The sequence below is a fragment of the Schlesneria sp. genome (assembly GCF_036405755.1).
Taxonomy (GTDB): Bacteria; Planctomycetota; Planctomycetia; order Planctomycetales; family Planctomycetaceae; genus Schlesneria; species Schlesneria sphaerica.
Genome location: NZ_DASWWZ010000045.1, coordinates 1 through 43,352, shown reverse-complemented (window position 1 = coordinate 43,352; position 43,352 = coordinate 1). Strand labels below are relative to the sequence as shown.

27 protein-coding genes are annotated in these 43,352 nt (G+C 58.4%); 12 read left to right on the top strand and 15 right to left on the bottom strand.

Features of this window, described 5'->3' with window-relative positions; all coding sequences use genetic code 11:
- The 4 genes from VGE80_RS01565 to secA2 form a co-directional block, all read right to left on the bottom strand.
- The coding region (locus tag VGE80_RS01565; RefSeq protein WP_440591425.1) for an efflux RND transporter permease subunit at positions 1-1,582 on the bottom strand (1,582 nt) is incomplete at its 3' end.
- A gap of 212 nt (positions 1,583-1,794) precedes the next feature.
- Positions 1,795-3,234 carry an efflux RND transporter periplasmic adaptor subunit gene (locus tag VGE80_RS01560; protein ID WP_440591424.1) on the bottom strand — a complete coding sequence of 480 codons (1,440 nt, stop codon included), beginning with the start codon at positions 3,232-3,234 and terminating at the stop codon, positions 1,795-1,797.
- 39 nt (positions 3,235-3,273) lie between these two features.
- Positions 3,274-3,741 (bottom strand): MarR family winged helix-turn-helix transcriptional regulator, encoded by a 468-nt coding sequence (locus VGE80_RS01555; RefSeq protein WP_373650346.1) that lies wholly within the window; start codon positions 3,739-3,741, stop codon positions 3,274-3,276.
- Positions 3,742-3,901: 160 nt separating this feature from the next.
- A complete protein-coding gene (secA2, locus tag VGE80_RS01550) occupies positions 3,902-6,268 on the bottom strand; it encodes an accessory Sec system translocase SecA2 (protein ID WP_440591423.1) in 2,367 nt (788 codons plus the stop codon).
- 551 nt (positions 6,269-6,819) lie between these two features.
- Here secA2 and VGE80_RS01545 point away from each other — a divergent pair.
- Both VGE80_RS01545 and ppc read left to right on the top strand, forming a co-directional pair.
- Positions 6,820-8,286: a tetratricopeptide repeat protein gene (locus VGE80_RS01545; protein ID WP_440591422.1), complete on the top strand. Its 1,467-nt coding sequence runs from the start codon at positions 6,820-6,822 to the stop codon at positions 8,284-8,286.
- A gap of 513 nt (positions 8,287-8,799) precedes the next feature.
- On the top strand, positions 8,800-11,559 hold the full coding sequence (gene ppc / locus VGE80_RS01540; protein WP_440591421.1) for a phosphoenolpyruvate carboxylase: 2,760 nt from the start codon (positions 8,800-8,802) through the stop codon (positions 11,557-11,559).
- Between the two features lie 271 nt (positions 11,560-11,830).
- Here the strand turns inward: ppc and VGE80_RS01535 are convergent, their stop codons facing one another.
- The 5 genes from VGE80_RS01535 to VGE80_RS01515 all read right to left on the bottom strand — a co-directional run bounded on the left by VGE80_RS01535 (position 11,831) and on the right by VGE80_RS01515 (position 18,454).
- A complete protein-coding gene (locus tag VGE80_RS01535) occupies positions 11,831-12,748 on the bottom strand; it encodes a sulfotransferase family protein (protein WP_373650342.1) in 918 nt (305 codons plus the stop codon).
- A gap of 58 nt (positions 12,749-12,806) precedes the next feature.
- On the bottom strand, positions 12,807-14,324 hold the full coding sequence (locus tag VGE80_RS01530; protein ID WP_373650341.1) for a glycosyltransferase: 1,518 nt from the start codon (positions 14,322-14,324) through the stop codon (positions 12,807-12,809).
- A gap of 93 nt (positions 14,325-14,417) precedes the next feature.
- The gene (locus VGE80_RS01525; RefSeq protein ID WP_373650340.1) at positions 14,418-15,269 is read right to left on the bottom strand and encodes a class I SAM-dependent methyltransferase; all 852 of its coding nucleotides are present in this window, start codon (positions 15,267-15,269) and stop codon (positions 14,418-14,420) included.
- Between the two features lie 84 nt (positions 15,270-15,353).
- Positions 15,354-16,358, bottom strand: a complete 1,005-nt coding sequence (locus VGE80_RS01520; RefSeq protein ID WP_440591420.1) for a glycosyltransferase family 2 protein — start codon at positions 16,356-16,358, stop codon at positions 15,354-15,356.
- Between the two features lie 158 nt (positions 16,359-16,516).
- Complete coding sequence (locus tag VGE80_RS01515) at positions 16,517-18,454, bottom strand: ABC transporter ATP-binding protein (RefSeq protein ID WP_440591419.1); 1,938 nt, start codon at positions 18,452-18,454, stop codon at positions 16,517-16,519.
- 768 nt (positions 18,455-19,222) lie between these two features.
- Here VGE80_RS01515 and VGE80_RS01510 point away from each other — a divergent pair.
- Positions 19,223-20,983, top strand: a complete 1,761-nt coding sequence (locus VGE80_RS01510; protein ID WP_440591418.1) for an amidohydrolase — start codon at positions 19,223-19,225, stop codon at positions 20,981-20,983.
- A gap of 147 nt (positions 20,984-21,130) precedes the next feature.
- Here the strand turns inward: VGE80_RS01510 and VGE80_RS01505 are convergent, their stop codons facing one another.
- From VGE80_RS01505 to VGE80_RS01495, 3 genes are all read right to left on the bottom strand, one after another.
- Positions 21,131-21,631: a hypothetical protein gene (locus tag VGE80_RS01505; RefSeq protein WP_440591417.1), complete on the bottom strand. Its 501-nt coding sequence runs from the start codon at positions 21,629-21,631 to the stop codon at positions 21,131-21,133.
- 36 nt (positions 21,632-21,667) lie between these two features.
- The gene (locus tag VGE80_RS01500) at positions 21,668-22,636 is read right to left on the bottom strand and encodes a hypothetical protein (RefSeq protein WP_440591416.1); all 969 of its coding nucleotides are present in this window, start codon (positions 22,634-22,636) and stop codon (positions 21,668-21,670) included.
- A 762-nt stretch (positions 22,637-23,398) separates the two neighbouring features.
- Entirely contained in the window at positions 23,399-24,661 is a 1,263-nt protein-coding gene (locus tag VGE80_RS01495; protein ID WP_440591415.1) for a Gfo/Idh/MocA family protein, read from the bottom strand.
- 349 nt (positions 24,662-25,010) lie between these two features.
- On the opposite strand from VGE80_RS01495, the gene VGE80_RS01490 reads away from it, so the two are divergent.
- The 3 genes from VGE80_RS01490 to VGE80_RS01480 all read left to right on the top strand — a co-directional run bounded on the left by VGE80_RS01490 (position 25,011) and on the right by VGE80_RS01480 (position 28,677).
- On the top strand, positions 25,011-26,912 hold the full coding sequence (locus tag VGE80_RS01490) for a hypothetical protein (RefSeq protein ID WP_440591414.1): 1,902 nt from the start codon (positions 25,011-25,013) through the stop codon (positions 26,910-26,912).
- A 173-nt stretch (positions 26,913-27,085) separates the two neighbouring features.
- A complete protein-coding gene (locus VGE80_RS01485) occupies positions 27,086-27,847 on the top strand; it encodes a sugar phosphate isomerase/epimerase family protein (protein ID WP_373650332.1) in 762 nt (253 codons plus the stop codon).
- A 125-nt stretch (positions 27,848-27,972) separates the two neighbouring features.
- A complete protein-coding gene (locus VGE80_RS01480) occupies positions 27,973-28,677 on the top strand; it encodes a PTS sugar transporter subunit IIA (protein ID WP_373650331.1) in 705 nt (234 codons plus the stop codon).
- Between the two features lie 322 nt (positions 28,678-28,999).
- Here the strand turns inward: VGE80_RS01480 and VGE80_RS01475 are convergent, their stop codons facing one another.
- Together VGE80_RS01475 and VGE80_RS01470 are read right to left on the bottom strand one after the other, a co-directional pair.
- Positions 29,000-31,798 (bottom strand): tetratricopeptide repeat protein, encoded by a 2,799-nt coding sequence (locus VGE80_RS01475; protein WP_440591413.1) that lies wholly within the window; start codon positions 31,796-31,798, stop codon positions 29,000-29,002.
- A gap of 119 nt (positions 31,799-31,917) precedes the next feature.
- Positions 31,918-32,919: a YybH family protein gene (locus VGE80_RS01470; protein ID WP_373650328.1), complete on the bottom strand. Its 1,002-nt coding sequence runs from the start codon at positions 32,917-32,919 to the stop codon at positions 31,918-31,920.
- Between the two features lie 901 nt (positions 32,920-33,820).
- Between VGE80_RS01470 and pilM the strand changes: the two genes are divergently transcribed.
- The 6 genes from pilM (at position 33,821) to VGE80_RS01440 (ending at position 42,909) form a co-directional block, all read left to right on the top strand.
- The gene (pilM, locus tag VGE80_RS01465; protein ID WP_440591412.1) at positions 33,821-35,317 is read left to right on the top strand and encodes a type IV pilus biogenesis protein PilM; all 1,497 of its coding nucleotides are present in this window, start codon (positions 33,821-33,823) and stop codon (positions 35,315-35,317) included.
- 101 nt (positions 35,318-35,418) lie between these two features.
- On the top strand, positions 35,419-37,113 hold the full coding sequence (locus VGE80_RS01460; RefSeq protein WP_440591411.1) for a hypothetical protein: 1,695 nt from the start codon (positions 35,419-35,421) through the stop codon (positions 37,111-37,113).
- Between the two features lie 254 nt (positions 37,114-37,367).
- Entirely contained in the window at positions 37,368-38,777 is a 1,410-nt protein-coding gene (locus VGE80_RS01455) for a DUF1501 domain-containing protein (protein ID WP_440591410.1), read from the top strand.
- Positions 38,778-39,066: 289 nt separating this feature from the next.
- Positions 39,067-40,272, top strand: a complete 1,206-nt coding sequence (locus tag VGE80_RS01450; protein ID WP_373650323.1) for an aldose epimerase family protein — start codon at positions 39,067-39,069, stop codon at positions 40,270-40,272.
- A 141-nt stretch (positions 40,273-40,413) separates the two neighbouring features.
- Positions 40,414-41,328 carry a TatD family hydrolase gene (locus VGE80_RS01445; protein ID WP_397571499.1) on the top strand — a complete coding sequence of 305 codons (915 nt, stop codon included), beginning with the start codon at positions 40,414-40,416 and terminating at the stop codon, positions 41,326-41,328.
- Positions 41,329-41,487: 159 nt separating this feature from the next.
- Complete coding sequence (locus VGE80_RS01440; protein ID WP_440591409.1) at positions 41,488-42,909, top strand: DUF6513 domain-containing protein; 1,422 nt, start codon at positions 41,488-41,490, stop codon at positions 42,907-42,909.
- Between the two features lie 183 nt (positions 42,910-43,092).
- Here the strand turns inward: VGE80_RS01440 and aroH are convergent.
- The coding region (gene aroH / locus VGE80_RS01435) for a chorismate mutase (protein ID WP_440591408.1) at positions 43,093-43,352 on the bottom strand (260 nt) is incomplete at its 5' end.

The window sequence follows — 43,352 nt, the reverse complement described above, 5'->3', positions numbered from 1 at the left end:
TGATGATGGGATGTCGCAATGACCAGGCGAGCACGAGGCCGTAGTAGTAGTCAACGGTTCGATAGATGAAGCCCCCCTTTGATTGCGTATGCCCCGCCTCGTTCGACTCCAGCTTCAGGAAGTGGGCACACAACATGGGAGTGAGAGTGAACGAGACAAAGAGACTCATCACAATGGCAAACGCCACCGTCAGACCGAAACTGCTGAAGAACCGTCCGACGATGCCTCCCATAAACGCAACCGGAACGAAGATCACGACCAGCGAAAGACTGGTTGCCAGCACCGCCAGAGCGATTTCCCGCGTTCCGTCGCGCGATGCCGTGAATGCGTCCTTCCCGTACTCTTCCATATGTCGGAAGATGTTTTCATGCACCACCACCGCATCATCGATCACGATTCCGATGGCCAGAATCAGGGCCAGCATGGTGATGTTATTCAGTGTGAATCCCATGTAATGCATGAAGAGAAACGTCGGGATAATCGAAGTGGGAATCGCCATCGTGGCAATCACCGTGGTTCGCCAGTCACGGATGAACAGCAGGATCGTGGCTGAAACCAGCACAGCCGCCAGCAACAGATGGAAGTTGACTTCGGCCATCGACTCGCGAATGAACCGGGCCTGGTCCTGAATGATTTCGACCTCAATGTCGGCGGGCAGAGCCTGCTTGATCCGAGCGAGACGGGTCTGCACCGCGTCTGAAATGGCGACGGTATTAGTTCCTGACTGTCGTTGTACGAACAGGCTCACGGCATTCTGTCCGTCAAGTCGACTCAGTCCACGCGGTTCTTCCACGGAATCTTCGGCCCGGCCGATGTCCTGAATCCGAATCGGATGACCCGAGCGATTGGCCACAATCAGTTGATTGAACTGTGCAGCCGTCTGCATTCGCCCCAGTGTTCGCAGCACCAGTTCCCGCGAGCCCTGATGGACGATCCCGCCGGGGACTTCCATGTTCTGAGTCACCAGGGCCTGACGAACGTCCTCGACCGACAGATCGAACGCGGCAAGTTTCTCTGTGTTGACGATCACGTTAATCGCACGCGTTCGAGCGCCCGAAAGGAACACGGCACCGACCCCTGAGACGGTCTGCAACTGCTCCTGAATCTGCCTTTTGGCAATCTCCGTCACTTCACGAACATCACGTCGCCCGGAAACGCCGATCGTCATGATGGGTGCCGCATCCAGGTCGAAGCGGTTGATGACGGGAGGTTCCATTCCCTGGGGAAGTTGATTGAGGATCGACGAGACCTTGTCGCGAACTTCCTGCGCGGCGACGTCGCCGTCTTTGCTCAGTTGAAACTGAATGGCGATCGTGGCCATCCCTTCGCGCGTCGTCGATCGCAGTTCTTCAATACCCGAAACCTGGTTGACCGCTTCTTCGATCAGTTTGGTAACCGTCGATTCAATTTCCTCGGCACTAGCTCCCGCAAGACGAGCGGAAATCGAAACCGCCGAAAGGTCGACTTTCGGAAACAGGTCGACCCCCAGGCTGTAGTACGAAACCACCCCCAGCACGACCGGAATCGCCACGAGCACCCAGGTGAAGACAGGGCGACGAATGCAGATCTCAGCGATATTCATGATGTTTCTTTTTCGTAGATCGGTCTGCGAGGGGATGCTGAGCGCTAACGGACTTTGATGTCGTCTTAATCCACCGGGGATTCGGTTATGTGAACAGGATCTCGCTGGCTTGAGAGCTCTGCAGGCGTTCATTCAGGTGATCGCCCGAGCCCACTGACAGGCAACGCCGTTTCGCGCCCTGTTCAGGACACGACCAGCGAGGGCCGTTCCCGCTATTCCAATTTTGAGTCGGTCGCACCGTCAGGATCTGACGTGGTCGAATCGTCCACACTGCGGCGATCCGTCACCGGAGTCTGGTCCGCCAGCATGGTGTGGCCACTGGTGATGACCCGTGCATCGGCAGGAAGTTCAGGCTCAACGACTTCAACCCATTCCGTGGTTTGCGTTCCCAGCGTGACCGGAATCTCTCGGGCCTTCCCCTGTTCCATCACGAAGATCTTGGTCACCCCGGCAAATTGAACGACGGATGTCAGCGGGACCGTCGCCGCTTCCGGGTCGATCCGCGTATGAATGGCTGCTTTGGCGAAACTGCCTGGCTTCAGTGTCCCATTGGGGTTGGGAACCTGGATTTCGACCTGAAAGGACCGAGTGGTCGCATCGACGGTCGGATAGATTTTCGTCACCGTGCCCGTAATGGGCTTACTTGACGACGCAGCATAGACATTCACCGGTTGCTCAAGTCTGACATCGGCACTGTACCGTTCGGGAACGGGGACCCTCAGTTTCAAAATCTGATTAATCACCAGGCGGAACAGTTCCGAACCGGGCCGTACGAGTGTCCCTTCCGAAATGGATCGCTGTGCAATCACATAGGTCACGTCATCACCTCCCGGCAAGGTAATCGTCGGCGTCGGTACCAAGACCCTGGTGTTGGCCAGTTGCTCACGGGCGACATCCAGTCCGACCAGTTTTAACTGGATCGTCGCCAGATCCATTTCCGCCTGCAGGATCTGGTTTTCGTACTCCGCTTGAGCAGTCCGATATTCGCTGGCCGCATTCTCGGAGTCTTCCGCGCTGACCGTTTTTGAGGCCGCCAGTCGGCTGATCCGGTCGTTACGCGCCTTGGCATGCTCCATGATGGACCGAGCCTTCGCGACGAAGGGAATTCGGCTCAGGTCAAATGACTTCAGAGGAGCTTCCTTCAAGCCCAGTTTGGCGAGTTCAACCTGCAGAGCACGCTCGGCCTGCTGAACAGCAAGTTCGTAGTCAGTGGAATCGATTTCGAGCAGACGCTCGGACGGTTTCACTTCGTCGGCCACATCAAGCAGTACCTGGCGCACGCGCCCTTCGACACGGGCAGAGATCGAAACTTCCTCGAAACCGTACAAAGTTCCAAATGCTTCCACCGATCGCTGAACCGAACGGATCGAGACAGGTTCCGCAGTGACCACAACCTCCTGGAGATCACGTTCCTGTGCGAGCGTGTGAGGGGGTAACGTTTCTTTGGGATGCTGGTTTGCCTGCATGTTGGCCACGTACCAGCCCGCACCAAAAGCACCGCAGAACAGCAAGAATCCAGCAAGCTTTCGCAGGAATGGCGTGGGGGGAGCGGGTTGGGGCGCAGGGGACGGGGTAGCAGGGGAAGACTCGGGCTCGGCCGCATCCCTGCGACCCGGGTCTTTCGGAGTGGGGTGGAGTAAAACCTGACCCATAGCGGCGTCCTTATTACCTTAATAAATCTCAGGGCGAGTTCAGTCGTGGCCCGCCAATAGTTGGACCTGAAGTCGCCCTGCACGGGCAATTTTCCGGAACAGGACCATAAAGATTTCCTGTTCGTCCTCGGTCAGCGCACCGAGCATTCCTCGAAGTAATCGCAAATTGGTGTCCGTCAGCGATTTGTACATCTGCCGGCCGGTCGGGGTCAGCTCGATCTTGACTACACGCCGGTCAGCGTCGGAGCGAAGGCGGCAAGCCAGCCCCTTCTGTTCCAGGTTGTCCGCAATACTCGTGACGGAGTTCACTGCGAGACTCAGGTATTCCGCGATTTCTCGCATCATCCGGGGGCCTTCCTGCCCCAGCAACTCGATGACCCTCAGTTCCTGAACGTGAAGTTCGAGGTGAGGGCCATTCGCAACAGTCGCATTCACACACTGAAATTGCTTCAGGATGTCCTGGACGACGACTTGCAGATCCACAGCGCGATCATCGATTGTCTTCATCACAACTCATTGCCGAATTATTCGATCATGGAACTATTTGCTGACCGCAATATCCGGGCATTCGGCTTTTTGTGTCAAGATGGCCCTGTTCCCCGCGACACAAATTCACATGCGGTTCACATCCGTGCAGACCGTGGCCATCCCACAACTGCGAACATTTTCAAGCTTTTCCACGTGACGCAGGTGGGCCTTGTGCCCTCGTCAGCAGCCGCTTCAGGTTGCGATTGATTCGCTGCAGCATGTCCCCCATCGGATTATCGTTGATCATGTAGGTCCATGTGGAGGAAGGCCCCAGCAGCCCTTCCTCAGCCAGATCAATCCCCTGCGATGTCAAACGGATTGATTTCAATTTTGAAATGACATTTCGGTCGATGCGCACGGTAACGTCCCGAAACCCGCGCGTCAGCTCCCGATGAAACTCATCCAGCGGATTGAAGCCCCCCATGCTGATCAGATGGATCTGATCCCGTAATTGAGCGGCGTGCGCAAGGTGCTCGGACCAGCACTGGTCAATTTGCCAGAGCGTAATCTGCCGTTCGGCTTCCCGGACCAGGTCCTCACCAACTTCATTCGCCATTCGCTCGAAACATTCGGGATCGACATTTTGCAGGAGCCGCGGCGTAACACTTCTCAGCAATAGCTGACTGCGTCGCTGCTGGATCGTGCGACGCTGCTGCTCCAGGCAGAACGAATACCGTCTTAATGTCCGGCGAATCTCAAAGCATTCCCCTTCAATCACACGCTGAACGTGCTCGATCATCTCTCCCGCACTCGGATCGACGTCGCCACTGGTTGAGTGCGAATTGTGACTGGCAGGCAGCAGCTCACCCAGTCCATACCGGGCCATCAGATCGTCTTCCAGACTGACAAAAAACTGCGTCTGGCCAGGGTCCCCCTGCCGTCCCGCTCGACCGCGTAACTGGTCGTCGATCCTTCGCGATTCATGGCGATTCAATCCAAATACGTGCAGGCCCCCTGCCGCGATCACCCGCTCGCGGTCGCGCTGATCGCTTCCCCCGAGGCGTATATCCGTTCCCCTGCCCGCCATGTTCGTCGAGATCGTCACGGCCCCCCAAGCCCCTGCCTCGGCAATCATTCTGGCCTCATCCCAGTCGTTTCGGGCATTGAGGACCTGACAGGTGACTCCGGAATGGCTGAGCATTTCGGCGAGAATTTCTGATTCTTCGACACTGGACGTCCCCAACAGGATGGGAGTGCCCTCACGATGCAGCGGCACGATTCGGGAGACCAGCCCGAGAAATTTCGCGTGCCGACGGGGGAAGATCTTGTCGGGAAGGTCCTGCCGGATCGACGCTCGATTCGTCGGCACGACAACGACCTTCATTTTGTAGAACTCAAACAATTCATCGGCAGCGGCCTGAGCCGTCCCGGTCATCCCGCTGCGGTGGTCATACTGCTCGAGAAAGTGCTGAAGCGTGATGGAGTTCAGAATCCTTCCCTGTGGCTGGATCGGCACTCCTTCTTTGGCTTCGATGGCCGCCTGCAACCCATACGGCCAGCGGCGATTCTGTGCAATTCGCCCCGTCAGTTCATCAATCAGCGCAATACCGTCGTTGCGGACAAGATAGTCTTTATCGCGATGCAGTAGGGCCTCAGCCTGTAGAGCGAGATTCAAGCGAGTCAGCAGGTCAATGTTCCGCTCGTCGTACAGGTCGCCGCAGCCCAGCTCACTTTGCAATCGGTTCAACGCCGATGTTTGAAAACTCACATTCCGTGATCGCTGGTCCGTCGCATAGTCCCGCCCCGGACGAAGCTGGCGAATCATGTTCGCAAGCCGATACAGGTCCTGCACGAGTTCCGGTTCCGCCGCAGCAATCACCAGCGGCACCCGGGCCTCATCGATCAGGATCGAATCCGCTTCGTCAACGATTGCGCAGTGGAAGCCGCGATGGACCATTTTTTGTGGGTCCAGACAGATCTGATCCCGCAGAAAATCAAAGCCCGCTTCTTTCGCCGTCACGTAGGTGACATCACAACCATACGCCTGCTTTCGAGCAGACGTTTCCATCCCCTGGACGACATGCCCCACTGTCAGCCCGAAATAGTGATACGCCGGGCCCATCCATTGTGCGTCTCGTTCGGCCAGGTAGTCATTGAACGTCAGCAGATGGACTCCTCGTCCCAGGCAGGCGGTGAGGATCGCAGGAAAAATGGCAGCGAGCGTTTTTCCCTCACCCGTCTGCATTTCGACGAGCTTGCGATCGTGAAGTGCCACCCCTGCGAGCAACTGGACGTCGAACGGAGCCAGTCCAACTGTCCTTCTAGCAACCTCACAGATGACGGCGTAAGCCTCAATCAAGATGCCCGTAACCGACACGCCCTCTCGGACGCGATCCCGGATCGACGTGGCCCGTTGGCGCAGTTCGTCTTCCGTCAGCTCTGCCAGCGGCAGCGACTGCTGCCGAATCTGAGCCACGCTGCTTTCATAACTGCGATTGCTCAGCCGGATTCCCCCGTTGCTGAGGCGTTTCAGGGTGGTGAACAAATTGCGAAATGAGAAACGCATCCGGCACTCCAGCACGAAATGTTTGCAGCAGAACGATGAACGTGGGCGGACCGTCACCTGGGCGTGCTCCGTCGGCGCACCGATCTGTTCCTTGTCCCCGTTGCGTTGAGGTGGAACACATCATTGTCGCAGCGAAGGCAACCCTTTGCCCCACAGCACCCATTGTCTCGTAGCACCCATTGTCCCGTTATTCCGTTGCACCGATTTTTCGCTGCTGCCCACTTCCGGCGTACGCTTCAGGTAGAATGCATTGAACAGAGACTCCCGTCATTCGCAGGGAATCCCTCCCCTTGACCGACGACGAATTCGCTCGTGGGGGCGCGAAAAATCGGGCTACGGCCACTGGCAGTCTGTTTGTTCATTGGGGTTGAGGGCTCAAATATGGTACTGTCCCACGAGTGCACGCGATGTGCCTCTGTCCCTGCCGTTTGATCTGCTGTTGAAATTTGGGCAGAGAGAAGCGATTTTTCCCTTCGTCGATCCAGCACAATCGCGTGCCATGAGAATTGTTTTCCATCTGATCCGATGATCGCATTTACTGAGACCGCAATATGTCTGGCGCTGATTATTCACCTGAGGAACAACGTAGACGCAAACTTGCTGCGGATTGCTTCAATCGGGCCACACAGGCGATGGCCAAGCAGAACTGGGACTATGCGGTCGAGATGTTCGCGACGGCCGTCAAAATGGTTCCCGATAACCTGATGTATCGACAGTCTCTGCGAGGCTGTGAACGGAAGAAATACAAAGACAACAAGACCGGCGCAAGCATGGCGTTCCTCAAGCTATCGAGCGTCAGAGGACGTATTCGCAAGGCCCGTAGTGCCCAGAACTGGGTTGATCTGGATCAGGCCGCCGAAGAAGGCCTCGCCATCAATCCCTGGGATGCTCAGTTCAACGCCGATCTGGGGGACGCCGCCCGTGAACGAGGATTCCTCGAGATCGCCGCGTTCGCCTTCGAACAGGCAACCAGTCCTGACAGCGCGCCGGACAACAAGGATTTCCTGATCGCACTCGCGGAAATTTACGAACAGCGAAAGAACTTTACGGCGGCGATCAATACGCTCGATAAGGTCATGAAGCTCGATCCGCTCAATGGTGCAGTGCGGTCGAAGATCCAGGCACTCGGTGCCAATATGACCATTCATCAGGCCGGCTATGACGAAGCCGAGTCGACGAAGGAAGTGCAGAATACGGCTCCGAAACAGGGTTATGAACAGTCCGTCAAAGGGGACGTCAAAACCAACAAGCAGGTGCTGGGACCGGGTGAATCGGTCGAAGCAGACCTGCAGCGCATGATGAGAAAAGAGCCCCAGAACGTCGCGCACTACCAGAAGCTGGCGGATTACTACCGCCGCGAAGGACGACTGGAAGAGTCTGTGAAAACCTACAAGCAGGCTCTGGATGTCAGCGGCGACGTCAATATTCGCGAACAGATGGAAGATGTCGAACTGGACATGGTCCGGCAGAACCTGAACTTCGCCAAGGAGGCCGCCGCACGGGATCAGAACGAGACCTCCCGGGCGATTGTTTCAGAACTGGCCAACGAACTGCTGCTGCAGGAAATCGAAGTCTACAGCCGGCGCGCGGACCGTTATCCGAATGATCTGAAGCTGAAGCACGAACTGGCCAAGCGGTTCATGCGATGCAAAAAGTACGACAAGGCCATTCCCCTACTGCAGGCCGCCTCGAAAGATATCCGGCTTGAGGCACAGGTCCTCACCAGTCTGGGGTCGTGCTTCCTGGCCAAAAAGCAAAACAACCTCGCCAAACGGCAATTCGAGAAGGCCCTGGAAAAGCTCAGTTCCACCGAAAACCCGGGTCCCTTCAAGGAATGCAGTTACTACCTCGGGCGACTGGCGGAAGAAGCCTCGGACAATTCTGCCGCCGAAAAATACTACTCTGATATTCTCGCCATCGACTATGGTTACAAGGACGTGGCTCAGCGACTGACCGAAATTCAGGGTGGCGACGACGAGTCCGCTCATATCGATATGGACCACGGCGACGAAGTCTGAAATCCACTTCGCCAGCCGCCAGCTGAAGGCCGCCTGGCTCCGCAGCAGACGGCCTGTCCCCTGATCAACTTTCCAACGCGTCCTCATCCCGCATTCGTCGGATGAGGACGCGTTGGCGTTTCCTCGGGCCCACCTCCTGCCCTGTCGCTCTGATGGTGCAACTTGCGAGTCGTTCGGAGTAAACGGCCTAAGATGAATGTGCGCCCCCCTTGGGCTTTTCCGCCTCGCAAGTCCGCTTTTTGGAAGGATTATTCCGTTGGCAGGAACCTGATTTGCGAAACAATAGCCCCGCGGAATAGGAGTGTAATTCCTGCAGACGGATGGCGCTGCTGTGGAATCAGGCATCGTGCCTGAGTAAAGAGAAGTTCACAGTCGCACGCTACCGCGAAACCGGAGCACAAACTACGATGCAGTAATCGATTGCAACTTGCCCTCGACGTAAGTTCCTGACGCGGCACGATGTTTGCCGCTCGAACCTCATTTGAATCTTTCCTTTGCGGACCCCACTTGGCCATGGTCAATAATGAATTGCTACGTCGTGATGTACGCACGCTGGGTGACATGCTCGGCGATGTCATCCGCGAGTTGGCAGGAGAATCGGCGTTAGAGCGAGTTGAAGAGATCCGCAAGGTGGCCCGCGAACGTCGATCCGGCGTGGAAGAAGCCGAGGGTGAACTCTCGCGCTTGATCGAGTCGCTCGATGAGCCCACCGCGCGTGACGTAACGCGCGCCTTCAGCATCTTCTTCGATCTGGCCAACATCGCAGAGGACCGGCACCGGGTGAGGATTCTGCGTTCACGAGAGCTGGAACGCCATCCACAACCTCGCAGTGAGTCCATCGGAGAGGCGATTGCGAAACTGAAGGCAGCGGGCTTCACGCCGGTCGAAACGCAGTCGGCACTCGATCGCCTGGCGATCGAACTGGTCTTTACGGCGCACCCCAGCGAGGCCAAGCGTCGCAGCCTGCGCGTGAAGCTGCGCCGTATGCGACAGGCTCTTGAGGACCTCGACCTGGCGGACCTGCTGCCTCGTGAGCGCCAGAAACTGGAAAACCTGCTGCGCACCGAGATGACGGCGCTCTGGCAGACCGAGTTTCTGCGTCCCAACCGTCCGACGGTCCTGCAGGAAGTTCGCCGGGGATTGACGATTGCCCCGCGCCTGTGGGAGGTCGTCCCCGGCATCTATGATGATATGCGACGGGCCCTTGAGGTCTCTTACCCGGGAGTCGAGTTCCGCCTGCCGCTCTTCCTGAAATTCGGTTCATGGATCGGTGGAGACCGCGATGGACATCCCCATGTCACCCGCGACGTCACGGCCCAGACTCTGTTGTGGCTGCGCGAGGCCGCCATCAAAGCCCAGTTGAAACAATGCCGGCAACTGTCCGAGTTTCTCTCAATCTCGACGAAAGAGTCCTCTCTGGGGCCGCAACTGAATGACGAGTTTGATGCGGCCACAAAGAAGTGGCCCGTCATTCTAGAACGTGTCCAGACGATCCCCACCACCGAATCCTGCCGTCTCTGGCTCGCGGTGATCGAATGGCGTCTTGAACAGTCGTTCGGCACTTCCATCGGCGAGAAATTGCCCGAAGGAGCCTATCGTGACGGAGCTGAACTCGAACAGGACGTCCTCAAACTGGTCAACAGTCTTGAAGGACTGGGGACACTGCATCTGATCCGAAACGAACTGCTCCCGTGGCTGGATCTCGTCCGCGTTTTCGGACTGCACATGAACCGACTGGATGTCCGTCAGGATGCCCGGCGACACATCGAAGCGCTGACAGAAATCTTCGCCAAGGCGGGTATTACCGCAAACTTCGAAGCTCTTCCCGAAGAGGAACGCCAGGAAGTCCTCACGCGGACCATGCCCTGGAAAGAGGAAATCTCTCACGACGGTCTTTCACCCCATGTGGTCGAGACGCTGGAACTCTTCCGGCTGCTGCATTCAGCCATGGCCACATTCGGTCCGAGCTGCGTGGGGAGTCACATCATCAGCCTCACCAGCGCGCCCAGCGATATGCTCAGCGTACTCTGGTTGTGGCGGTGGGCTCAGTCGGTGGGCAATCCGCCAGGGACCGACGTCGCCAACCTGGAAGACCAGTTAGCGATCGCACCCCTGTTCGAAAAGATTGGTGATTTGAGACGCGGACCAGAAACACTGGAAGCGATTCTCAAGCACCCTGTCTACGCCTCGCACGTGCAAAAGCTCGGGTCACGCCAGATCGTGATGGTCGGATATTCGGACAGCACCAAAGATGGTGGATACTTGGCCGCCTGCTGGGGACTCTATCGATCCCAAAGCGAACTGCAGCGTACGGCCGATCGCTACGGCGTCAAATTGACCTTCTTCCATGGCCGGGGTGGTTCGCTGGGGCGAGGCGGGGGACCAGCAGCTCGTGGGATTTATTCGCTCCCCCCCGAAGCACTCGACGGCAGCCTCAGACTGACCGAACAGGGCGAAGTCCTCGCCGAACGCTACGACGATGACCAGATCGCGTATCGGCATCTGGAACAGGTCACGTCCGCCACGCTATTGGCCAGTGCACTTCCCGCACGCACGGCCAAGCCCGCATGGTCGGTCATCATGGAGCAACTGTCGCGGCGTTCTTATCAGGCCTACCGCGAACTGGTGGACCAGCCAGGTTTCATCGAGTTCTTCAGCTCGGCCACACCAATCGATGAGATTGAAAGCCTCAACATCGGCTCACGACCGGCCCGCCGCCGTGGTGAACGGACGTTGGCGGATCTGCGGGCAATCCCCTGGGTCTTCTCGTGGACGCAGAATCGATCGATGATCCCCGCCTGGTATGGCCTGGGCACCGCATTGACCGAAGTACTGGAAGAACGTCCCAACGACTGGCAGACTCTCTACGAGATGTACCGTCAGTGGCCGTTCTTTCAGGCAACCATCGAGAACGCGGCTCTGGCACTGGCCAAAGCGGATGAATTCATCTCATCCCGCTACGCCGATCTTGTCCAGAACTCCGAAGTCAGAAATCTGATCGGAGGATTGATCGATGTCGAACGGGATCGATCTCGGAAGACGATTCTCGCCCTCACCGGGGGAACGGATTTGCTATCGGCCACTCCCTGGCTGCAAGCATCCATCGACGCGCGCAATCCCTACATCGACCCCCTGAATCTCATTCAGATTGAACTCGTGCAGCGCCGCAGAAGCCTGCCCGCAGACACGCCCCCTGAAGACGCCGAGCGACTGGGAGGATTGCTGCGTCTGACCGTTCAGGGGATTGCCGCCGGAATGCGGACCACCGGTTGATTCAGCGAGTTCCTCTGCAACCTCACCAGCAGGGGCTGATCGCAATCTCGGGTCGCCCCGGTTGTCGCGTCTTCGTGGCGACCGGGGCGGCGCAGCCGCAAGAGATTCCTCAACACCCTCAACGCCGTTCTTAGTCACCCCGTTCCCCGTCACCGTGCACCAGCCCACCGTGCACCAGCCCACCCGGCCTGGCTCACGACGACTTTTGCCAAGTCACGGAATTCATCACGCAATCGGGAAAACCCGGCAAGAGAGCCTCCAGGACCGAGGGTTATGCTGCCGCGCGACGTCGAGGCAATTCCTTCTGGCCAGCAGTCGTGAAGAGACTCATCTGCAACCGCCAGAAATCCGTCGGCTTGCCATAGAATTCGAGGAATTGACGAGCGTCGTCGCCAACCTGTTCCAGCACCCACGCACGCGTCGCTGCCGGCCATTCGATCGGGCTGCGGAACTTCTGCCGCAGTCCCAGGCGTTTCATCATCCAGTTCCGGGTCGCCTCGGGGAGCTGATTCCAGCAGGGGCTGGCGAAACGGTTCGACTTGAGGAAGTGCAGAACTTTCGAATCTTGTCGTTTTGACTGGCCGGAATTGAGTCGAATATTGGTTGATTCGATCTGAACACCCGGGTCGACACCCAGAAATTCAAAGCATCGGGCAAGTTCCGTGGCGGGATCCCGTTCCAGATCCTCAAGGAACATCACCTTGATCTGAGAATCGGAAAACTTGCGGCGGAAGGTCTGAATCCGCTGCCAGTACAGCGTATCCTTGAGCATGTTGGGAAGGGTCCTGAGCGCCTCATCGATCCGCGCCGGGGGTTCGATCCCGTACTTGTATCCGCTGTCATGCATCTCCCGGAAACTCGATTCCAACCGGGCAAACGGGTCCCGCGCGATAAAAATCAGGCGAATGTCAGGAAAATATTCCATCAAACGGTCGACGACGACTTCGCCATATTCTTCCGTCGAGTAGACGGTACTCCCTTCCCCGTGCAGTCGTTTTTCCGCGACACCATCAAACAGCTTCCAGTAAGAATCCCACCCACGATGGTACTCGTTGGCAAAAAAACTGGGTTCCTTCATGATGGCATCGTGCGGATTGGGGATCCCGATTTCCGGATGCTCGGCAAGCATTGCACAAAGCGATGTCGTGCCACATTTGCTGAAGCCCGGGACAATAAAATCAATCTTCATCGGTTCAGCACCTTCAAAGTAGAGCACGACAAAACCAGGTACAGCGATGTGGGACGCGCTACGCCGCGCGGCGGGCTTTGATCTGTGGTGTCACTTCCAGATTCGCCGCTGCAACCGTCGAATCCAAAGCGACGCTCAGGCGGCTCCAGACGGCTTCCGAACTGGCCCATCCATTCATTCGTTCGCGGGCTCGTGTGGACATCGCCCTGTAAGCATCCGGATCCGACTTGGCCATTCGGTAACTGGCCCGGATCTGCTTCACCAGCGACGGCCAGACAATTCTCGCCCAGGTGGTCCGACAACGCAGTTCGGGATCATGCGGGAAGGCGGCTGGTTCAGGGTGCGATTCGACCACGAAGCCGACTTGATCGTCGAAGTAGTCGGCAATGGCCGTATGACAGGGTGAAATTGCGGGCCGGGCGGCCGCCAGGTAATTCATCAGCGGCAGGCAGTTTCCTTCCGCGCGGGTTGTCTGAATGTAGAACGTACTGGCCGCGGCCAGGTCATGCAGTTGGCTTTCCGTCAGGAATTCCGTAATGAAGATCACCTTACAGCGGTGAGGAATATTCCGGTCGCGGTAGTAATCGAGAATCCCTTGCGCCGCATCGGGGCGGCTGGCGGCCAGCTTGACCACCAGCGTTGCATCTTTGCAATCTCCCAGCGCCATCAGGAAGCCGGTGAGAAGGTCCGACCAGTTCTTCCGACCGTCGAGCGGATTGAAGATGCTGGTGTAAACAATGCCCGACAGCTCGATCTCGGGACTGGTACGATAAAGAGTCGAAAGCTTCGTCGGCCTCAGGGTCGCATGGTACCCCGCCTTCAACGCACGCTGACATCGCTCGTAACGCTCGTAGAGCGACGAACCAACCACAGAACGAGTCACATTGCGAATCCCGGCTTCAATCGCCAGCCCCCATCGCTTCAGCCCCGTAGGAGGCGGCTTGGTCTGCTGTCGAGCAGGTAGCCGACGAACCTTTTCGGGTGTCGCCGGAATGTCCTGGGGCAGAACCATGGCCGGGATTTCCATGCTGACAGACTGCTGTGGCGCCCATTCTCGAAGTTCGAAGTAGGGGTCCGGTGTTGGAACAGGAACGATGTGCATGGGCACTGTGATCCCCGCATTTCGAAGTGCGTCGAACGTGAACGGCCCTCCGACGAAGACCGCCTTGCATTGGGCAGCCACATCGGGCCACTTATTCTGAGGATTGTCGTCGAATGCCTCATTGGGAATGTCCGGAAATTCCCAGGCGGGGACGACAATGTTCGGAGCGGATTCCGTCAGGCAGACATCCTGAAACGGCAGGATACTGACATGAACGGGTTCCAGATTTCGATTCCGCATTTCCTGGATGGCCGCTTCCAGATTGTTGCGGGGATCGGGAATGACATAGACCTCGCCCCAGCGGCTGAGCAGTGGAATGAACAGGTTCGCCACGATGTCGTGGGAATAACCCGCGATACCCAGGTTCAGCCCCTTGCAAGCACCCGTATTGTAAGACGTCAGCAGCACGGCCATCCGTTTCGCTGCAGGAGCGTCTGCAGGGTGATTGTGAGTCGTCACGTCAGTGCAGTCCATAACGGTTTGTCTCTTTCGGACAACTGCGAGAGTTAAGTGTCGGTTTCAGTGCGAGCGTTTCCGCGTCCGTGGCACAGTCCTGATCGGACACCCTCATACCGGTTTGCGGGCAATCACAACCTGGCTTTTGGGCATGAATGCGTCGAGCGCATTAATCGCGGTTTCGGCATTCGGGATTTGCAGCAGTTCGAACCAGGTCCTGGTCCAGTTCTCAAGCACCGGTCCTTGCGGGGTCATCTTCTCCTGCTGACTGGCCCAGAAGAAAATCCACCACATCGACCAGAAGAAACCGGTGTGCGTGTGCTCGATCAGCTCTAACCCAGCCTGCTCGATCAGTCGATCAAATTCGTCCCGCTGGAGGATCCGGATGTGATTCGGCTTTTCCCAGTAGATCGACGGTGCAAATTTGGTCTGGACGGTCTCTGCAACCGGATCGGGAACGGTAATCAGGTACATGGCACCAGGCTTCCCGACCCGGACAAGCTCGGAAAGAAATTGAGCCGGATCGTCGACGTGCTCCATGACTTCCATCGAAATGACTTTGGTGGCAGTCTGGTCTGCCAGAGGAAGCGGATTGGAATCGCTGACATACCCCTGAAACGGCCGCCCCGTCTGGGCAAACCGTTCCATCTTCCGCTTGACGTTTTCGATCCTGTCTGGATCGATATCCGTCCCGATGACTTCGGCACCAAAGGAAGCAGCAAAGGCACAGACATCGCCGAAACCGCACCCGACGTCGACCACAGTATCGTCAGCGGTGATTGAGAAGCCTCTGGCCAGTTCGCCACTGGTGCGGTTGAACCAGCCACGTCGGACGTCGTCGATTAACCCGCATTCGCCCGCTTCCACAACGCGAGGACCGGAAGGCGGCAATGGCTCGAGTTGGCGATACTCTGAAGTTCGTGAAAAGCACCGATTCGCGAGTTTCATTAACCGAGATGTCATTGTGAAGTGTCCTCCCTTGGACGCTGTTCTTCGATCACTCGTGGTCTGCGGCTTTGACTTCCGTCGCGGTCATCGTCACTGCGATCAGTGATTGGTAGTGAGGGGCAGTCCAAATCTGCGGGTGCGTGAATCGCCTTCTCGATCGTGCGTTGCGGCCACAAATGTCCGCGAGATGCAGGGGGCAGCCACCAGACGCGCTGATTCGAGGATGCGCGTTCCGACCGTGATCAGGGGGATCATCCAGAGATCAGAACGCCGATGATGGCGTCCGTACAAAGTGATCTGGCTCGGGTTCAAAAAGACATTGCGGAACCCGAGCGGACGTGCCACCTGCTGGTGCGTGACATGTTCGGTGTCGTGCCCTGAGTAGGTCCCCGCCAGGTAGGCGGGCATCCGGTACACCCCCAGCCCGCCAAAACTGCACATTACCGGAACCAGGGGTTCGCCGCGCTGCCAGCTCATGTAGTTCACTTCTGCAGTGGAGAGCTGAGTGAAGTTTTCATCGTTGCGGAAGGCCCAGGCGTCGTACTGCAGGAACGCATTCAACGCGATGCCGCACCGGCGCAGAATCAGGCCATTTGACCCCACGAAATCCCAGTTCTCATGACCGAAGGTGTTCGCGACGCCATCGTCACTCCAGCCGTATTCCAGGTCTGTATCCACGACGATCACATGGTCATAGTCAGCATACTTTTCGCGAATGAGGTTGAGACATTCATTCCGATAACGGGCCATTCGCTCGGCACGTTTCAGACAGCGGGCACAGGGATTCACCGGGTCGCCCAGTTGTTCGACCGTGATATCGACTTTCGGGTTCGCCTGGGCCCACTCCTGCAACAAAGGCTTGGTATTGTCCGTCGAATCATTCTCGTAGATGACCACGCGATAGTCCGCGAACATGGTCCCCAGTCGCTCGATGCGAGCGATGGATTTGGGCAGGATCTTTTCGACATTGCGTGCCAATCCGCAGATCACCGCCCGGCTTCGCGCCATCCGCTGCCGCCCGGTCGCGACTCGTTCGAGATAGCTGGAGAGATACTCCTGCGCGACGGGAATATCAGCCAGTGAGAACGAGAAATCCTTGTCCATTATTTGACTTCCAAGATCAGGTGTAATGGCCGCGATGATCGCGGCAGACTGGTCTTTGCGAGCAAGAACATAAACGGCCCCTGCAGAGCCGCAGACAGGTTCACGACAAGGCTTTTATAAATCTGACAAGAGCACCGAAAACGCATACGTGCGGGAAATCAGGCGGCGCGATTGACGGTATGGGTGACGTCTTTCACATCGCCCCGGTCGACTTGAATAATGCGAGTCGCAAGTTCGAGAGTACTCTGACGGTGAGTAATCATGATCAGGGTCTTATCTTTGGCATGAAGCAACAATGCTTCATGGATCAGCTTTTCACTTTCCACATCAATCTGGTTGGTCGCTTCATCCAGAATCAGGATCTCGGAATTACGCAAGAGGGCCCTGGCCAATGCGATTCGCTGCCGTTGCCCCCCACTCAAACGCTGACCGTTCGGCCCGACATTCGTGTAGTAACCCCAGGAGAACTCGGAAATAAACTCGTCAGCCCGCGCTTTTTTGGCTGCCTCAACAACCTCAGCGTCTGTAGCATCCCAGCGGCCATAACGAATGTTGTGCAGAACGGTTTCGTTAAAGAAATCCGATTGCTGCGAGACGATGGCGATCCGGCTGCGAATGTCATTCAGAGCCAGATCGCACAACGGGATACCATCCATCGTGACGGCCCCCTTCTGCGGATCATAGAAGCGACATAGCAGGTTCATCAGCGTGCTTTTGCCGCCGCCGTTGGGACCAATGACAGCAAGCCGCTCTCCGAACGGAATCGTCAGGTTGACGTTCTTCAGAACTTCGTGAATCCCATCATAACTGAACGTGACGTTCTTGAATTCAATCGTCCGATGCGGGATTGAGATCGTCGTTGCTTCAGGCGGATCCACAATGCGGGACTGAGCATCCAGGAGTGGATAGAGCAGGTTTGCCGCAGCAGAACCGGAATTAATTCCACCAATGACCCCCGACAGCTTTCGAAGTGGTTCCGTCGCACCGACAAGTAGTCCAAATACCACGGTCAGCTCTGTGACACTCATCGGATCGACCGTCATCCGGATACCGAAGATGTGTGTCTTCTGGCTGATGACAAGATAGGCAGCTACCCCCAGTCCGGTGCAGAGGGCAGACATACCGAAGACTTCGGTAATGGGATTGGCGAGGGCGTTATAAAAACTCCCCAGGACCCCCATGCGCCGCATTTGCTTTGTCGATTTCCGAAAGCGTTCACGTTCATAGGGTTCCATCGTGTTCGCCTGCACTGTCTGCAGAGCCCCAAACACTTCCAGAATCACATGATGGAACCCCAGGGAGCGATCGAGGGCCTGCCGCGCAAGTCCCCGGATTCGACGGTTCAGCCAGACCATCAGCACGACCATCAGCGGCGCAAAGATCATCGACGCGAGTGTGACCCGCCACGACACAATCATGGCGAGTGTCAGGCAACTGAGAATCCGTAGCGGTTCGGCGACGAGTCCTCCGTAGAACGCGGTGATCCCCTGCGCCAGACCGTCAGTCGTATGAGTGATATAGGCCATGAAACCACTGATCCCCAAGTGGTTAAAGCCTGTGCGGTCCATTGTTACCGCCTTGCTGAAGATTCGCATGCGAACTTCGCGGGCGATACTCTGCGAGACATAGTTGACCAGCACCACGTTCGCCATGCCGAAGATCTGCTTGAGCAACGTTCCCGCGACGACGAGTACCAGCACGAGAATGACGGTGTTAAAGGGATCCGTCGGCAGCCACGCTTCCAGCCAGGGCTGCAGTCGCTCACGCGATTGCAAGTTGACCTGTTCGGCCATCAGCTTGGTCTGCAGCATATCACGCTTGAGACGCATCGAGAGATAGTGCTCGTCGGTCTGGGGTGGCAGAACGACAGCTTCCACCTCGGCAGCCAGTGTATTGACTTTATCTCGAACCGCTTCAGTCCGTTTGATATTCCATTGTTGAAGCGTGTCACCGTGGATTGTCGTTTCAATCACGGGAAAGAGCGCAATGATGTTAGCGCCCCAGAGAAAGGCCATCGCAAATGAGCACAGGATGCCAATGCTTAACGTCAACCAGTGACGCCATGCCTCGCGCAGTGCCCGACAATAGTTCTTCATGTAGACGCAGCCTCCCTGCCGCGATTACCGCAATAGAACAAGACCTCAGCCGTGCTAGAGCTTGCATCGGAACGTATCGATAATGCAAAAATGAGACAAGGCGAAAATTACAGTGCCGAAATACTGCATTCACCGTGCGTCGCTATCATCTGACACGACCCTAAACTCTTACATTCATGCCCTTATCGTGGAACTTGCACGAAATTCAGGTTGGTTGTTTGCCACCGATTACGGGCTCGTTCGCTGTCGCAAAAAAAGAAAAATATTCTGCCAGCGTCGCCCGCTGATGAACATCAGTCTCACGCGCAGGCCAATCAGTTTCGCCTGAATCCTCGAATTGACTTCGGAAATCCCCAACACTGTTCAGAAGTGTTATTTCCTCCGTCACCAGACCGCATCCACCTTTCCGGCGATGCTAACATTCTTTTACAAACGCTCGCACCTCAGGGAGAAGCACCCGCACAAACTCCACCCGGCTGACATCCAGAGATGTTTCTCATTCGCAATCTTATAATCCGGCCGTATCCTGGCAGCATCGCGAAGAGGTTGCCCCGAGTTTCCTGCATCGCGCGACGAAGAACGATCACCATTTATCAGTGGACCGTGTGTCACGGACAGCTATCTCGCATTGGCTTTCCAGATGAAGGTCGAGTGAAGACTTGGAACGAGTCATTGACAGGAACAACAGCACCCGGTGACCACGTGCTCCAACTTCGGCGGAAAACGGTCACCACAACGCCACCCCGTTCGCGCAGGAATGCTATCGCCATGCGATTCCCACACCCGCTGTTCCTCATCGCCTTCGTGTCTGTCTGGTTGCCGGGCTCGCCTTGTCCTGCGCAATCAGCGCCTGACGACCTCCCGTCGGCCGCACCACGGGGGGCCGAGTCGACTTACGCCTCGCCCCCCGCCGACCTGATTTTTCGAAACGGGGCTGTCTACACCGTCGACGCCGCCCGAAGCTGGGCCGACTCGGTCGCCATTCGAGAAGGACGGATCGTCTACGTCGGCACTGGCCCGGGGATCCAGAAGTGGACAGGCCCGCAGACTCGTCAGATCGATCTCGCTGGAAAGATGCTCTTGCCAGGATTCCATGACTCGCATGTCCACCTGATCGGCGGAGGAATTGAACTGGGTGAATGCGACATCAATGGACTGACGACCGTGACCGCCATACAGGACGCGGTTAAAGCCTATGCCCTGCGGCGCCCGGAAAAGACATGGATTCGTGGCGGGGGATGGCCGCTGACGCTGGAAGAGGGCAATCCCAGCAAAGAACTCCTTGATCGAGTCATGCCAGATCGCCCCGTCCTTCTGGACGCGTTCGACGGACACTCGACCTGGGCCAACTCGATGGCCTTGAAACTCGCTGGCATCACCCGTGAGACGCCCGATCCGCCCCGTGGACGCATCGAACGGGATCCGCAAACGGGTGAGCCGACGGGAACCCTGCGAGAATCCGCCAGCCGCCTGGTCATCAACAAGATCCCCCCGTATACCCCCGACGAATATCTGAAGGGATTGCGGCGGGGTCTGGAGGTCGCCAACCGGTTTGGGATCACGTCGGTTCAGGAAGCGTCAGTCGCGGAACAACACCTCAATGCTCTTTCCGAACTGGATCGGGCAAGGGAACTGACTGTCCGGGTCGTCGCGGCCATGCGTGTCGATCCTGCCAAACAGATGCTTCAGATTCCGCAATTCGTCGAATGGCGAGAGAAGTTCCGCGGAAGGCGACTGCGGGCCACTTCGGTCAAGATCTTTGAAGATGGAGTCATCGAGTCACGAACAGCGTCGCTGCTGCAACCCTACCTCGGTGGCACGCAAGAGCGAGGATGGCTCAACTTCGAGCCGGAAGTACTGAACCCTCTCGTTGTAGAACTTGATCGGCTTGGGTTTCAGATTCACGTTCATGCGATTGGTGACCGAGCCATCCAGTGCTCGTTCGATGCGCTGGAACTGGGTCAGAGGCTGAACGGCCGTCGCGATTCGCGCCACCATCTTGCACATATCGAACTGTTCGACCCTTCGGACATTGGCCGCTTTCGCAAACTGGGCGTGATTGCCAATTTTCAGCCGTTGTGGGCGAATGCAGATCTCTACATCGTCAACATGACGCAGCCCATTCTGGGCCCCGAGCGGTCCCGCTGGTTGTACCCCATTCGCAGTGTGGCCGAGACGGGTGCCCTGATCGCCTGTGGCAGCGACTGGTCAGTCACCTCCATGAACCCGCTCGAAGCGATCCAGATTGCCGTGACCCGACGAGGATTGAATGAGGGGCCGGGGCCCGCCTGGATCCCGGAAGAAACCGTAGACCTCTCGCTGATGCTGGCGGCCTACACTATTAACGGAGCCTATGTCAATTTTCAGGAACAGGAAACGGGGTCCATTGAAGTCGGCAAAGCGGCGGACCTGATTGTTCTGGACCGTAATCTGTTCGAGATTCCCCGCCACGAGATCCACCAGGCCAAGGTACTGCTGACCCTGCTGGAAGGAGAGCCGGTTTACCGCAGCGCCGATTTCCCCGAGTGACTTCGCCGCAGCGGATGGCTCTGGAATGGACCACCACCCCCGCACCTCGCTCCCACCGGCATCCTTCCTCACGAAAACTCTGTTCGCTCGCCAACAGGAAACAGCGATAGCCCTGACGATGGGATCATCAGGGCTTCACGCTGAACCTCAAGTTTTCAGCCAGTCATCGCTAGACAGGCCGTTGTTCAAACTCAAATTCTTCTGCGTCGAATTCACCGACCGCTGGGGGTCGCCCCCCGTGGCCGGGACCTCGTTCTTCTTCCGGACGGCCTTCAGGCGGACCACCGCGGCCCGGGGGAGGACGATGCCCCGGAGGAGGACGGTGCCCCCCTGGCCCTCCCGGACCTCCCGGTCCCCAGGGGAAGCCGCGGAAGCCAGGGCGGCGGGAAGGACGGTCAGGTGCATCCCCTTCGCCCTGCCGACCATCTGGCCCCTCATGAGGCGGCCCGAAACCTTCGCCATGATCCCGATCTCGTCTCTCGGCGCGGGGGCCACGCTCTGGCGACCCCTCGCGTTCTGCCTGATCCCGGTCATGCCGTGGAGGTGCGGAAAAGCGACCAGGTCCGCGATGCCCTCGCTCCCCCTGTCCCTGTTCACGGAACTGACGTTGCGGGCGGTCTCCATGGAAATCAGGTCGATGACGTTCACCGCGACGATCCGATTCGGCCACCCGATGAGGGGGCCTCACTGGGCCACGACCGAATCCGTGTCTCTCTCGACCAGGAAATCGACCGAAGTGGTGATGGAAGTCAGGCCCCTCATGTCCCCCTCGGTATCCCGCATGTCGTCGCCCTTCCCAGTGCGTATCACTTCGAGCCGATCGGAAATCACGATCACCCCAGTCGGGTCCGCGTCCCCTCCACCCCTCGTGAGCGGAGTGCGGATGATGAGGGCGCCGTGGAGGGCCGAAGTCAGGTCGACCATCCCGATGAGCGAATTCGCGAAAGCCACCCCCTCGTGGCGCGCCAAATCCGGGTCGATGGGGCGGGCCGTCGAATCGGCCGTCCCGTGCAGCAAATCGATGAGGTGGCGGGCCGAAGTGGCGGGGACCACGATGGGGGCCTCGATCTCGGCCGAATTCACGATGTGAACCATCGTCATCTCGCCCGGCCCAGTGATGTTCACGTGGACCGAACCCGTCGCGTGGCCCCCAATCGCGGCGGAACTCTCTCCGTCCCAAGTCTCGGTCGCGATCGAAATCACCTCGATGATGCGGCGGTCCACCGCGCCCCGGCCTTCCCCAGCCCTCTCTGTCGTGACGATCGAAATGACGATCAGGTCGATTGCCATCACCTCGATGAGCGAATTCACGCGGTGCAGGGCCGCCATGCCCCCCACTGCGTCCCCACCCGCGCCCCCATCCCTCGTGGGCCTCGTGTCGGAAATGATCTCGATGGAAGTCTCCCCCCCGGCCTGCGAAGCGGCGACCGTGCTGGAACGGACCTGGCCCGCGTCCCCCATGTCGGCCGGGGCCCCATCCCTCACCTCGTCCTGGTCCCCAGCCTTCGTGTCGACCGTGAGGCCCGCGGTGGTGGTGTTCGCGTCCCCACCCACGTCCCGACCGGTCACGTTGTTTCGGCCGGTCGGGTGTGGCTTCAGGCGAATCAGCCGGAGTTGCTGGTGGAGTTGCTGCTTCTGCCGCTGCTTCAGCATCCGCGGGAGGTGATTCCGGGGCTTCTGCTGGCTTGGCCTCATTGTCAGGTTGCGCTGCTGAGGCAACGCTGTCCCCTTCGGTCTGTAATTCAACTGCAGCAAGCGGGCTGATCAGCAGCAACACCGTTGCTGCGAACGTCCCCCCGCTTCGAACGATGCTGAGCATGGGTTTCCCTTTCCTTAGGCGAAGAAGTGAAATCGCAATTGACCGCAGATGTCCCGATCCATCAGGCCCCACAAAGGAATCCAACACGTTGCCAGCTTCCTGTGCCGTAAATGACCTCGCGATCGCGCGGTGTTTTCGATCGCGTCATCCTGATAGTCGCGCAGGCCACCCCGATACCGCCGCGCGATGTTTTTCCGCGCGTCCGAATTTGGCTGAAATTCAGGTCCGGATGGGCTCAACCGCGTCCCTGTCACTCTGAAAGCCAAAAGGTCGAACGACTTGCAGCGCCCTCACGTTGCCGTGTCCGTTCGCCGTGATGTGAGCGTCGAGAGCCGGGCCACTTTCGGAGAGCGTGGTGCGTCGGATTGGCTGATGGCGGGAAATCGCGCCGTTCAGCGATTCGGCATTCCTGGCGCCGCATTGGCGCGGAGGGCATTGAGAGAGGAAGCGGGAGTGAATGTGTAAAACGAAAACCCTCTCCGGGCTTGAGGTCGGGAAGCCGGGAGAGGGAACGTGAGGTCGTTGTCTGCACTTGTGTCCGGTCCCCCTTGTCGGGGCTGGCCGGAAACGAGGATCATCAAGAGCGGGATGGAATGCTAATGCAGCTTGACGGGAGCAGCCTGACCGGGTCGATACAGTGTGAGCGAACGTTCTCGCGGATCGACACGCACTACACAATCGGGCTCGCCGGCGGCCTGTCGCTCCAGAATGGCTTCGAGTGCCTGAACCGCCGCGACTGTCTGCCAGTCCGCCGTCAGATCGTTGTAAGCCAGGCTTTGCATCTGTTCCAGTCGTTGCGGCTGCTCACTTGAAGTGCCACCGAATTTGACGTACCCCAGCTCTCGTACGAAGCGCTCGAGAACTTCCACTCCGTAACCGCGCTGGGATCGTTCACCCCACGGCTCGAGGAACGTCCCGTTGTAGTGGTTGTTCATCGTGATCTTGCGGGTGATCGGTGTCTCTCCTTCCACCGTGCATTCCACGCCTCGTTTGCGGGAATGCCCGTTCCAGATTCCATTGTCAAAGCGGAACTGCACTTCCTGCTCAACGTAACCGGGGAAGTTGTCCGGAGTGACCCACGAAGTGTGGATATCGAACGCCGCTTCCCGACCATCATCGTACTCGTAAATCATCCGCATCTGGGTACTGTCCCAGGTGGGTCCATCCTTGGGGCCGACGATGCCTCGCTGGCCGGTCGCGGTCACGGTCTTGAGGCGTCCGCCGAACGTGAAGTCGATCAACTTGATGTAATGCACCGCGACATACGTTCCCGGATTACGGCCGGTGATCCATTCCGAAAACTGACTGCCCGAGATCTGCTTGGGTTCCAGCAGCGAGCAGTAGCCGTTGTTGACGTGACGCAGCACGTGATCCGCGACCAGCGTTCGCAACTTCTTGTGATCCGGGTCGAGCAGCTTGTGGTAAACGACCTTTGCCAGTAGCCCCTTCCGTTTGGCGATTGCGGCCAGTTCCTCGAGTTCCCCCAGAGCCAGGACCGAGGGCTTCTCGATCAGAACATGGACTCCCGCTTCGAGCAATTTCTTCGCCGCATCGAAGTGTCTGTTATCGGGTGTTGCCACGCACGCGAAATCGACGTTGGCCGCGATTAATTGCTCGACCGAATCCTCTCCCGCAAAGCTGGTAAAGGGGAAAACTCGTGACCCGGCCGACTTCCGATAGGCTTCCGCACGATGCCCCGTCTTTGACGCGACGGCGACGAGAGGGACATTGATCACACCGAACCGGTGATCGAACAGACTTTCGCCATGCGTTCGTTCAAAGAACGGCCGGTAGGTCTCGTCAAAAATCATTCCCATGCCAACCATGCCGGCACGAAGCGAAGGAAGAGGCGAAGTCACTGACGTATTCCCGATCAAAGGTTATTCAGATATCTGCTGAGGAATGTCGACCGAAGATGATTACCACTGGCATGCAGATTCACAATCGAGACCGGGTAACTTGTCTGCGCACGTTTGAGGAGGGCCACGCCTTCCCGGACGAGTAGCTGCTCCCTCCCCGTGACCACCCTGATTGTGGACAAAGTCCGGATCGGCTGCGGCCGGAAACGCTGAGTCGTCGAGATTCCGGCGAGTGATTCCTCTTCGCGTGACTTGCTCACCTGCGGCATCAATACGAGACTGTCGGACTGCGGTTTACCTCCTGCGAACTCCGATACAGATCCTCTTCAAGGTCGTTAAAAGGTCATTCATGCCCCTTCCGACTCCGCCGACGCTGTTACTCGCCGCCGGAGGCATCGCATTGGTCTGGGGCCATTTCCACAAGGTTCATCCTCGTTTCGCCTGGGGAGGATTTTCACTGGCTGCCGTGCTGATCGCGGTGGCCTGCTTGTGGTTTGACCCCGTCACGACGACAGAACAGAGTGAGTCGATCCATCGGCATCGCGTCTGGATCAATGACCCGCTCGCCGTGTCAGAACAGGGACTGGTCCTCGCATTCGGATTGCTCGCCGGTTTCGCGCTTCTGGACCGAAGTACCTTCAGTCCGAACGAGGCGAATGACCACGGATTTTTTCTTTTTAGCCTGGCGGGCCTGATGTTGATCGCCAGGTCGAATGATTTCCTCTCGCTGGGACTGTCGCTGGAGATCACAGGTGCAGCGGGTCTGGCGTTTCGTCGGCTGAATCGACTCGCGACGGTGACTGCCACGACGGTCACTGGCGCGACGGGAGAGCCAATGACGGAAATCCGTTCCCCCTCCGCAGGAGGTACGTTCTCTGGAAACCAGAGCGAACTTCACTGGCTCACCTCCATCGGGTTGTGGCTGGGGATCGCGTTACTGATGAACACACTCGCAACAACCGAGTTCGACGCGATCAAGCGAATCCTCGTCGTCGCCTATCAACCCCAATCCGCGGAGGCCTCGATCGGAGCCCCTTCAAAACTGATCCTGTTGGCGGCGGGCCTGATCGTTCTTTCGCTGTATGGCCGGATGGGAGTTATTGCCCTGCTCGACAACGACGCACCGGGTTCCGATATCACCCCTCGTCCGCTATGCGGATTTATCCTGCTGTCGGGCCCCCTGGCGGGGGGCATCGCGCTGACTCGCCTGTGCGGTGTGGTGTTTGAGGGACTGGGAGATTCGCTGACCATTCTGCTGATCGTCCTGTGCCTGGTCGCTTTTCTTCGTTCGGCCGTGATGGCCGTTCGCGGATTTAATGCAGGCAGTCGCTCCATACCCGTATGGGTCAGGAGCCTGGTCATTGCGCAGAGCGCGTGGTTGGGGATTGGTCTGATCGCCGTGGCGATGGAGCTTCAGCACCCCGATGCCCGCTGGGCCAAGTTTCCCACAGAGCCGGAAACCCTGTCCCTGCTGGTTTATGCCCAGGTCGTGCAGCTCGTCGCGTGCGGCGGGGTCATCTGGACACTCGAGTTTCTCTCCCGTGCGGGACGTGGCGTCGAGTATCTGGAAGACCTCAAGGGACTCGCTCGTTTCGCGGTGATCCCTGCGATCGTCCTCATGGCCTCGATCATCAGTTGTGCAGGGGGACCGTGGACGGCAGGATTCTGGGGGCGCTGGTGGATGATCGTCGTGAGTCTGAATGTCCACATCAAGACGCTGTCGAGCATTCTGGTTCCTCATGGAAGCCTTCGCATCCTGATCTTCCTCGGGATCATCGCCTCCATCCCGATTGCGGGGATCGCCATCCGGTTCTTTCGGGAACTGTTTCTCGAGCAGCCACTCGCGCGTACTCGGTTCACCGGCGGGCGTGGTGCCCTGGTGGCCGGGATACTGGCAGCCCTGACAACACTGATCCTGGGGGTCGCTCCGCAGTTGCTTGTTGCTCCGCTGCGCGCCATCCAGGCCCCGCAGGAATTACTGCCGGAAACGCAGCCCCGGGGATCGGGAAAGAACCATTCGGTATTCCGTATGAATGGACCAGGCCCGGAAAAGTTTGCTGGATTGGCATGTCAAGACAGATCTGCTCGTCAAGTCAGACACGAATTACTTATCTCAATAAAAGTCGCGGCCTGCTCTTGGCAATCGCCGCAGAGTTGGGCACAATTCTGCCCCGTGTGGTCAGGGACTTTAGAACTTGACCATCATCCCAGCGAGGACATTCCCTTCATCCTCGTCGATCCTAACTCTTGAGAGACCCAAGAGTGAACAATCCGACTACTCCGCACAGTGTTCAAAGCTCCACTTTGGACGCCGATCTGCCGAATTTATTAGACCGATATGCTGCATCTCCCAAGTCAATCGCTCCATTTCGACTGTCATTAAGTCAGCTCACTACATTCCAATGGTCGTTAGCTCAAGAAGCCTTGCAACTCAAGCAGGCCGGTTTTGATGCGATTGGATTGTGGCGACCCAAGCTTGCTGATTTTGGAGAACGGCGTGCCGCACAGGCACTGACGGACGCACGACTGACAGTTTCATCGCTGTCCTTCGCCGGAGGCTTCACAGGCGGTTGCGGGTTCAGTTATCTGGAAGCCATCGAAGATGGCATGCAGGCTATTGATCAAGCCGAGATCGTCGGTGCGAAAACCGTGATCTGTGTCAGCGGGTCAAAGCATGGACATACCGTACGCCACAGCCGCCGGCTCGTCGTGGATGGTATGCGGCAGATGGCGGACTACGCAGAACGGGCCGGGGTCACACTGTCGCTGCTGCCGATGCATCGGCAGTTCAGCAAAAAGTGGACGTACCTCAACTCGCTGGACGAGACCCTGGATGTGCTGGGCCTGATCCGCTCATCACACGTCGGTCTGGCCTTTGACACCTATCAGATGTTTGAAGAGCCTGACCTGCTGAGCCGTATTCCCGAAATTGCGCCGATCACCAACATCGTGCAGTTAAGTGACAGCAATCGCGTGCCCGGTTCGGAACAGGATCGCCGGATGCCAGGTGAAGGGGTGCTCCCGCTGACAGAACTGATTCAAGGCTTTCAGTCAGCAGGGTACGCTGGTTACTTTGACATTCAGGTCTGGTCGGGTAATGTGTGGAAGTCGAATTACACACACCTGATCGAACAGTCGCATGCGGTGGTGAAAGGGATGTCGCTTCGGGCGACCGCCCCCAAGTAACTCGGCAAATGGTTCTGGGCAACGGAGTGCCGATTCGCAACCAAGTGACGATTGTTATCGCTCGTGGTTGCTTCTGCAGATTCCCACCAACGGTTTTTCCCGCCCTTTGAATGTTTGGCCGAAACATGTCGCGAGAATGGTTCAGCCTCGAAGAGCTGGCTCGTCAATTGGGGCGAGACCGCCGCGAGATCGAGAAACTCGTCCAGCGCGGTCGTATACCCGGGCGCAAAATGGCGGGCGAGTGGCAGTTTCACCCCACTGAGATCACTCATTGGCTGGAACAGGAAATGCGCGAGTACACCGATCGCGAATTGGCTGTTCTTGAGCAGACACACCGCTCAGCCGAGTTCGCAGACCCCCATCCGATCTCGGCACTCCTGCGTCCCGAAACGGTGCTGGTCCCTCTCGAAGCCCGCACGCGACGCTCGGTCCTGGAAAGCCTCGTCGAACTGGCAGGACGGACCTGGGAAGTCTGGCAACCCGCGGCTCTGCTGGCTGCGATTCAGGAACGCGAAACCGTCCTGTCGACCGCATTCGAGAACGGTGTTGCGATTCCCCATCCGCGTAACCCACTGCCCGACGCACTGGGTCAGTCGGTGATCGCATTTGGCCGACTGCAATCAGGCATCCCGTTCGGGGCCCCTCATCACGTCATGACGGATATGTTCTTTCTGGTCGTCTGTCGCGACTCGCGAACTCATCTGCACGTCCTGGCAAGACTCGGGCGGTTGTTACAGACCCCCGGCTTCGTGGATGAACTTCGAGCCGCAGAAGACAGTGCGACCGCCTATGACGTCATCGTCCAGGCCGACCAGCAGTTCATCGTCTGACACACTCTTCCAGCGAACTCACAAAGCCGGGTGGCACCAGTTGACCTGGCTTTTTTCTTTCACACCGTAAGCCGCTCCGTTCGCGAACGGTCTCCCGCAGCGTGTGCGCTCAAGTTGGCTATGGCAGCCGGAAACGTGATCAGTCGCTCCTTTGTTGGGGAATCGTCATCGCGGTGTCGCTCCCGCTTGTCCGGATGGCAAGTCGCGCGCCCCGGATTGTCCTTACCGGGTTACGATGAAGCCACTTTGATCCTCCCGAAACGCCACGACCGTGTGCGATCGCACACGGTCGTGAAAGTCGGATGGACGTTTCCTGTTACCTTTACTGGGCTGCAGGGGGAATTCCATCCTGTTCGGCCGTGAAGTTCAGACCAGGCACATTCTCTGCCGAACCTGGCGGCTTGAACGAGAACGACTTCTTCCCTTCGTCATAAGTGATCTTCCCCGCCAGCGGTGGGCCCTCCTGCTGACCCAGCACCAGCACATCATCCTGATAGCCGGCTTGTCCCTGAATCGTTTGTGTACGCCCATCTTGCGTCACAGCCCAGGTGAACTCGCCGCCCGACTTAAGAACGAGGATGATTTTCACCTTTGGATCGGGCGAAGCGACCCAGGTTCCCATTAGCTTTTCCGGTGGCGGAGGAGGAGCGGCCTGATCCCCGGCTGCCGGAGTTGTCCCGTCGCCATCAGGAGCCGGCGTTGGCACGGAGACTGACTCGCTCGACAGTTTTCGCTGAACCTCTTTGACCTCCTCCGTGGGATTCAAGGTCTTGGCGAGCTTCGCAGAGAGCGTGTCGTCTGGCTGCAGCTTCACAACCTCACCAAATTGCTTACCGGCCGCTTCTTTCGAACCTTGCGCCAGGTAAATGTAAGCCAACTGGAACTGTGCCGCTGCCGAGTTGGGATTGTCTTTCACGTAATTCTCAAGTTGTCGAAGCTGGTCTGTATAGACGTCGATGCTCGAATAGAGATTGATCATCGTCGCCCAATCCCAGCTTGGACCCGCAGACAACACGGCGTAGTTGACGGCAGCCGCTTCGTCATAGCGCTTCAGCGCAAACAGACAAAGTGCACGGAACTCGTGCAGCACGGGATCCGATGGCAGTTGAACCAGGGCCTGATCGGCCAGACTTAACGCCCGTCCAAAGTCGTCGGCCTTGAAGCTTTCTCTCGCCGATTCGAAGACCTTCTGCGCAGATTCGGCTGCCGTCGGCTCGGGTGGAGCCGACGTCGTGTCGATCGGCTTCGAGTAGTCATAGGCGACAATTGTTTGCGAGGTAGTGGGCTGTGCACTTCCCACTTCCACCACGACCGGTTGAGGCTGCTGAATGACCACCGTCTGGGTTGCCGGTGTGATGTAAGGATTGGCATAGCTGCCATACATCCAATCGGATGAGATCGAACTGAGCCCCCAACTTCCATAAACGGGCGCGGCCCAGGCAGACGGGAAGTAGCTGTAGCTGCTGTAAGCGATGCCTGGGTTGAAAAGCGCGTTCACGCCCCATGAGGTCACCAGTCCGGCGCCAAAGCCACCCCAGAAGTTTCCACCCCCGTGGTACCAGTTTCCATAGTTCGCGCCGCTCCAGCCGGGTCCATAGTAGTTGTTGTTAATGACGTTCCCGCCACCCCCATACCACGGACGGCCGCCCCAGCCACCACCCCAGCGGCCACCGCCGCCCCAATTACCGCCATTCCAGTTTCCACCACCCCAATTTCCGCCTCCCCAGTTACCTCCGCCCCAATTCCCACCACCCCAACCCCCGCCCCAATTGCCTCCAGGCCGATTGATGACGGTGTTGTGATTGTTATTGATGTTGACGTTGTTACCGATGTTATTTCCGCTATTCCAGTTACCCCAGTTCCCTCCACCGGGCCGGTTGCCGTGAACGCCGCCGTTGCCAAGGCCAGGTCGGCCGCCACCGCCGGGGCGATTGCCATTCCAGGGTGGCCGATTTCCAGCCCACTGGCCGCCGCCACCCCCACCGGGACGGTTCCCCCCCGGTCGATTCCCACCGATTTGACCAGGGGGAAGCTTGTTTCCAGGCGATGTGCCACCGCCAATGGGAGGTCGCACGCCCCCGCCGGGATACGCACCGATCTGTCCGGGAAGTGGTCGTGCACCCCCGCCGGGACGATTTCCCCCCTGCCATGGTGGACGATTATTCGAGCCCCCCGGCCCGGTCGTAATCGGAGGACGAAAACCCGCTCCAATGTCACCAGGGCGAGTTCCCGGTCCTATCCCGGGTCCCGTTCCCGGTCGACTGCCGATCTGCCCGGGCAACGTTGAGGGACCACCCGTACCCGTCCCAGGGCGACTGCCGCTGCCGGGGCGGTTTCCAATGCCGGGCCGATTGCCGATCTGGCCTGGCAAAGTGACACCGGGGCGAGTCCCCGGGCGATTTCCGACTTGTCCGGGCAACGTGGAAGGTCCCGTTCCGATTCCAGGACGGTTTCCGATCTGACCTGGCGGACGGCTTCCCCCTCCCTGAATCCCTCCGGGACGATTAGTCCCCGTGATCCCACCAGGCCGGTTCCCCGAGACACCTGGAATAGTGGGCCGAACACCTCCGGCGATTCCTCCGGAAGGACGGTTGCCCCCTCCCGGTCCACCGATCTGACCTGGACGAGTATTCGGTCGATTCTGAATCGTGGGACGCTGACCTCCGGCGGTCACGCCGCCGGGCAGGTTCGGCCTGTTCATTCCGCCCATATTCGGCCGATTGCCCATCCCCGGATTGGGCATACTGGGCCGTGACATCCCCGAAGGACGATTGGACATCGGGTTATTGACCATTCCGCCCATATTGGATGGACGGCTGGGCATCGAGGGGCGAGCCATCTGGGTTGGCGGGCGAGTCATTCCACCTCCGCCACCGCCGCCTGGTCGCGACATCCCCCCACCACCACCGGGGCGGGCCATTCCGCCGCCGCCACCACCAGGCCGCGACATGCCTCCCATCGGATGTGACATTCCACCACCTGGTCGCCCGCCACCGCCACCGCCCCCACCCGGGCGTCCTCCGCCTCCACCTCCCGGTCGCCCACGCTGAGCGAAAGTGGGAGGGGTAAGGAATGACAGGCAGACCGCGACCATCAGAGAAACAGCGAGTCGCTTGTACATTGTGAGACACCCTGGAGCAAAGCGTTGATGGAAATCAGAATGCGATGGCCCGGCAGTTCCAGGTCAACTCGGAACGGCCTCCAATCGAAACGACAGTATTCAGGCCCGAAAGCTCGGAATTATTTCGCAGGGGCTGGCTTCGCTGGAACTCCGGGCGCTGGTGCCGCAGGATTGTTGGCGGCGGGTGCCGCAGCTTTATCACCCACAGCAGGAGCCTTGCGAACCATCATGATCTCATCAATATCGGGCGCGATTTCTCCACCAATGATGCGATCGAATGAACTTGTCTTCAGTGCATCCTTGCCGACGATGGTGACGACCTGAGTCGCCGAGTTGGGCAGTCCGTTGGACAGATTCCCTGCAGCACGAAGGACCCACTGATCATCTGCGACGCGGATCCAGGTGGCTTCGCCTCGTCCCCCGGCCGAATCAAACAACCATGAACGAATCTGGCCTGCCTGTGGGTCATAGGCCAGAACCATCAGACTGCTGTGACTCCCTTCTTCCCCTTCCGAGATGGTCGTCTTTCGCGTGAGATAGGCTTTGTTCTCGCCCCACTGCACAACGGAGTGAATCTTGAGATCACCACCCTGGTCGACCCATTCGCCGATCATCCATTCCAGTTCCGCCAGCCGGTCGGCGGGAGAAATGTCATCCTGCGAGGAAGGAAGATCCCGGATTTCCGCCAGCTTCCAGACGTTGTCTTTCTTGACCACCAGCGAGACGAAGCGATTGATGATCGGGGCTTCGTTGGGGGCCGTGTGTGACGAGGAACCTTCAATCTGTGCCACATCAGGTGTGATGTAACGAATGGATTCGATCTGCGAATCGAGCTTGTAGGTCGACGACTGTGCAAAGCCCTCGGCAAACTGCGCCGCAATCGAGGTCTTGCCCCGGATCACCGCTCCCTCAACGTCGATCAGCGTGGCATCGTCCGTGAAATAACCTGACAGCGCGTCACTGTTATGGCTGTTGTAGGCCTTCACAAATCCTTCGACGCGTTCTTTGATTGCCGCATCGGCAGCAGCGTTGGTACTCGCCTGGGCCATTGCTACAGAATTGGCGGTGAGCACGATTCCGAGCAGTAACGATCCGAAACCTGTCAGGTTGCCAAGTCTCATCGGTGCGATTCCTTCTGGAGAGAGAACACGTGATATCGAACGACGAGCCGCAGCTCGACATGATCGACGCGCGCGACGGTGAACGACACAAGATTGAGTGTGAGTTGAGATCGTGCCTGCCGTGGCGATCCATCGAAGTGACGGGGCGATCCATCTGTGAGAAGTAGTGATTATACTGATACCGAAATCCAAACCTGCTATCAAGTCGGTACCAGCTCAGACGATGAGCACATTCCCGTCTGCGACCCTCATTCATAGGGACACGACAACCCACAGAAACAGTCCGGCATCCACTCTTCGACAGCCGTCATCATGCGACGCAGTTCAAGGCGAATCCCCACCGCTGCGGCCCCTCTGTTATGTCGCAGTCGATTCTCTCCTCTTGGAACACCGTGACGTCGCAGGATCTCGCAACCTCCAGTAGCGGGGAGCCTCGACACCGCCGCGACGGTCGCTCAGCGACCGCAAGCCCCCAGCCCGCTTCGCGGACACTCTCGCAGGATCATACGCCTGTCGCCCACACATCGCGGCAGACTATGCCTGTTGCGGCAACCGGGATAACGCCAGAATGATCAGGATTTCTTCCTTAACCCCCTGACGAGGATTTCGATTGCCGATATAGGAGAACAGACAATGAATGTCCGCCACGAGACAGACTCCGATCACGAGCCCATCGGCAGGCGCTGCCGGTGGTTGCCCAAATTGCAGCCGTAATTGACCGAAGAGACCGAAACGGGGCTCGCCTGAAGAAGACCTGAAATCGCGCAGCGAGTTTTATTCGGGGTCGCCCGTGTGCGTATCCTTTACATAGTCTGAAGGCTGGATCTTACGAACACACGAGTCCCGGACACGACCTCCGGGACTTACCTAAAACAGGCATTGCGGGCAGCAAGGGAATACTATGGCCGATCTACTGGCCCTGAGCTGGGATCGAAATCGACTGACCGGGATCGAATTCAGCCCGACCGCGGCCGACCCCAAGGTGGCTGGTGGTTTCAGTGTGAACTGGCCCGAGCAACCCGTCAGCGCGAAGTGGCTGCGCGAAACCCTGCGCCGACACAATATCAACGCCAAACAGGTCGTCGTGGCGCTGGCTCGCGAAGACGCCGTGCTGAGACTGCTGGAACTCCCGTCCGTGCCCGATGACGAGTTGCCGACACTCGTCCGGTTTCAGGCCGCAGCACGTACCGCTCAATCGCTCGACCAGCTGCTGCTTGACTATCTTCCTCTGCCGCTGCGCGCGGGGGTCTCACAGAAAGAAGTCTGGCTGGCCACAGCACTGCTGTCGACCGTTACCCCGCTTCGCACCTTGCTGGAAGAGGCCGGTCTCGACCTGACTCATCTGACGCTCAGCTCGCTCGCACTGACGGAACTGATTGCGCGCGGCGAGGCAAAACAGGCGATCGAGACTTCGGGGGCCAGCCTGATTGTGTTACGAGATCAGGCCCGCATGGAACTGGCGGTGGTTTCGCAGCGTCAGTTGATCGCAGCACACGCGGTGAAGTGGTCGTCGATCAACGACATTCCACCGGTGACCAAGATGCTGGCCGAGGTCTCGCGGTTGCTGGTTCAGGTTCAGGCGTGGCTGCCAGAAGGGACATTGCACCGGGCCTGGGTGATCGGGGACGACGCTGATGTGGGTGAACTTCCTGCGGCACTGGCGAAACGCTGGAACTGTCCCGCGGAGAGGTTTGATCCGTTTCTGCAAAGCGGAATTTCCGGGGGATCAGCAAAGCTGGAAGGTCCCTCGTCCCATTACGCGATTGCGGCGGGACTGGCATTCACACAGTCCGGAGCGATCACGCCCAAACTGGACCTGCTGAATCCCCGTCAGCCCCCGCCGAAGCGGGACCCCCGCAAGCCCTACTATGCTGCCGCCGCTGCTGCAGCACTCCTCGTTCTGGCAACGGGGACCGCCGTGGTCCAGCAAAGTCTGGCCGCGTACGACACTGAGATTAATCAGAATCAGCTCAGGGAATCGAAACTCAAGGACCAGTTGAAAGAGGGTGAACCGACCTTCGTGGCGTCGAAGGCTCTGGAGGACTGGCGTGCCCGTGGCGTCAACCAGTTGCAACAGATTGCCGAACTTCATCAGGTCATGGAAGGGACCGATAAACTGGTCATTTCCGATTATCGATTCGACCCCGGCAGTGGCGATTCCATCGCCCGAATTAAAGCGGCAGGAAACGCGAAAACACGCTTCGAGGCCGAGCAGTTCGCTCAGCGTCTGGCCGATCTGCCGAAGTTCCAGAACGGCATCAAACAAAAGCCGATCACCTCCGGCAAGGGTGACTCGGAATACCAGAACCGGTTTGAAGTCGAAATGGAAATGGGCCCGCAACGACTCAAACCCGCCCCTCCCGCGAAACCGCCGTCGCCCCCCGCCGCAAAACCATGACACCCTGCGGGACCTGCTCGAATCAGTTCGTCAGGCCCCACTCTCCCTGTTTGACATCGCCGGGATCAGTTTGCCTCGCCTTTGAATCGTGGATTGGAATCATGCAACCTCGCGAAAAACTCATCCTGGGAATCCTGGTCGGCTTCGTCGTGGTCTGGCAGGGAAGCGGTTGGGCATACTCCGTCATTTTCGGCCCCTTCCAGGCGCGCAGCGAGCAGCTTGAGCGGCTGACAAAATCGGTCGCCGAGAAGGACGACCTGCTCTTGAATCTGGCTCGATCTGCCAAGACGTTGAAAGAAGCGCGTCAGATCAGTCTGCCACCCGATGGAGGGAAGCTCAAACGCCCGGACGCTTCCAACGCCGAACGACTGTATCAGCGCTGGTTGACTGACTTGGGGGAACTGTGCGAAATGGAAGACCTGAAGGTCTCGCCCGCGCGCCGCGCACTCAAAGGGAACGAGTACGTTTCCGTTGGAATTCGACTCGAAGCCGAAGCCCGCTACGAACAAATCGTCCGCTTCCTCGATCTCTTCTATCGCACCAACCTGCTGCATCGTATCTCGCAGTTGCACATCAGTTCGCCCGAAGTCGAAGGCGATCCGTTCATGAAGGTCTCGCTCGAGGCCGAGGGGATCGCGCTCGTGGATGCCCCGACGCGTCGTACGTTGTTTCCTCAAACGAACCTCACAGCGGACACCCCGGAAGACGCCACCGCTATCGAGGTCGAAGTTGGCGACGACTTCCCCAAAGAGCCCGGGTTTCAGATCCGCATTGAAAATGAATTCATGACCGTCACGGAGATGGAAGGTGGAAAATGGACGGTGACCCGCGGCGTCGACCAGACATCCTCGTCCCTCCACGAAGAGGGTTCGCTGGTTGAACTTGTTCGTCAGATACCGGGGTTGCCGCAACCGACTCAGGAAGCCTTCTCCCAGCTCGTTTCGGCGAACATTTTCGTCAAGCCCGCACCACCCTACAAGATGCAGCTTGCGCCGATCACCGAACGCCCTTTCGTACGGGGCAAGGCGATCGAACTGACGTTAAACGCAGTCAGCTATGATACATCAAAGGGAAAACCGCAGTTCTCTCTCGTTGGGGATCCCCCCGCAAATTTGCGACTCGATAAATCAGGTCGTCTGACATGGCGACCCAGCAACGACGTGAAACAGGATGCTTACCCGCTCAAGATCGAGATTCGACACCCGTCGGCGCCGCAAGGCGTCCTGACGGAAACAGTCACGATCCGACTGCGGGATGCAAACCCCATCCCCAAACTGGCAGACACGAATCCCCCTGTCGTCTATCTCAACCGGGACTGGAAATTTCAGCCAGAGCTCGTCAACAACCCGGACTCGACGGCCCGCTACACCTGGAAGCTCGGTAAGTCCATTGAAGGTCTCTCGATCAATGACCGTACCGGGGAATTGACCTGGGCCCCCGGAGACGCCATTCCCACGGGTGAACTGACCGTGCCACTGGTTGTCACCGACAATGATTCTCCACCCCAGTCGACCACACTGGCGCTGAAGCTGGACGTTCAGGATGATGAAGCCTTCTTCACGCGTCTCAATATGATCTTTCGACAAGGAGACGTGAAGCGTGCCTTCTTCTACGATGCCTCCCGGAATAAAACGACGGAGTTGCACGAGGGGGATGAGTTCTCGGTCGCGGAACTTCAGGGAACGGTCAAAGAAATTAACCGAAACCACATCATCCTGAAGATCGGCAAGAAGGAACTACGCCTCAATTCGGGACAGACACTGAGGGAAGCTCAATCCCCGGTGGTGCGACGATAACTTCCCCCCCGTGCGGGGTGACACCGCCTGCACGCTGCCCGCCACCCCGCCACCCCGTCACCCCGTCATCTGCCGGCCAAGGCGGAATTGACTTCCCCCGCCATGATCCGCCACAATGCATCAACCCAACCTGTTGCGTCCTGCCTGCGCCGCTTGCCACCGATAAACCTGCCTGAACAGCCCGCACCGCACTCCTGAAAATTCTTCAGTACGACTTCACTGCTGAACTAACCTCTGAACCTGCCGGGTACTGCATGATCAATCCCTACAGAACAGACGCCCTGTTGCCTCAGCCGGGAATGCTGGTGGGACGCCGAACTCTCATTCAGGCCAGCATGTTTGGCGCTGCAAGCTGGGCTGCGCTGCAGGGAACGGCCGGTAAAAAGGTAACCGCCTCCGAAACTCTTTCGGGTGAAATTGGCTTTGGACGGGCGAAGCGGTGCCTGCTGCTGTTCATGTGGGGCGGCCCGAGCCAACTGGACACCTTCGATCCCAAGCCCGAGGCCCCCGATGCGGTGAGAGGCCCGTTCAAGACGATCGCGACCAACGTCCCCGGCATCAATTTCTCTGAGAACTTTCAGCTTCTGTCTCAACGTGCGGATAAGCTGGCTGTGATCCGTTCACTGGGTCACGACGACCCTGCCCACCTCTCCAGTGGACACACGACACTGACGGGGCAACTTCCCCCCAGAAACAAAAGTGATGCGGCTCCTCCCAGCGATCGCGATACCCCGCACATCGGGTGTGTCATGTCAAAGCTGCGGCCGTCACTGGGGGCACTCCCTTCGTTCGTCACGGTCCCCTGGTTCGCCTATCACCCCGCGGCACCGGGAGGTCAGGCCCCCGGACAAAACTCCGGCTGGCTGGGACGACAGTACGATCCACTTTTGGCAGCCGGTGACCCGAACACCCCCGGCTGGCAAGTCCCCTCGCTCTCGTTAATCGAAGGTCAGTCGCCTGACCGTCTGCTCCGTCGCCAGAACCTGCTGACGCTCATGGATACTCAGCGCCGTCTGGTCGATGAGGCGTCGATGTCGCGCCGCCTGAATGCTCAACAGCAGCAGGCGTTCGGCCTGCTGACCTCCTCCTCAGTGCGACAGGCATTTGATCTTGAGCAGGAATCACCGGAAACACGTGACCGCTACGGACGCAACACTCACGGACAAAGCGTCTTGCTCGCCCGCCGGTTACTCGACCACGGCGTCCCGTTCGTCTCCGTGAACTGGCAGAACGACGGCCAAAACTTCTGGGATACGCACGGCAACAATTTCAATCGTCTGAAGAACGACCTGATTCCTCCATCCGACCGCGCTTTCAGTGCCGTACTCGACGACCTGGAACAGTCCGGCCAACTGAACGACACGCTGGTCGTGTGGGTGGGTGAGTTCGGACGGTCCCCCCACATTAACGCCAGCGTGGGACGTGAACATCACCCGTACTGCTACTGCGGCGTGATGGCAGGGGGCGGAATCCGCGGCGGACAGGTCTACGGAGCGAGCGACAAACACGGAGCCTACCCGAGCGACAAACCACTGACTCCTCACGATCTCGTCGCGACGATGTATCACGCCCTGGGTGTTGCGCCGGGAGAAGTCCTGCACGACGGACTGAACCGACCGCATCAGATCGTGGCGGGACGACCGGTTCGAGAACTGTTTGTGTAACTTTTGCAGCCCCCGTTGGCGGGACGTGCTTTTGTCAACAGAAGTATCTGTTTCCCTGCGATGCCCCCCTGTTGAGCCAATCGTCGAATAGCCGGGACGACGTGGCCCCGGGGCGGTGGTGTGACAGAGCCTCCTTCCCGAGTCGGAATGGTCCCCCTCGGCGACCCTGCGGTGTGAAAGTTTGCAGGCAGTGCTTTGACGGAGCTGTGAGACTTGCATCCCTTGTCACCGAAACCCAAGATAGGGCTTCAATGACCGGCGTGCCTTACATGAACCAGGACGATGCACCATGAAAACACAACCGTATCCACGGCTGGCAACGGGACTGTTGCTCAGCGGCTTGCTGATCGCCATGGGATGTGAGGGACGAGTGAGCAATCCTGCCGCTCCCGGCGTTCAAACGCCCGCTCCGGAGATCGAAACCGAAACCAATTCCGCGGAAACACCCATGCTGACCGTCCAACCCGAACCATTTGGCCAGACCGAAGACGGCCGGGAAATCAAAGCTTTCAACCTCCGAAACCGGCATGGCATGAAAGTGGGAATCATCAATCGCGGCGGAATCATCACCTCGGTCGAAGTTCCTGACCGCGAAGGGAAGCTGGAAAATGTCACGCTGACGTTTGCCACGCCCGAGGAATTTCTCGTCAACGGCCCCTACTTTGGCGGGATCTGCGGACGGTTTGCCAACCGCATCGCCCACGGCAAATTTGCCATCGACGGCGAAGAGTACCAGTTGGCGGCAAACAACAGCGGTCACCATCTGCATGGAGGAATCGAGCACTTCATGAAGAAACTCTGGAAAGCAGACCCCTTCCAGAACGAAAAAGCCGCCGGCGTCAAACTCACGTACACCAGCCCTGATGGGGAAGAAGGATTCCCCGGAACCCTCAAGACGGTCGTCACGTATTCTCTCAACGACGACAACGAACTGCGGATCGACTACGAAGCCACCGTCGAGGGTAAGCCAACGGTCCTGAATCTGACCAACCACGCCTACTGGAACCTCGCCGGCGCCGCCAACGGAACGATCCTCGATCACGAACTGACCCTCTTTTGTGACAAGTACATTCCTGTCGACGAGGGTTCGATTCCCACAGGGGAACTTGCCCCGGTCAGTGGCACCGTCATGGACTTCACCAAGCCAGAAAAAATTGGGACCCGCATCGATCAGACGGTCAACGGGGGAGGTGGCTACGATCACTGCTATGTGATCAACGGAACCGCCGGAGAGCTTCGTCCCGCCGCTCGGATCGTCGAACCCAAGTCAGGCCGCGTCCTGGAAATTTCCACCACCGAGCCCGGCGTCCAGTTCTACACCGGCAACTATCTGGAGGGGACGCGAGAAACAGGAAACGCAGTGAAGCATGGTGCTTTCTGTCTGGAAACCCAGCACTTCCCGGATTCACCGAATCGCCCCGAGTTCCCCACCACGCGTTTGAACCCCGGCGAAACCTATCGCCAGACCACGGTACACAAGTTCTCGGTCCAGTAACCACCGCCATCTCCTGGCAATCAAGACCCCCACCGGGACGGCAGCGAGTCCCCCCCTGAAGGACTCGGCTGCCAATCCCACAGGAACAACAGGTCCACCCGCCCCGCCGCAACCCGGTCAGAGAAAGTCGACAGGCCGCCTGTGTCAATCTACATCGATCCTCACATTCACATGGTTTCCCGCACGACGGATGATTACGAAGCGTTGGCGGCGGCGGGGGTGAAGGCGATTATTGAGCCGGCGTTCTGGCAGGGGCAGCCACGGACGGAAGTCGGTACCTTCAAGGACTATTTCTCAAGCCTTGTCGGGTTTGAACGGTTTCGGGCGGCGCAGTTCGGGATCCGACACTACTGCACGATCGGACTGAACTCCAAGGAAGCGAACAACGAACGTCTCGCCGAACAGGTCATGGATCTGCTTCCCCTGTTTGCCACCAAGGAAGGGGTCGTCGCAATTGGTGAGATCGGTTACGACGACCAGACCGCGACCGAGGAAAAATTCCTGCGCCTGCAACTGGAGCTGGCCAAGGAAGTCGGCTTGCCCGTCCTGATTCACACGCCTCACCGCAACAAAAAGCGGGGGACGTACCGGACGATGGATGTCATCGAAGAGCATGGCATTTCCCCTCACATGTGCATCATCGATCACAACAATGAGGAAACCTACCGCGAAGTGCTCGATCGCGGTTACTGGTGTGGATTTACGATCTACCCCGGAACCAAGATGGGAAATGCCCGGATGGTCGACATTCTGCAAGTCGCAGGAGCAGAACGAGTGATCGTCGACAGCTCAGCCGACTGGGGCAAGTCCGACGTCCTGGCGGTCCCCAAAACAGCCAAGCTGGCAGAAGAGCGCGGCATTCCGCAGGAACACATCGAACTGGCCTGCTACCGTAACGCACTGACGGCCTACGCGCAGAGCGGTCAGTTCCAGGAGTCGGACTGGCTGAACCCACTTCCCGTCGATCAGCGAAACCTGTTCCAGGGGAACAGCGTGCTGCGAGGGGGACAGACACCCCGCGTCGACGAGGCTACTTCAGAGTATCTGATTCAGTAGCTCGGTATAATTGTCTGAGTCGTCCGGTAAGACTCAGGCAGTCCAATCATGGAAAATTGACCTGGGCTGCCCCTGAAGCGATCGGGACGGACCCTGGTCAGTCTGGAATCCTGATTGACCGATCCCTGTTTGATCACCCACAGCCGCACAGTGGTCCGCATGTCGCGCGAACGTCTTCTTTTTGTGACCGGCCGACTGGCGGAACCGTCGTTGAAGGTCGTTCTTCAGCCACTCGCCGAGAAAGTGGGCTTCGACTATGAAATCGCGGTACTCGGTATCTCTGTCGCCGCCCTGATGCATGTGAACTGGGTGCAGCGAAAACTGAAGGTGCCCGCCGGTGTCAGTCGCGTTATTCTCCCCGGCTGGTGCACGGGAGATCTGTCGCCGCTCTCTTCCCAGTTCGGACTGCCGTTCGAACGTGGCCCCAAGGATCTGTTCGACCTGCCGGAACACTTCGGCAAAAGCAAGCGAGCAATCCCGCCACTCGACGACTACTCCATCGAGATCCTGGCCGAAATTAACCACGCCCCGCGGCTGAGTGAGCAAGAGCTACTGAGTCAGGCTGTTCGGTATCAGCAGTCTGGCGCCAACGTCATCGACCTGGGGTGTATTCCCGGTGAAACCTGGCCGGGGATCGCCGCCGCCGTCAGGCAATTGCGGTCTGAAGGCCTGCGCGTTTCGGTCGACAGCTTTGATCAAAGGGAAGTCGAGTCGGCCGTCGAAGCGGGTGCCGAACTGGTCCTCAGTTGTAACGGCACCAACGTCGACTGGGCCTGCAAGGTCCCTGCCGAGTTTGTCGTGATCTCGGACGATCTGCGGAATCTCGATTCCTGGAACGGGACCATTGCGAAACTGACCGAGGCGGGGCGATCGTTTCGGCTGGATCCTGTCCTTGAGCCGATCGGCTTTGGATTTGCCGCATCGCTTCAGCGGTACTTTGAAACAAGGCGTCGCTTTCCCGAAACCCCGATGATGATGGGAGTCGGGAATCTGACCGAGCTGACGGAAGTCGATAGCGCAGGGGTCAACTTCCTGCTGGCAGCGATTTGCGAAGAACTCCAGATTGCCAGCGTCCTGGCGACGGAAGTCATCAACTGGGGGACCACCGCCGTTCGCGAATTCGATCTGGCCCGGCGTCTGGTGCGACATAGCCTGCAGAATCGGGTCCTGCCCAAACATCTGGGGGGCCAACTCGTCATGCTCCGGGACCCGAAACGACGCACTCTCGGGGACGAGAACCTGCGGACGATGGCGGGGCAACTGACCGACCCCAACTTCCGCGTTTTCGCCGAGGGGGGCGAAGTTCATCTGATGAACCGTGACGGCTACTGGCACGGCAGCGATCCCTACGAAGTCTTCGACGAGATGCGGGCGAGCACCGGCGGTTCCATGACCGCCGAACATGCCTTCTACCTGGGAATGGAACTGAGCAAAGCCAGAACAGCACTGACGCTCGGCAAGCAATACATCCAGGACGAAACCCTGAGATGGGGATTTTTGACCGTCGACGAAATCAGTGCTCTCAAACGGCGAAAGCACCGAACGGGAGAATCCGAATCCCCCACCCCGGCGGTGGAATAATCAGGTTCTTCCAATTCGACGAAACCAGCCGGCTCCGTTGTGAAGCGAGCAGGGACCCGCTTCTCCCTGACATGATCGAACCAGCAACTTGCAAGCGGGTTCAATCGAAGAGGCTTACCGCATGGACGGCGTGATGCCAAGGACGTGAAGGCGACTTGGCAGGCGCCTCAGGGAGACGTTTTGTCACTGAGCACTGCACATGTCAGGTCGCAGCTTCTTGGCTTCACGCAGGTAGACATGGACGATTTCGGACTGCTTCTTGTCCGTGTTGACGTGCAGCAGGACCCGGATGCAGCGGGGCAGGCTGCTGGGAACAGCAATCTCGGATGCGCACAGCAGCGGGACCTGTTTCATACCGATCGCGCGGGCCGCTTCAGCGGGGAAAGTCGAAGTCAGATCATGCGACGTCGTGAAGATGGCGGAAACAACTTCGTCGAATTCTG

Bases quoted from the DNA above. Each gene is read 5' to 3' on its own strand.
- pilM (WP_440591412.1), top strand. From the start codon at position 33,821: ATGGCCGATCTACTGGCCCTGAGCTGGGATCGAAATCGACTGACCGGG.
- VGE80_RS01525 (WP_373650340.1), bottom strand. From the start codon at position 15,269: ATGACATCTCGGTTAATGAAACTCGCGAATCGGTGCTTTTCACGAACT.
- VGE80_RS01555 (WP_373650346.1), bottom strand. From the start codon at position 3,741: ATGAAGACAATCGATGATCGCGCTGTGGATCTGCAAGTCGTCGTCCAG.
- VGE80_RS01490 (WP_440591414.1), top strand. From the start codon at position 25,011: ATGCCCCTTCCGACTCCGCCGACGCTGTTACTCGCCGCCGGAGGCATC.
- VGE80_RS01545 (WP_440591422.1), top strand. From the start codon at position 6,820: ATGTCTGGCGCTGATTATTCACCTGAGGAACAACGTAGACGCAAACTT.
- VGE80_RS01530 (WP_373650341.1), bottom strand. From the start codon at position 14,324: ATGGACTGCACTGACGTGACGACTCACAATCACCCTGCAGACGCTCCT.
- VGE80_RS01460 (WP_440591411.1), top strand. From the start codon at position 35,419: ATGCAACCTCGCGAAAAACTCATCCTGGGAATCCTGGTCGGCTTCGTC.
- VGE80_RS01480 (WP_373650331.1), top strand. From the start codon at position 27,973: ATGTCGCGAGAATGGTTCAGCCTCGAAGAGCTGGCTCGTCAATTGGGG.
- VGE80_RS01535 (WP_373650342.1), bottom strand. From the start codon at position 12,748: ATGAAGATTGATTTTATTGTCCCGGGCTTCAGCAAATGTGGCACGACA.
- VGE80_RS01500 (WP_440591416.1), bottom strand. From the start codon at position 22,636: ATGCTGAAGCAGCGGCAGAAGCAGCAACTCCACCAGCAACTCCGGCTG.
- VGE80_RS01470 (WP_373650328.1), bottom strand. From the start codon at position 32,919: ATGAGACTTGGCAACCTGACAGGTTTCGGATCGTTACTGCTCGGAATC.
- VGE80_RS01560 (WP_440591424.1), bottom strand. From the start codon at position 3,234: ATGGGTCAGGTTTTACTCCACCCCACTCCGAAAGACCCGGGTCGCAGG.
- VGE80_RS01450 (WP_373650323.1), top strand. From the start codon at position 39,067: ATGAAAACACAACCGTATCCACGGCTGGCAACGGGACTGTTGCTCAGC.
- VGE80_RS01515 (WP_440591419.1), bottom strand. From the start codon at position 18,454: ATGAAGAACTATTGTCGGGCACTGCGCGAGGCATGGCGTCACTGGTTG.
- ppc (WP_440591421.1), top strand. From the start codon at position 8,800: ATGGTCAATAATGAATTGCTACGTCGTGATGTACGCACGCTGGGTGAC.
- VGE80_RS01475 (WP_440591413.1), bottom strand. From the start codon at position 31,798: ATGTACAAGCGACTCGCTGTTTCTCTGATGGTCGCGGTCTGCCTGTCA.
- VGE80_RS01520 (WP_440591420.1), bottom strand. From the start codon at position 16,358: ATGGACAAGGATTTCTCGTTCTCACTGGCTGATATTCCCGTCGCGCAG.
- VGE80_RS01455 (WP_440591410.1), top strand. From the start codon at position 37,368: ATGATCAATCCCTACAGAACAGACGCCCTGTTGCCTCAGCCGGGAATG.
- VGE80_RS01440 (WP_440591409.1), top strand. From the start codon at position 41,488: ATGTCGCGCGAACGTCTTCTTTTTGTGACCGGCCGACTGGCGGAACCG.
- secA2 (WP_440591423.1), bottom strand. From the start codon at position 6,268: ATGCGTTTCTCATTTCGCAATTTGTTCACCACCCTGAAACGCCTCAGC.
- VGE80_RS01510 (WP_440591418.1), top strand. From the start codon at position 19,223: ATGCGATTCCCACACCCGCTGTTCCTCATCGCCTTCGTGTCTGTCTGG.